At 71.2% G+C, this 57671-nt stretch carries 50 protein-coding genes and 1 tRNA gene (1 of these 51 only partly in view); 32 read left to right on the top strand and 19 right to left on the bottom strand.

Features of this window, described 5'->3' with window-relative positions; all coding sequences use genetic code 11:
• The 18 genes from mfd to ABT294_RS20320 form a co-directional block, all read left to right on the top strand.
• Positions 1-3110, top strand: partial view of a transcription-repair coupling factor gene (gene mfd / locus ABT294_RS20405; protein WP_350807593.1) — the 3' portion only. It extends 379 nt beyond the left edge of the window; the window shows 3110 of its 3489 coding nt (coding positions 380-3489); its start codon lies beyond the left edge, outside the window; the stop codon is at positions 3108-3110.
• A 27-nt stretch (positions 3111-3137) separates the two neighbouring features.
• Positions 3138-3740 carry a SurA N-terminal domain-containing protein gene (locus tag ABT294_RS20400; protein WP_350807592.1) on the top strand — a complete coding sequence of 201 codons (603 nt, stop codon included), beginning with the start codon at positions 3138-3140 and terminating at the stop codon, positions 3738-3740.
• A gap of 2 nt (positions 3741-3742) precedes the next feature.
• On the top strand, positions 3743-4678 hold the full coding sequence (locus tag ABT294_RS20395; RefSeq protein ID WP_350807591.1) for a nucleoside triphosphate pyrophosphohydrolase: 936 nt from the start codon (positions 3743-3745) through the stop codon (positions 4676-4678).
• A gap of 76 nt (positions 4679-4754) precedes the next feature.
• A complete protein-coding gene (locus ABT294_RS20390; protein ID WP_350807590.1) occupies positions 4755-6917 on the top strand; it encodes a protein kinase domain-containing protein in 2163 nt (720 codons plus the stop codon).
• A gap of 53 nt (positions 6918-6970) precedes the next feature.
• Positions 6971-8248: a phosphopyruvate hydratase gene (gene eno, locus ABT294_RS20385; protein ID WP_350807589.1), complete on the top strand. Its 1278-nt coding sequence runs from the start codon at positions 6971-6973 to the stop codon at positions 8246-8248.
• Between the two features lie 69 nt (positions 8249-8317).
• Positions 8318-8737 (top strand): FtsB family cell division protein, encoded by a 420-nt coding sequence (locus tag ABT294_RS20380; protein WP_350807587.1) that lies wholly within the window; start codon positions 8318-8320, stop codon positions 8735-8737.
• On the top strand, positions 8727-9215 hold the full coding sequence (locus ABT294_RS20375) for a DUF501 domain-containing protein (protein WP_502912081.1): 489 nt from the start codon (positions 8727-8729) through the stop codon (positions 9213-9215). The genes ABT294_RS20380 and ABT294_RS20375 overlap by 11 nt, the downstream gene beginning before the upstream one ends.
• Positions 9206-10162 (top strand): Ppx/GppA phosphatase family protein, encoded by a 957-nt coding sequence (locus tag ABT294_RS20370; RefSeq protein ID WP_350807585.1) that lies wholly within the window; start codon positions 9206-9208, stop codon positions 10160-10162. Before ABT294_RS20375 ends, ABT294_RS20370 begins: the two co-directional genes overlap by 10 nt.
• 163 nt (positions 10163-10325) lie before the next feature.
• Positions 10326-11756 carry a hypothetical protein gene (locus ABT294_RS20365; RefSeq protein WP_350807584.1) on the top strand — a complete coding sequence of 477 codons (1431 nt, stop codon included), beginning with the start codon at positions 10326-10328 and terminating at the stop codon, positions 11754-11756.
• Between the two features lie 95 nt (positions 11757-11851).
• Positions 11852-12178, top strand: a complete 327-nt coding sequence (locus tag ABT294_RS20360; RefSeq protein ID WP_350807582.1) for a PadR family transcriptional regulator — start codon at positions 11852-11854, stop codon at positions 12176-12178.
• A complete protein-coding gene (locus ABT294_RS20355) occupies positions 12175-13098 on the top strand; it encodes a hypothetical protein (RefSeq protein WP_350807581.1) in 924 nt (307 codons plus the stop codon). The genes ABT294_RS20360 and ABT294_RS20355 overlap by 4 nt, the downstream gene beginning before the upstream one ends.
• An 18-nt stretch (positions 13099-13116) precedes the next feature.
• Positions 13117-13911: a uracil-DNA glycosylase gene (locus tag ABT294_RS20350; RefSeq protein ID WP_350807580.1), complete on the top strand. Its 795-nt coding sequence runs from the start codon at positions 13117-13119 to the stop codon at positions 13909-13911.
• A gap of 91 nt (positions 13912-14002) precedes the next feature.
• Entirely contained in the window at positions 14003-15319 is a 1317-nt protein-coding gene (locus tag ABT294_RS20345; protein WP_350807579.1) for an NAD(P)/FAD-dependent oxidoreductase, read from the top strand.
• Between the two features lie 82 nt (positions 15320-15401).
• A complete protein-coding gene (locus tag ABT294_RS20340; protein WP_350807578.1) occupies positions 15402-15914 on the top strand; it encodes a glycine cleavage system transcriptional repressor in 513 nt (170 codons plus the stop codon).
• The gene (locus ABT294_RS20335) at positions 15911-16426 is read left to right on the top strand and encodes a peptide deformylase (protein WP_350807577.1); all 516 of its coding nucleotides are present in this window, start codon (positions 15911-15913) and stop codon (positions 16424-16426) included. The genes ABT294_RS20340 and ABT294_RS20335 overlap by 4 nt, the downstream gene beginning before the upstream one ends.
• A 49-nt stretch (positions 16427-16475) precedes the next feature.
• A tRNA-Leu gene (locus ABT294_RS20330) sits at positions 16476-16548 on the top strand.
• Between the two features lie 183 nt (positions 16549-16731).
• Complete coding sequence (locus ABT294_RS20325; RefSeq protein ID WP_350807576.1) at positions 16732-17520, top strand: Bax inhibitor-1/YccA family protein; 789 nt, start codon at positions 16732-16734, stop codon at positions 17518-17520.
• A 166-nt stretch (positions 17521-17686) separates the two neighbouring features.
• Positions 17687-17920, top strand: a complete 234-nt coding sequence (locus ABT294_RS20320; RefSeq protein ID WP_350807575.1) for a DUF4287 domain-containing protein — start codon at positions 17687-17689, stop codon at positions 17918-17920.
• Positions 17921-18017: 97 nt separating this feature from the next.
• Here the strand turns inward: ABT294_RS20320 and ABT294_RS20315 are convergent, their stop codons facing one another.
• The 3 genes from ABT294_RS20315 to ABT294_RS20305 form a co-directional block, all read right to left on the bottom strand.
• Entirely contained in the window at positions 18018-19235 is a 1218-nt protein-coding gene (locus tag ABT294_RS20315; RefSeq protein ID WP_350807574.1) for an acetyl-CoA C-acetyltransferase, read from the bottom strand.
• 67 nt (positions 19236-19302) lie between these two features.
• Positions 19303-20646, bottom strand: a complete 1344-nt coding sequence (locus tag ABT294_RS20310; RefSeq protein WP_350807573.1) for an outer membrane protein assembly factor BamB family protein — start codon at positions 20644-20646, stop codon at positions 19303-19305.
• A 58-nt stretch (positions 20647-20704) separates the two neighbouring features.
• The gene (locus ABT294_RS20305) at positions 20705-21688 is read right to left on the bottom strand and encodes an SGNH/GDSL hydrolase family protein (RefSeq protein WP_350807572.1); all 984 of its coding nucleotides are present in this window, start codon (positions 21686-21688) and stop codon (positions 20705-20707) included.
• Positions 21689-21813: 125 nt separating this feature from the next.
• On the opposite strand from ABT294_RS20305, the gene ABT294_RS20300 reads away from it, so the two are divergent.
• Complete coding sequence (locus tag ABT294_RS20300) at positions 21814-23184, top strand: cystathionine beta-synthase (protein ID WP_350807571.1); 1371 nt, start codon at positions 21814-21816, stop codon at positions 23182-23184.
• Here ABT294_RS20300 and ABT294_RS20295 read toward each other — a convergent pair.
• Positions 23181-24038 (bottom strand): NAD(P)-dependent oxidoreductase, encoded by an 858-nt coding sequence (locus ABT294_RS20295; protein WP_350807570.1) that lies wholly within the window; start codon positions 24036-24038, stop codon positions 23181-23183. The two genes, ABT294_RS20300 and ABT294_RS20295, sit on opposite strands and share 4 nt — an antisense overlap.
• 78 nt (positions 24039-24116) lie before the next feature.
• On the opposite strand from ABT294_RS20295, the gene ABT294_RS20290 reads away from it, so the two are divergent.
• Complete coding sequence (locus ABT294_RS20290) at positions 24117-27266, top strand: ATP-binding protein (RefSeq protein WP_350807568.1); 3150 nt, start codon at positions 24117-24119, stop codon at positions 27264-27266.
• On the opposite strand, the gene ABT294_RS20285 is transcribed toward ABT294_RS20290, so the two are convergent.
• Complete coding sequence (locus ABT294_RS20285) at positions 27206-28348, bottom strand: sensor histidine kinase (RefSeq protein WP_350807567.1); 1143 nt, start codon at positions 28346-28348, stop codon at positions 27206-27208. The genes ABT294_RS20290 and ABT294_RS20285 overlap by 61 nt on opposite strands.
• Before the next feature lie 142 nt (positions 28349-28490).
• Between ABT294_RS20285 and ABT294_RS20280 the strand changes: the two genes are divergently transcribed.
• Positions 28491-28682: a hypothetical protein gene (locus ABT294_RS20280; protein WP_350807566.1), complete on the top strand. Its 192-nt coding sequence runs from the start codon at positions 28491-28493 to the stop codon at positions 28680-28682.
• A 132-nt stretch (positions 28683-28814) separates the two neighbouring features.
• Positions 28815-29954 (top strand): cystathionine gamma-synthase, encoded by a 1140-nt coding sequence (locus tag ABT294_RS20275; RefSeq protein WP_350807565.1) that lies wholly within the window; start codon positions 28815-28817, stop codon positions 29952-29954.
• Here ABT294_RS20275 and ABT294_RS20270 read toward each other — a convergent pair.
• Together ABT294_RS20270 and ABT294_RS20265 are read right to left on the bottom strand one after the other, a co-directional pair.
• Complete coding sequence (locus tag ABT294_RS20270; RefSeq protein ID WP_350807564.1) at positions 29951-30382, bottom strand: DUF2269 family protein; 432 nt, start codon at positions 30380-30382, stop codon at positions 29951-29953. The two genes, ABT294_RS20275 and ABT294_RS20270, sit on opposite strands and share 4 nt — an antisense overlap.
• A 10-nt stretch (positions 30383-30392) precedes the next feature.
• On the bottom strand, positions 30393-30518 hold the full coding sequence (locus tag ABT294_RS20265; RefSeq protein WP_350807562.1) for a hypothetical protein: 126 nt from the start codon (positions 30516-30518) through the stop codon (positions 30393-30395).
• A 140-nt stretch (positions 30519-30658) separates the two neighbouring features.
• Here ABT294_RS20265 and ABT294_RS20260 point away from each other — a divergent pair, with 140 nt between their 5' ends.
• Positions 30659-31096 (top strand): DUF6292 family protein, encoded by a 438-nt coding sequence (locus ABT294_RS20260; protein ID WP_350807561.1) that lies wholly within the window; start codon positions 30659-30661, stop codon positions 31094-31096.
• Here the strand turns inward: ABT294_RS20260 and ABT294_RS20255 are convergent.
• From ABT294_RS20255 to ABT294_RS20245, 3 genes are all read right to left on the bottom strand, one after another.
• Positions 31093-33048 (bottom strand): vWA domain-containing protein, encoded by a 1956-nt coding sequence (locus ABT294_RS20255; RefSeq protein WP_350807560.1) that lies wholly within the window; start codon positions 33046-33048, stop codon positions 31093-31095. The two genes, ABT294_RS20260 and ABT294_RS20255, sit on opposite strands and share 4 nt — an antisense overlap.
• Positions 33049-33078: 30 nt before the next feature.
• The gene (locus ABT294_RS20250; protein ID WP_350807559.1) at positions 33079-33807 is read right to left on the bottom strand and encodes a hypothetical protein; all 729 of its coding nucleotides are present in this window, start codon (positions 33805-33807) and stop codon (positions 33079-33081) included.
• A 63-nt stretch (positions 33808-33870) separates the two neighbouring features.
• A complete protein-coding gene (locus ABT294_RS20245) occupies positions 33871-35262 on the bottom strand; it encodes a sigma 54-interacting transcriptional regulator (RefSeq protein WP_350807558.1) in 1392 nt (463 codons plus the stop codon).
• Positions 35263-35431: 169 nt separating this feature from the next.
• Between ABT294_RS20245 and ABT294_RS20240 the strand changes: the two genes are divergently transcribed.
• From ABT294_RS20240 to ABT294_RS20225, 4 genes are all read left to right on the top strand, one after another.
• The gene (locus tag ABT294_RS20240) at positions 35432-36607 is read left to right on the top strand and encodes an FIST signal transduction protein (protein ID WP_350807557.1); all 1176 of its coding nucleotides are present in this window, start codon (positions 35432-35434) and stop codon (positions 36605-36607) included.
• The gene (locus tag ABT294_RS20235) at positions 36604-37557 is read left to right on the top strand and encodes an ROK family protein (protein ID WP_350807555.1); all 954 of its coding nucleotides are present in this window, start codon (positions 36604-36606) and stop codon (positions 37555-37557) included. Before ABT294_RS20240 ends, ABT294_RS20235 begins: the two co-directional genes overlap by 4 nt.
• A gap of 104 nt (positions 37558-37661) precedes the next feature.
• On the top strand, positions 37662-38225 hold the full coding sequence (locus ABT294_RS20230) for an RNA polymerase sigma factor (RefSeq protein WP_350807554.1): 564 nt from the start codon (positions 37662-37664) through the stop codon (positions 38223-38225).
• The gene (locus ABT294_RS20225) at positions 38222-38869 is read left to right on the top strand and encodes a hypothetical protein (protein ID WP_350807553.1); all 648 of its coding nucleotides are present in this window, start codon (positions 38222-38224) and stop codon (positions 38867-38869) included. Before ABT294_RS20230 ends, ABT294_RS20225 begins: the two co-directional genes overlap by 4 nt.
• Before the next feature lie 58 nt (positions 38870-38927).
• Here the strand turns inward: ABT294_RS20225 and ABT294_RS20220 are convergent, their stop codons facing one another.
• Both ABT294_RS20220 and hppD read right to left on the bottom strand, forming a co-directional pair.
• Positions 38928-40373, bottom strand: coding sequence for a M1 family metallopeptidase (locus tag ABT294_RS20220; RefSeq protein WP_350807552.1), 1446 nt, complete (start codon positions 40371-40373; stop codon positions 38928-38930).
• A gap of 159 nt (positions 40374-40532) precedes the next feature.
• Positions 40533-41642: a 4-hydroxyphenylpyruvate dioxygenase gene (gene hppD, locus ABT294_RS20215; protein ID WP_350807551.1), complete on the bottom strand. Its 1110-nt coding sequence runs from the start codon at positions 41640-41642 to the stop codon at positions 40533-40535.
• Between the two features lie 103 nt (positions 41643-41745).
• Here hppD and ABT294_RS20210 point away from each other — a divergent pair, with 103 nt between their 5' ends.
• Positions 41746-42225 carry an Lrp/AsnC family transcriptional regulator gene (locus ABT294_RS20210; RefSeq protein WP_350807549.1) on the top strand — a complete coding sequence of 160 codons (480 nt, stop codon included), beginning with the start codon at positions 41746-41748 and terminating at the stop codon, positions 42223-42225.
• Between the two features lie 213 nt (positions 42226-42438).
• On the top strand, positions 42439-44451 hold the full coding sequence (locus ABT294_RS20205) for a transglycosylase domain-containing protein (protein WP_350807548.1): 2013 nt from the start codon (positions 42439-42441) through the stop codon (positions 44449-44451).
• Here ABT294_RS20205 and ABT294_RS20200 read toward each other — a convergent pair.
• Positions 44448-46421 carry a thioredoxin domain-containing protein gene (locus tag ABT294_RS20200; protein WP_350807547.1) on the bottom strand — a complete coding sequence of 658 codons (1974 nt, stop codon included), beginning with the start codon at positions 46419-46421 and terminating at the stop codon, positions 44448-44450. The two genes, ABT294_RS20205 and ABT294_RS20200, sit on opposite strands and share 4 nt — an antisense overlap.
• A 285-nt stretch (positions 46422-46706) precedes the next feature.
• The gene (locus ABT294_RS20195; protein WP_350807546.1) at positions 46707-46955 is read right to left on the bottom strand and encodes a hypothetical protein; all 249 of its coding nucleotides are present in this window, start codon (positions 46953-46955) and stop codon (positions 46707-46709) included.
• A gap of 160 nt (positions 46956-47115) precedes the next feature.
• Between ABT294_RS20195 and ABT294_RS20190 the strand changes: the two genes are divergently transcribed.
• On the top strand, positions 47116-49215 hold the full coding sequence (locus ABT294_RS20190; protein WP_350807545.1) for a WD40 repeat domain-containing protein: 2100 nt from the start codon (positions 47116-47118) through the stop codon (positions 49213-49215).
• Here ABT294_RS20190 and ABT294_RS20185 read toward each other — a convergent pair.
• The gene (locus ABT294_RS20185; protein ID WP_350807543.1) at positions 49195-54129 is read right to left on the bottom strand and encodes a WXG100-like domain-containing protein; all 4935 of its coding nucleotides are present in this window, start codon (positions 54127-54129) and stop codon (positions 49195-49197) included. The two genes, ABT294_RS20190 and ABT294_RS20185, sit on opposite strands and share 21 nt — an antisense overlap.
• Positions 54130-54135: 6 nt before the next feature.
• Positions 54136-54438 carry a hypothetical protein gene (locus ABT294_RS20180; protein ID WP_350807542.1) on the bottom strand — a complete coding sequence of 101 codons (303 nt, stop codon included), beginning with the start codon at positions 54436-54438 and terminating at the stop codon, positions 54136-54138.
• A gap of 114 nt (positions 54439-54552) precedes the next feature.
• On the opposite strand from ABT294_RS20180, the gene ABT294_RS20175 reads away from it, so the two are divergent.
• Complete coding sequence (locus ABT294_RS20175) at positions 54553-55701, top strand: hypothetical protein (RefSeq protein WP_350807541.1); 1149 nt, start codon at positions 54553-54555, stop codon at positions 55699-55701.
• Here the strand turns inward: ABT294_RS20175 and ABT294_RS20170 are convergent.
• From ABT294_RS20170 to mca, 3 genes are read right to left on the bottom strand one after another with little or no spacing between them, the layout of a single operon-like run.
• Positions 55687-55980 carry a GNAT family N-acetyltransferase gene (locus ABT294_RS20170; RefSeq protein WP_350807540.1) on the bottom strand — a complete coding sequence of 98 codons (294 nt, stop codon included), beginning with the start codon at positions 55978-55980 and terminating at the stop codon, positions 55687-55689. The genes ABT294_RS20175 and ABT294_RS20170 overlap by 15 nt on opposite strands.
• Positions 55981-56145: a hypothetical protein gene (locus tag ABT294_RS20165; RefSeq protein ID WP_350807539.1), complete on the bottom strand. Its 165-nt coding sequence runs from the start codon at positions 56143-56145 to the stop codon at positions 55981-55983.
• A 34-nt stretch (positions 56146-56179) separates the two neighbouring features.
• Positions 56180-57064, bottom strand: a complete 885-nt coding sequence (mca, locus tag ABT294_RS20160) for a mycothiol conjugate amidase Mca (protein ID WP_350807538.1) — start codon at positions 57062-57064, stop codon at positions 56180-56182.
• Positions 57065-57198: 134 nt separating this feature from the next.
• Between mca and ABT294_RS20155 the strand changes: the two genes are divergently transcribed.
• Positions 57199-57621 (top strand): DUF4307 domain-containing protein, encoded by a 423-nt coding sequence (locus ABT294_RS20155; protein WP_350807537.1) that lies wholly within the window; start codon positions 57199-57201, stop codon positions 57619-57621.
• Positions 57622-57671: the final 50 nt, after the last annotated feature.

Genomic DNA, 57671 nt, shown 5'->3' with positions numbered 1-57671 from the left:
TCAGGGCGCTGCTCCAGCCGATCGTGAAGGGCCTCGGCGACCTGGAGCCGACCAGGCTGCGCGCGGGCGACGACGCCGACCTGGAAGAGGTCGTGGAGCGGCTGGTCGAGAACGGCTACCACCGGGTCGACATGGTGGAGCGGCGCGGCGAGGTCGCGGTGCGCGGCGGGCTGCTCGACGTGTTCCCGCCGACCGAGGAGCACCCGCTGCGGCTGGAGTTCTGGGGCGACACGGTCGAGGAGATCCGCTGGTTCAAGGTGGCCGACCAGCGCTCGCTGGAGGCGGCGCAGGACGGCCTGTTCGCGCCGCCCTGCCGTGAGCTGCTGCTGACCGGCGAGGTGCGGGCCAGGGCGCGCGAGCTGGCCGAGCGGCACCCGGCGCTGGCCGAGGTGCTCGACCAGCTCGCGGAGGGCACGCCGGTCGAGGGCATGGAGGCGTTCGCGCCCGCGCTGGCGGGGGAGATGGACCTGCTGCTCGACCACCTGCCCGCCAGGGCGGCGGTGTTCGTGTGCGACCCCGAGCGGATCAGGGGCCGGGCCGAGGAACTGGTCCGCACGTCTCAGGAGTTCCTGGAGGCGTCCTGGATCAACGCGGCGGCCGGCGGTGAGGCGCCGATCGACCTCGACGCGGCGGCGTTCCGCTCGCTGGAGGACGTCCGCCAGCACGCCGACGTGCTGGGCCAGCCGTGGTGGACGATCGCGCCGTTCGGCGGCGGCATCGAGCTCGACGCCCAGGACTCCGAGGCGTACCGGGGCGACACCGCCAGGGCGCTGGCCGACATCAAGGGCTGGCTCTCCGAGGACAAGGCGGTCGTGCTGCTGAGCGAGGGGCACGGCCCGGCCGAGCGGATGGTCGAGGTGCTCAAGGGCGTGGACGTTCCCGCCCGCCTGCAGGAGTACCTGGACAAGGCGCCCGACCCCAAGGTCGTCCACATCACGACCGGGCTGCTCGAGCACGGGTTCATCACGCCGAACCTGGCCGTGCTCACCCATCTGGACCTCGTCGGGCAGAAGGCGTCCACCAAGGACATGCGCCGGCTGCCGTCGCGGCGGCGCAACATGGTCGACCCGCTGCAGCTCAAGGTCGGCGACCACGTGGTGCACGAGCAGCACGGCGTCGGCCGTTACATCGAGATGGTGCAGCGCACCGTCCAGGGCGCGACACGCGAGTACCTGGTCATCGAGTACGCCAAGGGCGACCGGCTCTACGTCCCGACCGACCAGCTCGACGAGGTGACCCGCTACGTCGGCGGTGAGGCGCCCACGCTCAACAGGATGGGCGGCGCCGACTGGGCGAAGGCCAAGTCCCGGGCGAAGAAGGCGGTCAAGGAGATCGCGGGCGAGCTGATCCGCCTCTACTCCGCCCGCATGGCCTCCCCTGGCCACGCCTTCGCGGCCGACTCGCCGTGGCAGCGCGAGATGGAGGACGCCTTCCCCTACGCCGAGACCGGCGACCAGCTCGAGGCCATCGACGAGGTCAAGCGCGACATGGAGCGCGGCGTCCCGATGGACAGGCTGATCTGCGGCGACGTCGGTTACGGCAAGACCGAGATCGCGGTGCGCGCCGCGTTCAAGGCGGTGCAGGACGGCAAGCAGGTCGCCGTGCTCGTGCCGACGACGCTGCTGGTGCAGCAGCACATGTCCACGTTCACGGAGCGGTTCTCCAGCTTCCCCGTCTCGCTCAAGCCGATCTCCCGCTTCCAGACCGACGGCGAGGTCAAGGGCACCCTCGAAGGGCTCCGCTCGGGCGCGGTCGACGTCGTGATCGGCACCCACCGGCTGCTCAGCCCCGAGGTCAGGTTCAAGGACCTGGGCCTGATCATCATCGACGAGGAGCAGCGGTTCGGCGTCGAGCACAAGGAGGCCATGAAGCACCTGCGCACCCAGGTGGACGTGCTGGCCATGTCCGCCACGCCGATCCCGCGCACGCTGGAGATGGGGCTGACCGGCATCCGCGAGATGTCCACCATCCTCACCCCGCCGGAGGAGCGCCACCCGATCCTCACCTTCGTCGGCCCGTACGAGGAGAAGCAGATCGCGGCGGCGATCAGGCGCGAGCTGATGCGCGACGGTCAGATCTTCTTCGTGCACAACCGGGTGGCCTCGATCAACCGGGTGGCCGCGCGGCTGCGCGAGCTGGTCCCCGAGGCGCGTGTCGCGGTGGCGCACGGGCAGATGAACGAGCACCAGCTCGAGAAGATCATGGTGGGCTTCTGGGAGCGGGAGTACGACCTGCTGGTCTCGACCACGATCGTGGAGTCCGGCCTGGACGTCCCCAACGCCAACACGCTGATCGTCGACCGCGCGGACAACTACGGCCTGTCGCAGCTCCACCAGCTCAGAGGCCGTGTCGGGCGAGGCAGGGAGCGCGGTTACGCCTACTTCCTGTACCCGCCGGAGAAGCCGCTGACCGAGACCGCGCACGAGCGGCTGGCCACGATCTCCCAGCACACCGAGATGGGCGCGGGCATGTACGTGGCGATGAAGGACCTGGAGATCCGCGGCGCGGGCAACGTGCTCGGGGCCGAGCAGTCGGGCTTCATCGCGGGCGTCGGCTTCGACCTGTACGTCCGGCTGATGGCCGAGGCCGTCCAGGAGCAGAAGGCCAAGCTGTCGGGCGTCGAGGTGCAGGAGGAGCAGCAGGACGTCAAGGTCGAGCTGCCGATCAACGCGCACATCCCGCACGACTACGTCACGTCCGAGCGGCTGCGGCTGGAGGCGTACAAGCGGATCGCGGCGATCGCCACGCAGATCCACATCGACGAGGTCCGCGCCGAGCTGACCGACCGGTACGGCAAGCCGCCCGTCGAGGTGGAGAACCTGCTGGAGGTCGCCCGCTTCCGGATCAAGGCCCGTCAGGCGGGGCTCACCGACGTCACCCTGCAGGGGCAGAACATCAAGTTCGGCCCGGCCAGGCTGAAGGAGTCGCAGCAGGTGCGCCTCGACCGGCTGTACAAGAAGGCGATTTACAAGCACGCCGCCGAGACCCTGCTGGTTCCGGCGCCGAAGACCAAGCCGCTCGGCGGGCAGCCGCTGCGCGACCTCGACCTGCTCAAATGGTGCGGTGACCTGGTCGAGGCGATGTTCCTGGAGCCCGCACGGGTAAGCTAGCGGCGGTTTTGTCGGAAAGGGACTCACGTGAAGTCGATTCGAGTGGCCGTGGCCGCTGCCGCGGTCGGTGCGAGCTTCGTCGCGCTGACCGCCTGCTCCTCCCCCATGCAGGCCGGTGCCGCGGCCGTGGTCGGGAACGAACGTATCTCTACGGGCGATCTGAACAGGAACGTCCAGGAGTACGAGGCCGCCCTGAAGCAGGCCAAGATCGAGCCGTCGCAGCTCGGCGTGCCGATCAACCAGTTCGTGCTCTTCCGGATGGCGAACGAGGCCGCGTACAAGCAGATCGCGGCCAAGCACAACGTCCAGGTGAGCGAGTCGGAGATCGACGCCGCGCTGAAGGACCCGGGCCAGCAGCAGTCGCCCGAGATGAACCTGCTGTCCAAGGGGGTCGCTCCCACCGACGCCCGCGGCTACCTGCGGGCCACGCTGGGCGTGATCAAGCTGCGCAGCCAGCTGGGCGGCCCTGAAGACCAGAACGCCCAGGCCAAGTTCACCCAGGAGCTCGGCTCGATCACCCCGGTCTACAACCCCCGCTACGGCGAGTTCAGCCAGCAGGGCTTCGTCGACCCGGGCAGGTTCGGCAAGCCGGTTCAGCCGCCCCAGCAGCAGGCTCAGCAGCAGGGGTAGCCGTGCCGCTGATCGTCGTCACCACCTCGCCGCGGGTCCCGCCCGGGCTGCTGAGCCACCAGGCGTGGCAGGCGCTCGGGTCGGGCCGGGTGCTGACCGGCTCCGCCGACCATCCGCAGCTGCCGTACCTGGCGGAGGCGGGCGTCGAGGTGAGCGTGGTCACGCCTGACGCGTCCGCGCTGGCCGGGCAGGCGGTCGGCGAGACGGTGGTGTGGCTGGCCGCCGACGACGACGCGGACTTCATGCGCGCCCTCGGGCACGCCGCGATCGCGCTGGACGAGCCGCCGCTGATCGAGGTGGTCCCCGGCTCCTACGACCTGCCGGGCGCCCGGGTGCTCGACCTGGTCGCGGTGATGGACAGGCTGCGCGTCGAGTGCCCGTGGGACCGCAAGCAGACCCACGAGTCGCTGGTGCCGTACCTGCTCGAAGAGGCCTACGAGGTGCTGGAGACGATCGAGCAGGGCGACTACCCGGCGCTCCGCGAGGAGCTGGGCGACCTGCTGCTCCAGGTCGTGTTCCACGCGCGGGTCGCCGAGGGCTTCGACATGGACGACGTCGCCGCCGGGATCGTGGAGAAGCTGGTGCGCCGCCACCCCCACGTGTTCGGCTCGGTGCGGGCCGAGAGCGCCGACGAGGTCAACGACAACTGGGAGGCCATCAAGGCGGCCGAGCGGGCGTCCAAGGGGAGCGAGTCGCTGCTCGACGGCGTCCCGATGGGCCAGCCTGCGTTGTCGCTGGCCGCCCAGCTCGTCCGGCGGGCGGAACGCGCCGGGGCGCCCGAAGGGTTGGCCGCCGCGGTCGGGCAGGGGGTCGGGCGCGAGCTGTTCGACCTGGTCCGCCGCGCCCAGGAGGCGGGCATCGACGCCGAGGCCGAGCTGCGCGCCGCCGCCCGCGCCTACCGCGACCGGGTGCGGGCCTGGGAGTCGCGCGACCCCTGAGCCCTCTCTCCCCAGATCAAGTAGCGCACCCGCGCGCTGAATGTCAGGATCCTTGGGGCTAAAGGGGGAGATGTGAGTGGTGCAGGTGCGCGAACTGGCTCCGGACGAGCTGCGCGAGATCGGGGGCTACGAGCTGCTCGGCGGTCTGGGCGACGGCGGCCAAGGGTCGGTGTTCCTCGCTGAGGACGCCCGCGGCCGCCAGGTGGCGATCAAGGTGCTGCACGCCCGCCTGCTCGGCGACGAGCGGGCCACGCGGCGCTTCCACCAGGAGATCGTGCTGGCGCAGAAGGTCGCGGCGTTCTGCACGGCCAGGGTGATCGAGTCGGGGCTGGTGGCCGGCCGTCCGTACATCGTGAGCGAGTACGTGCCGGGCCCGTCGCTGCAGGAGCTGGTGTCGAGGCAGGGGCGGCGGACGGGGGGCGCGCTGGAGCGGCTGGCCGTGGGGACCGCCGCCGCGCTGGCCGCCATCCACCGGGCGGGCATCGTGCATCGCGACTTCAAGCCGAGCAACGTGCTCGTCGGCCCCGACGGGCCCAGGGTGATCGACTTCGGCATCGCCAAGGCCGCCGAGGCGGGCACCACGGCGAGCACCGTGGTCGGCACGCCCGCGTACATGGCGCCCGAGCAGATCGCCGGCGAGCCCGCGACTCCCGCCTCGGACCTGTTCGCCTGGGCCGCCACGATGGCGTACGCGGCCAACGGCCGGGCGCTGTTCGCCGGCGAGTCGATCCCGGCGGTCATGCACCGCATCCTGACCGCGGAGCCGGACCTGTCGGGCGTGGCCGAGCCGCTGCGCTCCCTTCTGGCCGCCTGCCTGGCCAAGGAGCCCGCCGACCGGCCCGACGCCGCCGCCGTGCTGCTGTCGCTGCTGGCAGGCACCGGGAACGGCGACGACGACGGCTTCCTGACGCGGGCCCAGCAAGAGGCGGGTTCCGCGCGTCGCTCGGACCAGGACACACGCGCGTACAGCTCGGACGGGGAGGCGGAGCCCGCGCGTCGCTCGGCCCAGAGGGCACGCGCTCGCGGCGTGGACGGGGAGGCGGAGCCCGCCAGGGAACGCGTGGCCGGCACGGACCCGGCGCTCGCCCGCTCCACGGCGCCGCGCCCGGTCACCGGCTCGGCTCGGGCCCGCACTCCTGCCACGGCCGCGGCCCGCGGCCGCCGCGCGATCGTGGCGGGCGGGGTGAGCGTGCTGCTGGTCGGCGGCGTCACGATCGGCCTGCTGTGGCGCAACGGACAGGTGGCCGCCGGAGAGTCGCCAGGGACGGCGCATCCCACCTTCGCCGAGCAGTTCGGCCCCGTGTTCGGCGGCGGCGACCCCGTCACCGCGCTCGCGGTGGGCACGCTGGAGGGCAGGACGGTGGTGGCCGCGGGCGGCCGGAAGGGCGTCGAGTTGTGGGACCCCGTCACCGGCAAGCGCGTGGCCACCACGCCGAAGGCCGCGAAGGACGTCGCCTCGCTGGAGTTCGTCGAATGGCCGGACGAGGCCGCCGGCACGAGCGCGGCCGCTCCGGAAGGCACGGCCAAGGTCGCGCCCGCGGGCACCACCTCGCTCGCCTGGACCAGCGGCGACGGCCAGGTGTGGCACTGGTTCCCGAAGGGCGAACGGTCGCCCAACGGCTTCGCCGCGTGCCGGGGCGAGGCGCGCCTGACGGTCGTGCGGCGCGCGGAGGGCCCCGCCGCGGTGGTCGGCTGCGCGGACGGGATGGTGCAGCCATGGGACCTCCAGACGGCGACGAAGTCCGGCAGGTTCTTCAAGGCCGGCCGCCAGATCACCGGCCTGGCCGCGCCGGAGAGCGGGACGGTCGCCGTCAGCGCGCCGGGTGGCGGAGTCCAGATGGTCCACCCGTGGGACAAGGCCAAGGGTGTCCGCTTCCCCACGCGGGGCGAGGTCCTGCGGGTGGCCGCCCGTTCCGGCCAGCCGCTCGCCGTCGTCGTCCGGGGCGCGGGCGCCGACCTGTACGACTACCGGAGCGGCAAGCTCACCTGCAGGATCGCGGCCCCCGGCCTCACCGACGTGGCCGTCGCCGAGGCGAACGGTCGCGGCCTGGTCATCGGCGCCGGGCGCGGCCTGCAGGTGTGGGACGCGGCCACCTGCCAGCCGGAGGAGGCGCTGCTGCCGGACTCGGACGACAGCAAGGTCACCGCGTTGGCCGTGGGCGTCGTGCAGGGCAAGCAGGCCGCGGTCGCGAGCGTCGGCGGCAAGATGCGGGTCTGGAGCCTCGAACTGACCCAGTAGCCGTACCGATAGGCTCTGAAGGCATATTGCCTTTCGATTTAGGAGCGCATCCCGTGGCTACCATCGAGGTCGTTTACGCTCGCGAGATCCTCGACTCCCGGGGCAACCCGACGGTCGAGGTCGAGGTGGTCCTCGACGACGGCAGCAGTGGCCGCGCGGCCGTGCCGAGCGGCGCGTCCACCGGCCAGTTCGAGGCCGTTGAGCTGCGCGACGGCGGCGACCGGTACGGCGGCAAGGGCGTGGAGAAGGCCGTGCTCGCCGTCACCGACGAGATCTTCGACGAGATCCACGGCGTCGAGGCCGAGGACCAGCGCATCGTCGACCAGACCATGATCGATCTTGACGCGACGCCGAACAAGTCCAAGCTGGGCGCCAACGCCATCCTGGGCGTCTCGCTGGCCGTGGCCAAGGCCGCCGCCGACAGCGCCGACCTGCCGCTGTTCCGTTACGTGGGCGGGCCGAACGCGCACGTGCTGCCCGTGCCGATGATGAACATCCTCAACGGCGGCGCGCACGCCGACACCAACGTCGACATCCAGGAGTTCATGATCGCGCCGATCGGAGCCGAGTCGTTCCGCGAGGCCGTGCGCATGGGCACCGAGGTCTACCACGCGCTCAAGAGCGTGCTGAAGGAGAAGGGGTACGCCACCGGCCTGGGCGACGAGGGCGGTTTCGCCCCGAACCTGCCGTCCAACCGCGACGCCCTCGACCTGATCCTGGTCGCCATCGAGCGCGCCGGTTACACCCCCGGCGCGGACATCGCGCTGGCCCTGGACGTGGCCGCGTCCGAGTTCCACAAGGACGGCGTCTACACCATCGACGGCAAGGGCCTGTCGGCGCAGGAGCTCATCGCCTTCTACGCCGAGCTGGTCGAGGCCTACCCGCTCGTCTCCATCGAGGACCCGCTCGACGAGGAGGACTGGCAGGGCTGGAAGGCCATCACCGAGGCCCTCGGCGACAAGGTCCAGCTCGTCGGCGACGACCTGTTCGTCACCAACCCCGAGCGGCTGGAGCGCGGCATCAAGGAGGGCACCGCCAACGCGCTGCTCGTCAAGGTGAACCAGATCGGCACCCTGTCCGAGACCCTCGACGCCGTCGAGCTGGCCCACCGCAGCGGCTACCGGTGCATGATGAGCCACCGTTCCGGCGAGACCGAGGACACCACCATCGCCGACCTGGCCGTCGCGGTGAACTGCGGCCAGATCAAGACCGGCGCCCCGGCCCGCTCCGACCGCGTGGCCAAGTACAACCAGCTGCTGCGCATCGAGGAAATTCTCGACGATTCCGCCCGTTACGCGGGTCGCGGGGCTTTCCCGCGCTTCCAGCGCTAGTTTCGGGTACGGCTTGCGGCGCGCATCCGCCGCAAGCCGTACAGAAGCGGACATGGGGGGTGTACGGCATTGGCGAAGAGACCGCAGCTGACCGGACGGGCCGCGATTCTCGCGGTCGTGGTGTGCGCGATCGCGATGAGCCTGGCCTACCCTGTGCGCGAGTACATCGCCCAGCGCCGGGCGATCCTGGCACTCCAGGAGGAGCGGGCGGGGGTGGAGGCCGAGCGGCAGGAGCTGCTCAGGCAGGCGCAGCAGATCCGCGACCCGAACTGGATCAAGCGCACGGCCAAGGAGCAGCTGCACTACTGCGGGCCGGGTGAGAAGTGCTTCGTGGTGATGGACTCCGACCCGGGCACCGGCCAGGCGGCCGTGAAGCAGGCGGTCGAGCCTCCGCCGTGGTACCAGACACTGTGGCAGTCCGTTCAGGCCGCCGACACCGGCCGGGGCCAGAGAGCGGGCACAGGGGAGAAAGAGACTGTTGGAAAGTAGCGACGTGGAGGCGGTCGAGCGGCAGCTCGGGCGCCCGCCCAGAGCGCTGCGCGGGGTGGCTCACCGCTGCCCGTGCGGCAACCCCGACGTGGTGGAGACCGCGCCACGGCTGCCCGACGGCTCGCCGTTCCCCACCCTGTACTACCTGACCTGCCCGAAGGCGGCCTCCGCGATCGGCACGCTGGAGGGGTCGGGCCTGATGCGGGAGATGCAGGCCAGGCTCGCCACCGACCCCGACCTGGCCGCCGCCTACCAGGCCGCGCACGACGACTACCTCGCCAGGCGCGACAAGGCCGCCCAGGAGGAGGGCATGGCCCCGCTGCCGCCCGACATGCAGAGCACCGGCGGCATGCCGCACCGGGTGAAGTGCCTGCACGCGCTCGTCGCGCACGAGCTGGCCGCGCCCGGCGCCAACCCGATCGGACGGGAGGCGCTCGACGCCCTCCCCGAGTGGTGGAGCGACGGGCCATGCGTGTAGCCGCCATCGACTGCGGCACCAACTCGGTGCGCCTGCTGGTCGCCGACCTCGGCGGCGAGGAGCTGGTCGAGGTCGAGCGCCGGATGGAGATCGTCCGGCTGGGCCAGGGCGTCGACCGCACCGGCCGGCTGGCGCCCGACGCGCTGGAGCGGACGTTCGCCGCCATGCGCGGCTACCGCGAGCTCATCGACCGGCACGGCGCGAGCGCCACCAGGGTGGTGGCGACCAGCGCGACCCGCGACGCGGCCAACCGGCACGAGTTCGTCGACGGCGTGCGCGAGATCTTCGGGGTCGAGCCGGAGGTGATCAGCGGCGCGGAGGAGGCCGAGCTCTCCTTCGAGGGGGCGACCAAGGGGCTGGCCCGGCTGTCGCCCGAGACCGGCATGCCGGAGGGGCCGCTGCCGCCGTACCTGGTCGTCGACATCGGCGGCGGCTCGACGGAGTTCGTGGTCGGCTCCGAGCACGTCTACGGGGCGCTCTCGGTCGACATCGGCTGCGTCCGGCTGGCCGAGCGGCACCTGCGCGACGCGGGCGACCCGCCGTCGGCGGCGGCGCTGGAGGCGGTGGTGGCCGACATCGAGGCCGCGCTCGACAGCGTGTCGGAGGCGGTGCCGGTGGGCGACGCGCACACTCTGGTGGGGCTGGCGGGGTCCGTGACGACGATCGCGGGGATCGCGCTCGGGCTGCCCGCCTACGATCCGGAGCGGATTCATCACTCACGGATCGGCGCCGAGCAGGTTCACGAGGTGACGCGGCGGCTGCTCGCGATGACCCATGGTGAACGAGCCGCGATACCCGTCATGCATCCCGGGCGAGTCGACGTGATTGGCGCGGGGGCCCTGATTCTGGACCGTATCGTCAGGCGTTTTGCGTTTGCGCAGGTCGTGGTCAGCGAACACGACATCCTCGACGGTATTGCCCTGTCTATCGATCAGAAAAGTCGCTAAATCCGGACATTTCCGGTGTTTGCCTGTGTTGAGTGTGCAATCAGTTTTATGATTAGGTAAAGGGGCATTACGGGGGCTTTGCCATATCGCCGTGCACGGAAGGTGCCGGCGTGGCGACCGTTCCCGAGCGCGTCTTTTCCCTCACGGAATGGAGCACTCTCACATGAAGTCCGTTGTGTTAGCACGTAAGGCGGCGGCGTTCGGCGCCTCCACCGCCGTGCTGGCCGCCATGGTGACGGGGCTGATGGCCACCTCCGCCCAGGCGGCGACGACGACCTCGGCGGCCAAGGCCACCCCGGCCACGGCCGCCAAGGCGAAGACCAGGGTCTCGGTCTCCACGCCCAAGGCGTCGAGCGGCGACTACCAGGGGTCCTGCCCCGTCGACGTCAAGCTGTCGTCGACGATCAAGGTCAAGCTCTCGGGCAAGACCGAACTCGCCTACCGCTGGCTCCACGGTGACGGGTCCAAGGGCAAGGTCAAGGTTGTCAAGCTCAAGGGCCACGGGACCAAGTCCATCAAGGTCAGCGAGACGCTGTCCTTCAAGGACGACGTCAAGGGCTGGGAGGCCATCCAGGTCCTCGGTCCGCGCAAGGTGACGTCCAAGAAGGGCTACTTCTCGGTCTCCTGCGTCGACATCGGCAACAGCCACAACGACAAGGACGTGTCGATCTCCGCCCGCGCCTGGGCGGACCCCGACTCGTACGTCGGCCCGTGTACTCCTGGCGACAAGATCGACTTCGTTGGTCTGATCAAGACCGACCAGCCGACCTGGGTCAGGTACCGCTGGGTGCTCAACGGTGACGTCGTCGACTACGGCCGGGTCAAGGTGTGGAACACGCGGAAGGTGGCCTTCGGCCTCTCCCCGCGCCACAGCCAGCGCGGCTCGGCTGTCCTGGAGATCCTCGGCCCCGACCGCACCGTGTCCAACCGGGCCTACTACAAGGTCTGGTGCAAGTCCGAGGCTCCGTCCGACAGGGTTTCGGTCTCCAACCTGGTGACCGGCACCAACAACGACGGCTGCAAGGTCGGCGCGCACGCCACCCTCAGCTCGACCGGCCCCGCGCGGGTCCGCTGGGTGTGGTCGGTCAACGGCGACTCCGTCCTCAGGGGCGAGAGCGTGTTCCGTGACCGCGGCTCCGAGACCATCGACCTGCCGGACCGCGTGCTCACCGGCGACGCCACCAAGGGCGGCAAGGTCACGCTGACGGTCTTCGGGCCGAACAACAGCGACTCGATCACGCAGTCCTACGCCGCGTGCGAGGCGCCGAAGCCCAACGTGACGGTCTCGTCCGTGGCCGTGGCGGGTCAGCGCAACGACATGTGCGCCGACAAGCGTGGCCCCGGCGTCGACTTCAAGGCGACGATCTCCAGCTCCGCCCCGACCACCGTCAAGTACTACTGGGTGGTCAACGGCAAGCGCGAGATGCCCGACCTGGAGCGTCAGGTCAACGGCAGCGTGGACGTGACCTGGGGGATCGGAGGCACCCACGGTGCCTCGGAGACCACCGGCTCCGTTCAGCTCGTCGTGTTCAGCCCGGACAACGTGTCCTCGGGTGCGACCACCTTCGCGGTGACCTGCCCGCCCAAGGCCTGAACAGCCTGAATCGCGTGAACTGAACCGGGTGGTGCCTTCGGGCGCCACCCGGTTTCTTGTTGGCGCTACTTCGCTTTGCACAGTAGTGTGCATGCATGGATAGCAGCCAGCTCCTCAAGGGCGTGCTCGACCTGGCCGTGCTGGCCGTGCTCAACGAGCGCGACGGCTACGGCTACGACGTCGTGCGCAGGCTCAGGGAGGCCGGCCTCCACGACGTGGGCGACGCGTCGGTGTACGGCACGCTGCGCCGCCTGTTCAAGGCGGGAGCGCTCAACTCCTATGTGGTGGCCTCCGACGAAGGTCCGCACCGCAAGTACTACGGGCTCAACGACGTCGGCCGGAGCATGTACGCCTCGTCGGCCAGGACCTGGGCCTCGTTCTCAGCCACGATGGATTCCCTGCTCAAGGAGGGGCACGCATGACCACGCCCGACGCGTACGCACAGGCCGTCCGGGATGCTCTCGCGGAACACCCCGAGCGGGAGGAGTTGCTGGAGGACCTCGACGACCACCTGGCCGAGATCGCGGCCGAGTCGGACGTGCCGCTGGAGGAGCGGCTCGGGCCGCCGGAGGCGTACGCGGAGGAGCTCGTGGCCGCCTACGGGGGCCGGCCGTCGAGCCGCCAGAGGGGGCGTGTCCGCGTCCGGGAGCGGGTGAGGGCTCTGCACGTGCTGATGCTGGGTTCCGCGCCCTACAGCCGTCTGGTGGCCTTCCTGCCCGAGCTGCGGCCCGGGTGGTGGGTGCTGCGCGGCTACCTGCTGACCATGCTCGTGTTCTCGGCGGTCTACAACGGCAGGCTCGTGCCGGAGAACGTGCTGGAGTGGGTCGCGGTAGGGGTGGGCATCTGGGTCTCGGTCTGGTTCGGCAGCCGGGCGCGCGGGCGGATGCTGATGCCGTTCGTGGTGGCCGTCAACGCGGTCGCCGCGCTGACGCTGATCGGCGGGTTTATGGGGATCGCCGAGGATTCGGAACGGCTCGACGCCTACAACTCCTCCGACTCTTCGCAGGTGACCATGGCGACCGTGTCGGCGCCTGGCGACGAGGTCTACAACATCAAGCCGTACGCCAAGGACGGCACCCCGCTGACCGACGTCTACCTCTACGACCAGGACGGCAAGCCGGTCACCACCAACCCGGAGTTCTACGGGTACAAGGTCGACCGCTCGTGCGGCGAGCCGATTCTCAACCGCTACCCGCTCCCGCTGGTCGCCGACGAGGGCGCGGACGAGTCGACCACCGCGCTCGCCCCGCCGAGCTGCCCGACGGCCAAAGCGACGGACGCCCCGCCGGTCAAGCCCATGGAGAGCCCGTCGCCGGTGCCGACGCCGTTGAAGTCCCGGTGATCGGGCAGCATCGGTGTCATGAGCTTCGTACCTCCTGGCACCGGCTGGCCCGGCGACCCTGCGACCGCTGACACCCCGGTCGCCCACGACCCCGTGGACGTGCGCCGTCTCGCCGCCACCAGCGGCACCCTCGCGGAGCTCACGGCCAGGCAGTCCGTCTGCCGTGCCTGCCCGCGTCTGGTGGAGTGGCGGGAGGACGTCGCCGAGGTGAGGCGGCGCGCGTTCATGGACGAGACGTACTGGGGCCGTCCGGTTCCCGGCTGGGGGGACGAGCGGCCGCGGGTCCTGCTCGTGGGCCTGGCCCCGGCGGCGCACGGCGGCAACAGGACCGGCCGGATCTTCACCGGCGACCGCAGCGGCGACTGGCTGTTCGCCTCGCTGTACCGCGTGGGGCTGGCCGCGCAGGAGACGAGCACGCACGCCGGTGACGGGCAGCGGCTCATCGGCGCGCGGGTGCTGGCGTCGGTGCGGTGCGCGCCACCCGCCAACAAACCGACCCCGGAGGAGAGGGCGGCCTGCTTCCCGTGGCTGTCGCGGGAGCTGGCCCTGGTGGCGCCGAGCGTGCGGGTGGTGGTGGCGCTGGGCGGGTACGCCTGGCAGGCCGTCTGGCCCGCGCTGAGGGACGCGGGGTACGCGCTGCCGCGCAGTAGGCCGCCGTTCGGGCACGGCGCGGAGGTCGGCGTCGAGTACGAGGGAACGCCGGTGACCCTGCTGGGCTGCTACCACCCGAGCCAGCAGAACACCTTCACCGGGAAGGTGACCGCCGAGATGCTCGACGCGCTCTTCTCCAGGGCCAGGGAGTTGGCGGTGTGACGCGCTGCATGCTCTCCGCATTGGCTTTCCGGACCCATCTGACATAGGCTTGTGAATGCTTTCACAAGCTCCACGAGGGATGGTCCTCAAGATGAACAAGCACATCTTGATCGTCGGCGGTGGTTACGTCGGCCTCTACACGGCGCTCCGGCTCCAGCACAGACTCCGCGGCCAGCTGCGCGACCGCTCTGTGCGCATCACCATCATCGACCCTCAGTCCTACATGACCTACCAGCCGTTCCTCCCGGAGGCGGCGGCGGGCAACCTGTCGCCCCGGCACGTGGTCGCGCCGCTGCGGCGGATCCTGCCGAAGGTGCAGGTTCTCAACGGCACGGTCACCAAGGTGAACCACTCCGCGCGGACCGTCACCTTCCAGCCAGCGGAGGGTGAGCCGCGCGAGGTGGCCTACGACGTGATCGTGATGGCCGCGGGGTCGATCTCGCGGACGCTGCCGATCCCCGGCCTCACCGACATCGGCATCGGCTTCAAGACCGTGGGCGAGGCCATCGCGCTGCGCAACCGGGTGCTGCACCTGCTCGACGTGGCCGAGTCGACCGAGGACCCCGAGGTGCGCCGCAGGGCGCTGACGTTCGTGGTGGTCGGCGCCGGCTTCGCGGGCGTCGAGGCGCTCGCCGAGCTGGAGGACATGGCCAAGCACTCCACCCGCTACTACCGCAACATCAGGCCCTCGGACATCCGCTGGGTGCTGGTGGAGGCGACGAACCGGGTGCTGCCCGAGGTCGGCCCCGAGATGGGCAAGTGGACGCTGGAGCAGCTGCGCGAGCGCGGCATCGAGGTGAAGCTGGAGACCCGGCTGGAGTCGTGCGAGGGCGGCCACGTCGTGCTCTCCGACGGCTCGGAGTTCGACGCCGAGACCCTCGTCTGGACCGCCGGGGTCAAGCCCAGCCCGGTCGTCAAGGACGCCGACCTGCCGCTCGACGAGCGCGGCCGGATCAAGACCACGACCATGCTGACCATCGCGGGGGTCAAGGACGCCTTCGCCGCCGGCGACGCCGCCGGGGTGCCCGACGTGACCAACCCGGGCCAGTACTGCGCGCCCAACGCCCAGCACGCCGTCCGCCAGGCCAAGGTGCTGGCTGACAACATCGTCCGGCACCTGCGCGGGGAGAAGCTGGTCGATTACCGCCACAAGTATGTCGGATCGGTGGCCGGACTGGGCCTGCACCAGGGGGTCGCCAACGTCTATGGCGTCAAGCTTCGCGGATTCCCTGCGTGGTTCATGCACCGCACCTACCATCTGTCGCGGGTGCCGACGCTGAACCGCAAGGTCCGTGTCGTCGTCGACTGGACCCTAGCGCTGTTCTTCAAGCGGGAGACCATCTCCCTGGGCGAGATGGAACACCCGCGCGACGGCTTCAGGGCCGCCGTGGCGACGATGCGCCGCTAGTCGAGGAACGGCACCGCCCCGGCGCGCTCGCGCCGGGGCGGTTCTCGGTCACCCCTGGCACAGGGAGAAAGGGGTCGATCGGGTGGGGCTATCAGCGGTGACCGTGCTCGGCGTGGACAGGCCCGGCGTGATCGCCGCAGTCACCGGCTCACTCGCTGACTGCGGGGCGAACATCCAGGACTCGACGATGACGCTGCTCGGCGGCCACATCGCGATGATGCTGCTGGTGTCGGGCGATCTGAGCGCCGACGAGCTGATCGAGAAGGTCTGCGCCCGCGACCTGGTGGTGACCGCCTCCGCCGTGGCGGCCAGCCGCCACTTCGGCCTCCGGCCGAGCGGCCTCGGCTACGTGCTGACCGTGCACGGCCCCGACCGGCCCGGCATCATCTCCGCCATCAGCGCCGTGCTCGCCGAGGTCGGCGGGAACATCACGGGCATGAGCACGCGGCTCACCGGCCGGCTCTACGTCCTGATCGCCGACGTGGAGCTGCCCGAGGACGTGGACGTGTCCGCGCTCATGCGCAGCCTGGCCGCGGTCGGCTCCGGGCTGGAGTCGGACATCACCTTCCGCCCCGTCGAGCCGGATCTGCTGTGAAGGGGACCGCCAGGGAGGTCCTGGACGCTCCGCACCCCGTGCTGTCGGCTCAGGCCGAATCGGTGGACCCCGCCGACCCCAGGGTGGTGGCCGCCGCCGCGGACCTGCTCGCCACCCTGCGCGGCGAGCTGGGCACCACCGGCCTGGCCGCCCCCCAGATCGGCCTGAGCTGGCGGCTGATCGCCTTCGACGCCGGCGGCCACCCCCAGACCCGCTCGTGGGCCGGCGAGCTCGTCGTGGTCAATCCTCGCCTCACGCAGGCCGCACGCTGGCACGACGGACGCGAGGGGTGCGCGTCGGTCGCCGGGCTCACCGCCGAGGTGCCGCGTGCAACGAGAATCACGCTCCTTGGACGATTGCCAGGAACCGGAGAAGCCGTCACCATCGAGGCCGATGCGTACGAAGCCCGGTGCATTCAGCACCAACTGGACCATCTTGACGGGGTGTTGTTCCTGGACAGAGTGCCAGGAGCCCTATCACTTCACCGCAGACCTCACAGTTGTGACTCCTGATGCGAAGTTGTGCTCCTCGGAAGCATGGTCCGTTTCGTATGATTGCGGCGCCCCCGTAGCCCAATGGCAGAGGCAAACCCCTTAAAAGGGTTGCGATGCGGGTTCGAATCCCGCCGGGGGCACGACCGCAACCTCTTTATGGCCCTTCCTGTGACGTACGGCCCGCCATCCAATACGGGGAGTGAGAACGGCCTCGATGACCTTGGGAACTCCCGGCCCGGCCCGTTCGTTGTCGAATCCCAGATCTGGCGTGAGTTGACCTAGGTGGCGGCCGGTCCAACAGGCTCGCCGCACAGGAGGCATCGATGGAGAGCAAGAACCCCGTATTCAGCCGGTCACGGCCCGACATGGGCTGGGCGCCTCCGGCACCCACGCCCGACCAGCTGCAGAACATGTACGACTCCCCGTCGTACGCACCCCCGGTCCGCCCCGCCTACCGGGCGATGACCATCGATGACGTCGTCGTCCGTGGCTTCATCACCCTCGGCACGCTGGTGCTGACCGCGGCCGTCTCCTGGTACCTGAAGGTGCCCGGCAGCTTCGCCATCGGGGCGGCCCTGATCGCGCTGGTGCTCGGACTGGTCGCCTCGTTCAAGCAGAGCACCAACCCGGCGCTCATCCTCGCGTACGCGGCCTTCGAGGGCGTCTTCCTCGGCGTGGTCAGCCGGACCTTCGACTACGTCTTCAACGGAGTCGTGCTCCAAGCGGTGCTCGGCACCGCGCTGGCCTTCGGCGCGGTCCTCGCCGTCTACGCGCTGCGGGTCGTCAGGGTCACGCCGAAGCTGGTCAGGTACGTGGTCGCCGCCGGTTTCGCGGCCCTCGGCCTGGTGCTGGTCAACCTGATCGTCGGCATCTTCGTCGACGGCGGCCTCGGCCTGCGCACCGACTCCCCGATCGGCTGGATCTTCAGCGTCGCGATGATCCTCATCGGCTGCTTCTTCCTGCTGCTCGACTTCGACGCGATCGAGCAGGGCGTCCGCCAGGGCGCCCCCGAGAAGTTCGCCTGGCAGTGCGCGTTCGGGCTCACCCTGAGCCTGGTGTGGATCTACCTTGAGGTGCTGCGCTTCGTCAGCTACTTCACCAGTAGCGACTGACCTCCTCGCACACAAGATCGAGAGCCTCGCCGGATCCGGCGGGGCTCTCTGTCTTTGGGCAACCGAAAATCTACGTCCGGTAACGAATTGGCCCCAGCTTGGGGCTTGCCATTCGCGTAGCCGTGTTGCAGTGTCGAGCAAAGGACCTTAATCCGTGGAGGTGCCCATGTCCTTGAACCACTCACCGGAGACGCAGACGAAGCTGATCGCAAGGGTCCCAACGATAACGGGACGCGAACTCCCAGAGTGGTTCCTAGCCATCGACAACGGCCCGTCCTTCCTGCGTTGCGACGAGCGCGCCAACTGGCTCGCCGACGAGCACGGGCTGTCGCACGGCTACGCCGCCGCGATCGTGCACGAGCACGAGCGGCACCGTCGTAACCGCATGGGCTTCATCTAGGCCCATCCATCCCCGCGCCCGTGCCTCCGGTACGGGCGCGGCGTCATGCTCCACGGACCCGAGGCCGGGCCCCGCCGATCGCGGGGCCCGGCCTCTGTCAGCTCAGGCGCTCGAGGATCATGGCCATGCCCTGGCCGCCGCCCACGCACATCGTCTCCAGCCCGATGCTCTTGTCGTGGTGCTGCAGGCTGTTGATCAGCGTGGACGTGATGCGGGCCCCCGTCATGCCGAACGGGTGGCCGACCGCGATCGCGCCGCCGTTGACGTTCAGCCGGTCGAGGTCGATGCCGAGGTCGCGGTAGGAGGGGATGACCTGGGCGGCGAACGCCTCGTTGATCTCCACCAGGTCGACGTCCTCGATCGCCATCCCGGCCCGCGCCAGCGCCTGCCTGGACGCCTCCACCGGCCCGAGCCCCATGATCTCGGGCGACAGCCCCGTGACGCCCGTCGAGACGATGCGGGCGAGCGGAGTGATGCCCAGTTCGGCGGCGCGGACGTCGCTCATCACGACCACCGCCGCCGCGCCGTCGTTCAGCGGGCAGCAGTTGCCGGCCGTGACCGTGCCGTCAGGGCGGAAGACCGGATTGAGCGCCGCGACGGCCTCGTACGTGGTGCCCGCGCGGGGGCCGTCGTCCTTGCTGACCACGGTGCCGTCGGGCAGCGTGGCGGGGGTGATGTCCTTCTGCCAGAAGCCGTCGGCGAGCGCCTTCTCGGCCAGGTTCTGTGAGCGCACGCCGAACTCGTCCTGCTCCTGGCGGGTGACGCCCTTGAACTGGGCGACGTTCTCGGCGGTCTGGCCCATCGCGATGTAGATGTCGGGGACGACGCCGTCGGCGCGCGGGTCGTGCCAGGTGTGGCCGCCCTCGGCGAAGGCCGCGGTGCGGGCCGTGGCCTCGGAGAAGATCGGGTTCTGGGTGTCGGGCAGGGAGTCGGAGCTGCCCTTCACGAACCGTGAGACCGTCTCGACCCCGGCCGAGACGAACACGTCGCCCTCGCCCGCCTTGATCGCGTGGAACGCCATCCGGGTGGTCTGCAGGGACGACGAGCAGTAGCGGGTGATGGTGGTGCCGGGCACGTTGTCGAGGCCCAGCATCACGGAGACCACGCGGGCCATGTTGAAGCCCTGCTCGCCACCGGGCAGGCCGCACCCGAGCATGATGTCGTCGATCGTGGCGGGGTCGAGCTGGGGCACCTTGCCCAGCGCGGCCTGGATCATCTGCACGGTCAGGTCGTCCGGGCGGATGTCCTTGAGCGAACCCTTGAAGGCGCGTCCGATGGGCGAACGCGCGGTCGCGACGATGACTGCCTCGGGCATGGCGGCCCCTCCTTTGTCAGCACTCACCAGAACTATATTTCAGTGCCGTCGGGAGGCCGGCGAGCGGTCAGCCGTACATGCCCGGAGCGGTGGCGGTGCCGTCGTCGGTGGCGTGCACCGCGCCCTTCTCGTCGCGCCACACCCGCCAGCCGTTCTGGCTGCCCGTGAACCACGACGGCGGAGCCGAGGAGGTGGGCACCCGCTTGCCGGTGGCGAGGTCGTACTCGCAGAGCGCGGCCACCGAGTAGAAGCCGGCGGCCTGCCCGCGCAGGGGGAGCGGCTTCGGGTCGGTGACGCAGAACGACCAGCCCTGCTCCTCGTCGGCCGGGACGGACTGGCCGGTGGCCAGGTCGAAGGCGGTGCCCTTGGTGTCGTGCTTGAGGAAGCCCAGCTTGTCCATGCGCTCGGGGAAGGCCAGCCACCAGCCGGAGCCGGGAACCTGGGTCGAGGTGATCTGGCCGATCACCCGGCCGGTCGCGGAGTCGAGCCTGGCGAAGCCGCCGTAGGCCCCCTGCTGGTCGACCGGGCGGACGACGGGCGCGAAGCCGGGGTTGCCGCTGGGGTAGACGCGGACCACGGAGGGGCGCAGCCAGTTGATCGTGCCGTCGGCGATCTTGAGCGAGAACAGGCCGAAGGTGGAGACCTTCTTCGTCTGCGGGTTGGTATAGGGCGCCACGTAACCGATGAGGTTGCCGCCGGTGGCGCCGAAGGCCCAGCCGCCCGACAGGTCGATGCCGGGGCCGAGGGCCTGCTCGATGGGCTGCTGCCACTGGAGCTTGCCGGACCTGAGGTCGTACGACTCGATCATCGGGTGGGACGCGAGGCGCAGCAGCAGGACCCGTTCGGCGTCGGACCACTCGACCTCGGCGATGCCGGGCAGCTTCCAGAGCAGCTTGCCGGTCTTCGGGTCGAGCACCACCACACGGGCCTTGGCCAGCGCGGTGTGCTCCGGCAGGCAGATGTACGGGCCGCAGCGCTGCGGGCCGAACGTCGAGTGGATCGGCCTGGTCCACCTCTGCCGGCCGGTGCGCGCGTCGCGGGCGACCAGGGTGGCGTTCCAGTGGTCCTTCTTGGACGGATCGAGCGCGACCACGACGGCCTCGCCCTTGCCGGTCTCGACGACGGCGGGGGCGGAGACGCCCATGCCGGACAGCCTGCCCGCCATCGTGGCGGGGTGGGCCCAGAGCGTGCGGCCGTCGCCGAGGTCGAGGGCGACGGTTTCGAGGGTGCCGTCGGCCTTCATGGAGGTGGTGGTGACGACGCCGCCTGCCACGACCATGCGGCTGACCGCGTTGATCTCGGTGTTCTGCCAGGTCGGGAATTCGGCTGTGGCCGCGTCGCTGCCGGAGCACCCGGTCAGGGCGAGGGTTCCTGCGAGTGCGAGGGCCGGTTTCGCGAGAGGGCGGAGCACGGGCAATCCACTCCAAAGAGACGAGGAGTGACGGCTCTGGCTCGGAGGGTGACCGGGGTCAGGCGTCGTTGAGCATCTCCCCGTTCCGCCGGCGGAACAACGTCACCCACTTGCCATGGGGGCCGGTCGCCCGCCCGGCGACCCGGGTCGCGGAGACCTCGGTGCCGGACTCCTCCGCGGCCGTAGCCGCCGCAAGGTAGATCGGTTGCAGTCCTTCGCCACGCGCAGGGTGCGGTTCGGGCCACAACCCCAACGCAGCGCATACAGAAGGTAGCACCGCGTAAGCGGCCTGTGCGTAACCTCGGTCAGATGGGTGGAAACGATCCGGTCCGAACATTTCGCCCGGGTTTGTTGCGAATGCGGGGCCCAGAATGTCCGCGAACGCGACCGTACGGCCGCCCGCGTCCACCACTGCGACGGTCTGGGCGGCGGCGAGCTGGCGGCTCCAGCGCCTGGTCACCCAGCGCAGCGGCTGGCCGATCGGGCGGATCGTCCCGAGATCGGGGCAGGTGCCGACGACGACCTCCGCCCCCGACTCGCTCAGCCGGCGCACCGCCTTGGTCAGGTGCCGGACGGCGACGGCGGGCGGGGTCTGGGTGATGACGTCGTTGGCACCCACGAAGATGATGGCGACGTCGGGCTCCAGCTTCAGCGCCTTGTCGACCTGCTCCACCAGCTCCGCGGACGCGGCCCCCGACTTGCCGAGCACGCTGAGCATCACCGGGCGCTCGGCGACCGAGGCCAGCCCGTTCGCGATCAGCACGGCGGGGGTCTTGGCGGGATCCTTCATGCCGAGCCCAACAGAGGTGGAATCGCCCAGCATGACGAGTTTGAGGGGGGTTCCGGGGTAATCGCCGTAGATGCCGTCGGAGGGCGGGCCGTCCAGGCCGTGCGGGCGTCCGATCGCCTTCCTCGCGAGCAGGCCCTCCGCGAGCAGTAAACCGTACGCCGTGGCTCCGAGAGCCGTCAGGCCGCCTCCTCCGAGCGCCGCAGCCGTCGCGATCTTGCGCGCGGCGCGCGCCACCCCCGGTGCCCAGACCACCTACGTGCCTCCTCAACCTGACTCGGCGGTAGCGTTTGCTTGAAAACTAGCCGAGGTCCTGCCACCCCAACGGGATCTTGGCCACTGGCAAGCTGACCAAGCTTCGGCAAAGAAGGAACACCTCGGTGCGCGTTTACGATTCCCTGGTCGAGCTCATGGGCAACACCCCGCTCGTCCGGTTGCACAAGGTCTCCGCGGGCCTGCCCGCCCAGGTACTCGCCAAGGTCGAGTACTTCAACCCGGGCGGCTCGGTGAAGGACCGTATCGCCGTCCGCATGATCGAAGCGGCCGAGGCGTCGGGGGCGCTGCGGCCGGGCGGCGTCATCGTCGAGCCCACGTCCGGCAACACCGGCGTGGGTCTGGCCATCGTGGCGCAGCAGAAGGGGTACCGCTGCGTGTTCGTGGTGCCCGACAAGGTGGCGCAGGACAAGATCTCGGTGCTGCGCGCGTACGGGGCCGACGTGGTGGTCTGCCCGACCGCCGTCGCGCCCGATCACCCCGAGTCGTACTATTCGGTCTCCGACAGGCTGGCCAGGGAGATCCCGAACGCCTGGAAGCCCGACCAGTACTCCAACGTCAACAACCCCGACTCGCACTACCACTCGACCGGCCCCGAGCTGTGGGAGCAGACCGAGGGCCGGATCACCCACTTCGTGGCCGGCATCGGCACCGGCGGCACGATCAGCGGCACCGGGCGCTACCTCAAGGAGGTCTCCGGCGGCCGGGTGAAGATCATCGGGGCCGACCCCGAGGGCTCGGTCTACTCGGGCGGCTCCGGCAGGCCGTACCTGGTCGAAGGGGTCGGCGAGGACATCTGGCCCGCCACCTACGACACCACGATCTGCGACGAGATCATCGCGGTGTCCGACAAGGACTCCTTCACCATGACCCGGAGGCTGGCCCGCGAGGAGGGGCTGCTCGTGGGCGGCTCGTGCGGGATGGCCGTGGTCGCCGCGCTCCAGGTGGCGGCCCAGGCCGGGCCCGACGACGTGGTGGTCGTGCTGCTGCCCGACGGCGGCCGCGGTTACCTGTCCAAGATCTTCAACGACGACTGGATGGCCGACTACGGCTTCCTGACCACCACGTCAGAAGAGGGGCTGGTGCGCGACGTGCTGGCCCGCAAGGGCGAGGGGCTGCCCGAGTTCGTGCACGCCCACCCGCACGAGTCGGTCGGCACCGCCATCGCGACCATGCGCGAGTACTCGGTCTCGCAGCTCCCGGTCATGAAGGAGGAGCCGCCCGTCATGGCGGCCGAGGTGGTCGGCTCGATCGTGGAGCGCGACCTGCTGGAGGCGCTGTACCACGGCAAGCTCTCCTCCGACGACCCGATCTCCGACCACATGTCGTCGCCGCTGCCCATGATCGGCAGCGGCGAGCCGGTGTCGCGCGCGGTCCAGGCGCTGGAGAAGGCCGACGCCGCGGTGGTGCTGGAAGACGGCAAGCCCGCCGGGCTCATCACCCGACAGGACCTGCTGGCCTTCCTAGCGAACCACTAGGGCTTCCTGATCGACTCGATCACGGTGCCGAGGCCCTCGTGGCCGCGTCCCTCGGCGTCGGCGCGCTCGAACAGCCTGCGCAGCGCGTCCGGCACCGTGGTCTCCAGCCCGGCGTCCGCCAGCGCGTGGACGGCGTGGCCCATCCCGACCGCCTGCATGTGCAGGGAGTTCAGCTCACCCGGGTAGACGCCCGCCTCGAAGCACTCCGCGAGGATCTTGGCGAAGCCCATCGGGCCGTCACTGCCCAGCCCGGTGAAGGTCTCCTGGGCGAAGGGCAGGAAGTCCTTCGGCGGCACCCCTGACGCGCGCAGGAGCGCCATGGCGTGCATGTAGCTGGTCAGGCTGGACCAGAAGATGAGCAGCTGCGACTGGTAGTACGTCATCGCCAGGCCGTGGTCGGGGCCGACGTAGCTGATGTCCCCCAGCGCCTTCAGCGTGTCCGCGTGCCGGTCGAGGACGTCCTTGGGGCCGCTGTAGAAGGCGTACGCGCCCGGCAGGCCGATGCCGGGCGGCGGCACCATGATCCCGGCCGTCACCAGCGTGCCGCCCCGCTCGGCCACCCACCTGGCGGCCGCGCGCAGCTCCTCGGGGGTGTCGGAGCTGAGGTTGACCAGCACCTTCCCGTCCAGCCTGGCGTCGCCGAGGCTGTCGTACATCGCCTGGTAGCTGATCTGGCTGACGACCAGCAGGTCGCCCGTCGCGGGCGAGCCGGCCAGCCTGGCGCCCTTGGCGACCAGCGGCTCCGCCTTGCTCGCCGTGCGGTTCCACACCGTCACCTCGTGGCCCGCCGCGAGGAACGTCTCGGCCATCTTCGTCCCCATCGGGCCGAGGCCGATCACTGTCACTTGAGTCATGGCCGCCAGCCTGGCGCGGGACGCTACGGAAATCCTTCGGGCCGGCTACGGGTTGTCCTAGGCGTGGTGTGTTTCGGGGTGCTCGGTCCGCTGGCGGTGTGGACGGACGACGGCAGACAGGTCGAGGTGGCCGAGCCGAAGGTCCGCGCGCTCCTGGCCGACCTGCTGGCCAGCGGCGGCGGCCCCGTCTCCATGGACCGGCTGATCGACGACCTGTGGCGCGACCGGCCCTCGCGCAACCCCGTCGGCACCCTCCAGGCCCGCGTCTCCCAGCTCCGGCGCGCTCTCGGCGACCCCGCGCTGATCGTCCACGGGCCCTCCGGCTACCGCCTCAAGGTCGCCGACTCCGACGCCGACCGCTTCCGTCAGCTCGTCAACCGCAGGTCCGCGGACCTGCGCGAGCGCGCGGCCCAGCTCGACGAGGCGCTCGCGCTGTGGCGGGGCCCCGCGTACGCCGACTTCGCCGACCAGGACTGGGCCCGTCCCGAGATCGCGAACCTGGAGGAGACCCGCCTGTCGGCACTCGAAGAGCAGGCCGAGGTCCTCCTCGCGCTCGGCGCGGACGTCGACGTGTCCTCCCTGGTCGCCCGCCACCCGCTGCGCGAACGGCTGCACGGCCTGCACATGCGGGCCCTCTACCGGGCCGGACGGCAGAGCGAGGCCCTGGCCGCCTTCGCCGAGCTGCGCGACCGGCTGGCGTCCGAGCTGGGCCTGGACCCGTCGCCCGAGCTGGCTCGGCTGCACGAGGCGATCCTCCGGCAGGACCCGGCGCTGGCCGCCCAGCCGTCCCGCACCAACCTGCCGGCCGCGCTCGCGCCGCTGATCGGCAGGGGCGCCGACGTCACGGACCTCCGCGACCTGCTGACCGCCGCGCGCCTGGTGACGCTCACGGGGCCGGGGGGCGTCGGCAAGACCAGCCTCGCCCTGGAAACCGCCCGCACCCTCGCGACCCCCGCCCTCACCCAGCGGTCTGTCGTTCCCGGCCGCGCCGAGCGGCCCTCCGCCTTCGCTCCGGCCGGGCGGCCCCCCGCCACGCGCTCCTTCGGCACCGACAGGCCCTCAGGAGGGGTGGTGCCGGTTGGGGAGCGCGACCGGTTCGTCGACGGGGTGTGGTTGGTCGAGCTGGCCGGGGCGGTCGATGTGGCCGAGGCGGTGGCCGCGGTGCTCGGGATCCGGGACGACGCCTCCGTCCCGCTGACCGAACGGCTCGCCGGGGCGGTGGCGGGCAAGCGGATGCTGCTCGTCGTCGACAACTGCGAGCACCTGGTCGAGCAGGCGGCGGAGGTGGTGTCTCGGCTGCTGAGGGCCGCTCCCGGGCTGCGGGTGCTGGCCACCGGGCAGGAGCCGCTCGGGGTGACGGGCGAGCACGTGCGGGTGGTGCCGCCGCTGCCGGAGCGGGCGGCCGTGCGGCTGTTCGCCGCACGGGCCGGGGTCGAGCCGGGAGAAGCCGTCTCGACCATCTGCAGGCGGCTGGACGGCATCCCGCTGGCGCTGGAACTGGCGGCCACCCGGGCGCGGGCGCTGGGCGTCCAGGAGCTGGCCGACCGGCTGGACGACCGGTTCCGGCTGCTGAACTCCGGGATGCGGGACGCGCCCGCCAGGCACCGGACCCTCCGCGCGATGATCGACTGGAGCTGGGAGCTCCTGGGCGACCACGAGCGGATCGTCCTGCGGAGGCTGGCCGCCCACGCCGACGGCTGCACGCTGGAGGCGGCCGAGGAGGTCTGCGCCGAACCCGGCGTGGACGTCCTCGGCGCCCTGGCCCGGCTGGTCGAGCGGTCCCTGGTGACGCCGGGGCCGCGGTACCGGCTGCTGGAGTCCGTGGCGGCGTACTGCGTGGAGCGGTTGCGCGAGGCGGGCGAGCGCGACCTGATCATGCGGCGGCACGCGTCCTACTACACGGCGCTGGCGGAACGGGCCGAGCTGCGCGGCCCTCGCCAGCAGGACTGGCTGCGCCGCCTGGACCAGGAGGGCGCCAACTTCCGCGTCGCGCTGGCGGGCCCGTGGCCGCTGCGCCTGGCCAACGCGCTCGCCTGGTACTGGTTCCTGCGTGGCAGGCTGGGCGAGGCCCGCCGGTCCCTGGCCGCCGCCCTGGAAGCCCAGGCGGACATGGGCCTGCCGGGCGCGGGGGGCAGCGAGGCGGCCAGGGCGTCGGTGTGGCTGGCGGGGACGGTGCTGAGCATCGGGGAGGTCGCGCCGCCCGTCCGCGAGAGCGAGCTGGACCGTCCTGGGCGGGCGCTGGCCGACTGGTTCCTGAGCCACGTGCACTGGGCGTACGGCGACCTCGACGGGCATGAGGCGGCCGTCGGCAGGGCGCTGGAGGCGTACGAGGAGCTGGGGGACCGGTGGGGCGTCGCGGCGGCGCTCGGGCTGCGGGCCAAGCTCGCCCTCGTCCGCGGCGACCTGGACGCGATGCGGCGCGACGGCGAGCGGAGCCTGGCGCTCTTCCGCGAGCTGGGCGACGGGTGGGGCCAGGTCGAGGCGATGGACTCGCTCGACAGGCTGGCCGAGATCCGCGGCGACTACGCGGAGGCGAAGCGGCTGCGGGAGGAGGCGTTGCGCCTGGCGGAGGAGCTCGGCCTGGAGGTCGCGTTCAAGCTGTCGGCGCTGGGACGCATCGCGCTGCTGGCGGGCGAGTACGAGCGGGCCGACGACTACCACGAGCGGGCCAGGCGGCGGGCGGTCGAGCAGTCGTACAAGTCCGCGGAGGAGCACGCCGTCCTCGGCCTGGCACTGAGCGCCAGGCGGCAGGGCAGGTACGAGCGGGCGGAGGAGTACCTGCTGCCGTGGCTCGACTGGCTGCGGCAGGTCGGCGGGACCCCGGGCATCGCGTTCGTGCTGGCCGAGCTGGGGTTCGCCGCCGAGCAGCGCGGCGACGCCGAGACCGCGCTGTCCAGGCAGCGCGCCGGCCACGAGGCCGCACGGGCCTACGGCGACCCGAGGGCGGTCGCCCTGTCTCTGGAGGGCCTGGCGGGCGCGCTGAGGCTGTCAGGGGACCCGGCCCAGGCCGCCACCCTCCTCGGCAGGGCGGAGGCGCTGCGAGAGGCCTCAGGGGCGCCGCTACCCGCCTCCGAGCGCCTGGACGTCGACCGGATCGCGGCCGCCCTCCGCGACACGCTCGGCGGGCCCGCGTTCGAGCGGTGCTTCGCCGCCGGCCGCGAGGAGGCTCAGGGGAGGGGGAACTCGGCGGCCACTTCCCAGGCGCCCTCCGTGGACGGGCCCGCGTAGAGGCGGCCGCCCAGGGCTTCGACGCGTTCGGCCATGCCCACCAGGCCGAAGCCGCCGCCGAGGCGGGAGACCCGCGGGTCGGAGGCGGAGCCGAAGTTGCGGACGCGGAGCCGGGCCAGCCTGCCGTCGCACCGCAGGTCGGCCTCGATCCAGGGGGCGCCGGGCGCGTGCTTGCGGACGTTGGTGAGCGCCTCCTGGAGCACCCGGTGGACGGTGGTCATCACCTCCGGCGGCAGCGTGTGGTCGTGGAACCCCGGCCCGATCTCGAACGCGACGCGCTGCCCGTTGGCGGAGAACCGGTCCGCCAGGATGCGCAGGTCCGCCAGGGAGACGCCGGGTGTCCTGTCGGCTCCGTCCTGGGCCCGCAGGATGCCGACCAGCCGCCGCATCGAGGTGAGCGCGTCGGTGCCCGAGGTGGCGATCGCGTCCAGGGCGGGCAGGACGGCTTCGGGTTTGGTCTCGGCGACGGTGCGGGCGGCCTGGGCCTGGACGACGATGCCGGTGATGTGGTGGGCCACCAGGTCGTGCAGCTCCCTGGCCAGTTCGAGGCGCTCGGCCCGCCGCACCGAGTGGACGGCCTCCGCCCGCCGCTCCTGCTGGAAGCGGAGGTAGCCGCCGACGCCCGCGGCCGTCGACCAGGCGAAGAGCAGCAGGAACGAGAAGGCGAGGGCCGAGTGGTGGTAATCGCGCCCGATGGCTTCCGTCATGAGGACGACCAGCGAGACGACGGCGAGCCCCGCGGCCCGCCTGACCGGCTCGACGTGCCGCAGCACGCCGATGGTCAGGACGAGCAGCGAGCCGGTCTCGGCCGCGCCGGGCGCGCCGTCGAAGCCGATGCCGCTGATGAGGACGGAGACGCCGAACGACAGTGCCAGCATGATGCTGAAGCCCTCGACGCGGTGCTGCCGCCGCAGGATGACGGCCGTGACCCCGGCGACCCCGCTGACGGGGACGAGCCACTGGAGGCCGCCGTTGCCGATGGCGACGGCCACGTCCGTCAGCAGCAGCATGCTCAGCCAGCCGAGCATGGCGATCTCGCTGAGCCGCCTGATCCAGTAGATGATGCGCTTGGACTCCCCCACCTGATGGAGCCTAAGCCGGAAGTCGGACAGCCAGTATCAACCGTTCGGCCGAGTACGGCCGTAGCAGGACCGGTCGTTCAGCGGAGGCGGCGGCAGGGGGTCCTGGCCGATGCTTGAGTCATCGGAAGGGGGCGGAAACGTCATGATTGTCATCGGGTTCACGTTGCTGGCCGTCGGACTGGTCGTCGGGGTGCTGCTGGCGGTGGCCGACCCCGTGATGCTCTCGCGTATCAACGGAGAGCACGCGCAGGGCGAGAGCGGCCGCCACATCCACGGCGCCGACGTTGTGAGGCTGGCCCGCCGCGAGGAGCGGCACGAGCCTAGGGCAGCCTGATCCAGACGGGCTCGCGCACCAGGGGCATGGCCGTGCGAGCCGATGGGCGCCGTTGGGGAACGTGCGCCCGGTTGAGGGCCCGCGATCCGTTGGGGAACGGATCGCGGGCCGCTTTCGGTTACCGTGGGCGCTATGACCAATGGTTTTGAAACCCTGGCGATCCACGCAGGTCAGGAGCCCGATCCGCTGACCGGTGCGGTGGTGCCCCCGATCTACGCGACGTCCACCTACAAGCAGGACGGCGTGGGCGGCCTGCGTTCCGGATACGAGTACAGCCGGTCGGCCAATCCGACCAGAACGGCGCTGGAAGAGGCGCTGGCGGCGGTGGAGGGCGGGGCGCGCGGGCTGGCGTTCGCGTCCGGCCTGGCCGCCGAGGACACCGTGCTGCGCACGGTGTGCAAGCCGCAGGACCACGTCATCATCCCGAACGACGCCTACGGCGGGACCTACCGGCTGTTCTCCAAGGTGAACAGCCGCTGGGACCTGCGCTTCGACCCGGTGTCGCTGGGCGACCTCGACGCCGTCGCCGGGGCCATGACCCAGAAGACGAAGATCGTCTGGGTGGAGACGCCGACGAACCCGCTGCTCGGCGTCGCCGACATCGCGGCCCTGGCCCAGCTCGCCCACGAGAACGGGGCGCTGCTGGTGGTCGACAACACCTTCGCCTCGCCGTACCTGCAGCAGCCGCTGGCGCTCGGCGCCGACGTGGTCGTCCACTCCACGACCAAGTACGTCGGCGGCCACTCGGACGTGGTCGGCGGCGCGCTGGTGGCGGCCGACAAGGGCCTCGGCGACGAGCTGGCCTATCACCAGAACGCGATGGGCGCGGTGGCGGGCCCGTTCGACGCCTGGCTGACGCTGCGCGGGCTCAAGACCCTCGGCGTCCGCATGGACCGCCACTGCGACAACGCGGAGAGGGTCGTCGACCTGCTGCTCGCGCACCCGCGCGTGACCCAGGTGCTCTACCCGGGCCTGGCCGAGCACGCCGGGCACGAGGTGGCCGCCAAGCAGATGAAGCGGTTCGGCGGCATGGTGTCGTTCCGCGTGACGGGCGGCGAGGAAGAGGCCGTCGCGGTCTGCAACAGGGCGAAGCTGTTCACCCTGGGCGAGTCGCTGGGCGGCGTCGAGTCGCTGATCGAGCACCCGGGCCGGATGACGCACGCCTCGGCGGCGGGCTCGCCGCTCGAGGTGCCCGCCGACCTGGTGCGGCTGTCGGTCGGCATCGAGACGATCGACGACCTGCTGGCCGACCTGACCCAGGCGCTCGGCTAGCTCGGCACCACCATCAGGAAGAGGATCACCAGCCAGATCACCGACAGCAGGCCGCTGATGGCGGCGATCCGGCCGAGCTGCGCCTTCGCGTCGTCGTCCGCGCTCTCGTTGTCGAGCGTGCGGACGGCGCTGCGCAGGTCGCGGTCGATGATGACGATCAGCACGGCGGCCACGATGAACAGCGTCATCGACGCCGTCATGTACCACTTGCCGAGCAGCCCGCCGCCGAGCACCACGCCGAGCGCCACCCCGAACACCAGTACGCCCAGCGCGCCGACGGCGTAGATGCGGGTGGTGCGCTGGACGAAACGCAGCACGGGCACGTTCTTGTTGCGGATGGCGCGCGGCGCGGCCATCGTCACCGCCGTGAGCGGGCCGACGGTGAAGATGGCGAAGGCGATGTGCAGCCAGAGAAGCAGCTTCGACATGCCGCTGAGACTAGTCTCCGACGATCTCGCCCGGCGTCTCGACACCCTCATTGCGCTTCGAGGAGCAGCGCATGACCAGCTCGGTGGCCGCGACGGCGACCACCATCAGCACGATCAGAAGAATCATGGCAATCATGGAGCCCCCCTCCTTCCCCGTGTCGGACCTAAATATCGTCCGTAATGACTAGACGCGCGTGCAACGGAATAAGTTCAGCGCGGGTATGGTTGGGCACCGTCCCACTTTTCTTACCTTTTGGGCACAAGGGGGTGCCGTCCATGGCCATCAGGCATGTCGAGCCGTACACCGACGAGTGGCTGCAGCAGCCGTCCTGCTATGTGCAGCGCGTCGTCGAGCTGCTCGGAGCCGAGGTCGGCGACTGGTGGGAGGGCCCCTGCGATCCGCGTCACGCGACCGTCCACCTGTCCGACGGCAGCGCGCTCGTCTGGGACGAGGAGAGCGGCTGGCGGCTCGGCCGGTTCGTCTCCGGCGGCCGGGGTGAGCACACCGAGCTCTCCGGGGTCCGCTACCTGGGCCACGGGCTGCTGCCCAGGCCGGAGCGGGTGCCCGCGGCGCTGGCCGACGCCCGCGCGGGCGTGGGCGCCAGCACCGCCTGGCGCCCCTGCTACCGCTCGCACCGCAACTGCCGCGACGGCTTCGACGTCGCGCTCGCCTTCTACACCGGGCTCGTCGACGCCGGACGCTCCAGCCTCTAGCGGGCGCGGCGCAGCCGCAGGAAGTCGCTCACCACGTACTCGCCGAGCCGTTCCGCGCTCGGGCTGAAGACGCGCCCGCCGTTCCTGCGGGCCACCTCGTCGACGAACTCCTTGAGCCGGTCGTCGGCGGCCAGCATGAAGACGTTGATGGTCGCCCTGCGCCGGGTCATCTTGTCGACCTCGGCCAGGGTGAGCTCCAGCGTCTCGTGCGACGGCGGCCATTCGAACGCCGAGCGCCCGTCGCGCATCAGGTGGGCCGTCGGCTCGCCGTCGGTGACCACGAGCACCACCGGCTCGAAGTCGGGGTGCCGGTCGAGGTGGCGTCCGGCGATCAGCAACGCGTGGTGCAGGTTCGTCCCCTGGACCATGTCCCAGTCGAGGCCGGCCAGCTCGTCGGGCTGGAGCACCCGGGCGTAGTTCGAGAAGCCGATGATCTGCACGGCGTCCTGCGGGAACTTGGACGCGACCAGCGCCTGCAGGGCGAGCGCCGTCTGCTTGGCGGCGGCCCAGGTGCCGCGCAGCGCCATCGAGTACGACAGGTCCACCAGCAGGCAGACAGCCGCGGCGGTGCGCCGCTCGGTCTCGGCCACCTCGAAGTCGTCGACCGACAGCCGCACCGCGGTCGAGCCCGCGCGCACCCCGCCGTTGCGAACGCCGTTGACCAGCGTGCGGACCACGTCGATCGGCTGCTCGTCGCCGAACCGCCACGGCCGGGACGACCCGGTCAGCTCTCCGGCGGCGCCCGCGTCGTGCTGGTCGTGGTCGCCGCGCCGGCCCGTTTCGAGTGAGGAGAACACCCGGCGCAGGGCCGTCTCGCCGAGCCGCCGCACCGCCTTGGGGGTGAGCTCCAGCTTGCCGCGGCGGCGCAGCAGGTAGCCCTGCTCCTCCAGCTCGCGCTCGATGCGCCTGAGCGCTTCCAGGTCGTCGACGGCCGAGCGGCCGAGCGCGCGGCGCACCGCGGCCTCGTCGATGTCGTCGATCCTGGCGCCCGGGTAGTCCTGGCGCAGCGCCGACTCCAGCTGCGTGAGGTCGGCCAGCTCCTCCAGCGCGGTGACGGCGTCGCCCATCCCCATGGGCTCGTCGCCCGCCATCCTCTCCGGGGTGTCCCAGGCGAGGTCGGGGCGGCGGGCGTAGAGCGCCTCACCGAGCCGCCGCATCTGCTCCGACAGCCCCGCCTGTTCGAGCGTCTGGTTGATCAGGTTGCCGAGTTCCTCGCGCTGGCGCGGGGTCATCGAGGCGAGCATGCGCTGCGTGGCGGCGGCGCGCCGGGCCAGGATGTCGACCAGCTCGTCGAGCGTGCGCGGCTTCTCGGGGAAGAGATCGCCGTACTTGCCCATGAACGCGTCGAAGTCGGCCTGGGTGTGCTCACCCCTGGCGTCCTTGTCCAGCATGTCGTTCAGGTCGGACATCATCTGGCGGACCCGCTCCATCGCGGCCGGGTCGGGGTTGGCCAGGGCCTCGCGCATGCCTCTGAACTGGGTGTCGAGCACCTCGCGGCGCAGCAGGTCGCGCAGCTCCTCGAAGGTCTGCCTGGCCGCCGCCGAGCGCCAGTCGTAGGCGCTCAGCTCCTGGATGGCGCTCGCGGTGTCGTCGGGCAGCGCGTCGAGCTCGCTCTCACGCAGCCTGGCGTCGTCGGACGGGTCGGGGAACAGTTCGGCCCTCTCCTGCCCGATGGCCTTGTCGAGCAGCGCCCTGGCCCGCTCCAGCGGGCCGTCGAGCCTGCCGCTCTCGCGCAGCTCCCTGCGCCGCCGCCGGACCTCTCTGAGCATGTCGTCGAGGCCCTGACGGTCCTGGGCGCCGGGCAGCCCCCGCCTGAGCAGGTCACGCAGGGCGTGGACCGGGGTGGACCCGGACAGGATCGCGTCGCCCATCTCGTCGAGTGCCGCCCGCACGTCGTACGGCGGGGCGAGGGGGTCGGGGCCGTCGTGGAACTCGCCATAGCGGTAGGCCATCACAGAACCACGCTAACCCGACTTGCCCGGTTACGCGGTGCCATATACCTCCCACACCTGATTGATCTCGCCGACGCCGGGCACGTACTCGATCTGCGCCAGGACGGGGTGTCCCGCGGTCTTCAGCACCTGGGCGAGGTCCGCCGCCGAGCACGCCTTCTTGCCGAGGCCGCGCTTGTCGACGTTGACCGGCTTGCCGGCCAGCCAGCTGTCGGAGCAGCGGGCGGTGGTGCGGCTGAAGGTCGCGGCGTGGGTGTAGCCGAGCTTGACGGTCCGGCCGCCTGTGGTGAACAGCACCGTCGAGTCGCCGGCACGCCGGATCGTGCCGCGGGCGGTGACCGCGTCGGGCCAGGTCGAGAGGATCTCGCTGACCTTCACCGCCTTGCCGCCGCTGTACTCGACGCGGACGGCGGAGGGGCCCTCCGCCAGCGTCTCGGTCAGGTCGCCCGTCTTGCAGGGGGTGGTGCCGAGGCCGTTGCGGTCGATGGCGACCTTGCCCTCGGTCTCCTTCAGGTCGCAGGCCACGGTCACCCTGCGGTACGACGCCTGACCGTAGTCGAGCCGCAGCTCCTTGGCGTCACGGACGGCCGTGAGCTTGTGCAGGGGCTTGCGGTAGGTGGCGGTGGCGGGCGTCAGGCGCAGCCCGGTGCGGCCGTCGGCCCAGGCGTAGCCGAACACCACCTTCGTGGCGGCGGCTTGCGCGGGCACGGCAAGGCCACCAAGGGCCAGGACGGCGGTGGCGCAGACGAGCAGGCGCATGGACGGTCTCCCCCCGATGAAGTGATCAGATAGTCACTTTGACGCGCGAGACCGCCCACTTGTTCACGTCCGGTAGACGCTTACCCCGTCCATGTCCTCCTTTGACAGGCGGCGCATGAGGTACAGGCCCTCCATGGCGAACTCGAGCGCCGCCGCGGCGTGCCCTGGGGACTCGTCGCCCGCGCCCATGCCGAGCCTTGACATGATCTTGGAGAGGCCGTCGACCGTGCCGATCCGGCGCAGCAGCTCGGCGGCGGGCACCAGCTCGCCCGACTCCACCTGGTTGCCCTCGGCGAACTTGTCGGTCAGCGCCGACAGGTCGTGGCCGCCCAGGCGGGTCCTGAACGTCTCGGCGGTGGCCCTGCGCAGCAGGTGGGCGAGGATCTCGGTCTCCCTGCCCTCCTCGCTGACCTCGAACTCCACCTTCCCGCGCAGACTGTGGACGACGCCGGGCAGGTCGCAGACGCGGGTGACGGCCCGCTCCTCGCCGCTGATGGCGGCCCTGCGCACGGCCGAGGCCGACGCGGTCTCGGCCGCCGCGATCGAGAAGCGCGCCGACACGCCGGAACGCGCGTCGACCGCCGTGGACTCGCGGACCAGCCGGGTGAACCTGGCGATCACCTCGACCAGGTGCTCGGGAACGTCGGCGCCGATGTCGGGCGTCGACTCCTGGCGGATGAGCGTGAGCTCGTCCTCGATCGTCAGCGGGTAGTGGGTGCGGATCTCCGCGCCGAAGCGGTCCTTCAGCGGGGTGATGATCCGTCCCCTGTTGGTGTAGTCCTCGGGGTTGGCGCTGGCGATGAGCAGGATGTCGAGCGGCAGGCGCAGGTTGTAGCCGCGCACCTGGATGTCGCGCTCCTCCAGGACGTTCAGCAGCGACACCTGGATGCGTTCGGCCAGGTCGGGCAGCTCGTTGACGGAGAACACGCCGCGGTTGGTGCGCGGGACCAGCCCGTAGTGGACGGTCTCGGGGTCGCCGAGTGTGCGCCCCTCCGCGATCTTTATCGGGTCGACGTCGCCGATCAGGTCGCCGACCGAGGTGTCGGGCGTGGCGAGCTTCTCGCCGTAGCGCTCGTCGCGGTGCTTCCAGGACACGGGCAGCTCGTCACCCAGCTCCCGCGCCAGCGCCTTGCAGCGCGTGCAGGCGGGCGCGTACGGGTGGTCGTTGATCTCGCAGCCGTCGACGACCGGGGTCCACTCGTCGAGCAGGGACGTGACGGTACGGATGAGCCGGGTCTTGCCCTGGCCGCGTTCGCCGAGGAGGACCAGGTCGTGCCCGGCCAGCAGCGCCCGTTCCAGGTGGGGGAGGACGGAGTCGTCGAACCCCACGATGCCGGGAAAACGAGGCTCACCCGCTCGTAGCTTGGCCAGCAGGTTCTCACGGACCTCTGCCTTGACGGTGCGATATACGTGGCCGCTCTCTCGCAGCTCGCGGAGAATACTGGGCTGATGCACGGGAACGAGACTACGTCCCCCGCGCGGAATGTGGCAGACAGTTTTACATCTGGACGAGATTCCGGATCTTGGCGATTCGTGACGATTCGTACGCGTGCTTGTCCTTCTAGTGGGGAGAATCGGGCCTAAGGAACGTTGACCTGCGGAGGAGGCGAAACAGGTGGCACTCATGACGAGCCGCTTCGCCGACGGCCTCGCCGTACGCTCCGATCTGGAGGAAGCGGCCGAGAGCGCGGTCGGGCAGGCCCTGTCGAGGCTCGGTGGCCGAGCCGACCTGGTCTGCTTCTTCATCTGCGGCGAGGACCCCGACGATGTCAGTCGCGCAGGGCAGCGGGCCATGCGCATGGCGCCCGACGCGCACGTGATCGGCTGCAGCGCCACCGGCGTCATCGGCGACGGGCAGGGAGTGGAGCTGGCCTCTGCCGTGAGCGCCTGGGCGGCGACGCTCGAAGGCGCCCGGCTGACCACGTTCGCCCTGGAGACGCTGACGGCCGAGGACCGGTTCGTGGTGGCGGGGCTGCCCGAGCGCGGCGCCGACGACCACGTGGCGATCCTGCTGGCAGACCCGTACACGTTCCCGACGGACGCGTTCGTGGAGCGCTCCGTGGACGTGCTCGGCGACCTGCCGCTGATCGGCGGCCTGGCTAATGGGCTGCAGGGCCGTGGCTCCGTCCGGTTGTTCGCCGACGGCGAGGTCTACACCGAGGGGGCCATCGGCGTGCTGCTGAGCGGCCCCATACACGTCAGCACCGTGGTCAGCCAGGGCTGCCGGCCCATCGGGCCGTCCATGGTCGTCACCCGGGCCGAGGAGAACCTGCTGCTGGAACTGGCGGGTCAGCCCGCGCTGGCCCGGTTGGAGGACATCGTCACCGAGCTGGACGAGGACGACCGCGAGCTGGTCGCGTCCGGGCTGCAGATCGGCGTGGCCATGGACGAGTACGCCGAGCGGCACGAACGCGGCGACTTCCTGATCAGGGGGGTGATCGGCATCGACCCCGAGCGGGAGGCCGTGGCCATCGGCGACGTGGTCGAGATCGGCAGGACCGTCCGCTTCCAGGTGCGCGACGCCGCCACCGCCGACGAGGACCTGTACGACCTGCTCGACGCCCACCGTGAGGAGCTGGGCAAGGTCGAGGGCGCGCTGCTGTTCTCCTGCAACGGACGGGGCTCGGCGATGTTCGGCACCGCCGACCACGACCCGGTCGCGCTGCGCGACACGCTCGGCCCGATCGGCATGGCCGGCTTCTTCGCCGCGGGCGAGGTCGGGCCGGTGGCCGGGCACAATCACGTGCACGGCTTCACCGCGTCCGTGCTGGTGTTCTCGTCCGCCGCGGCGGACCAGTGATCCTCGCGATCGACGTCGGCGGCACCAAGATGGCCGCCGGGCTGGTGAGCCGCGACGGGACGGTGACCGCCTCAGCGCGCACCGGAACCCCGCAGGACGCCGACGCGGAGACCCTGTGGAAGACGCTGGTGCGGCTGGTCGAGCCCTTCGCCGACGGCGTCGAAGGGGTGGGCGTGGGCTGCGGGGGGCCGATGACGTGGCCCGAGGGGGAGGTCTCGCCGCTCAACATCCCCGGCTGGCGTGGCTTCCCGCTGCGCGCCAGGCTGGCCGGGCGCTTTCCCGGCGTCCCGGTGCGCGTCCACAACGACGCGATCTGCCTGGCGCTGGCCGAGCACTGGCAGGGAGCCGGGCAGGGCAGCCGGGACATGCTCGGCATGGTCGTCTCCACGGGCGTGGGCGGCGGCCTCATCCTCGGCGGACGGCTGGTCGACGGCGCCACCGGCAACGCCGGGCACATCGGCCACGTGGTGGTCGAACCGGTGGGCGGCCCGCCCTGCGGCTGCGGCGGGCACGGGTGCCTGGAAGCCGTCGCGCGAGGTCCGGCCCTGGCCGCCTGGGCCCAGGCCCAGGGCTGGGTGCCTGACCGGCCTCTGAGCGTGGTGGGCGACGGCGTGGACGTGCTGCCGTACCTGGAGGACCGGGCCGTCACCGGGCGGAAGCTCGCGGCCGACGCGCGGGCCGGTGACGCGGTGGCGCTGGCGGCGATGCGGCGGGCGGGGCGGGCGCTCGGCGTCGCGATCGCGTCCGCCACCCACCTGTGCGACCTGGAGCTGGTCACGATCGGCGGCGGGCTGTCGCAGGCGGGCGAGCTGCTGTTCGGGCCGCTGGAGGAGGCGCTGCGCGAGCACGCCAGGATGGAGTTCGCCGCCCGGGTCCGGGTCGTCCCCGCGGCTCTGGGCCAGGAGGCCGGGCTGGTCGGCGCCGCGGCCCTGATCGTCCGCGACCACTAGCCGGGCCGGTCGTCCGCGTCCGGTGGCCGGGCGCCGTTCGTTCTGTAACGCTTCGCCGAGCTCCGTCCAAGCAGGGATGTAGATCGACGAAGGGAGCACGGCCGGTGCGTCGCAAGCAGGCGGAGATCGCCACAGATCCCGTGGCGTTCGAGGCGTTCTACCGGCGGCACGTCGAGGCGGTCACGCGTTTCCTCGCCCGCCGGGTGGACGATCCGCACACGGTTGCCGACCTGGTCGCGGAGGTGTTCGTCGCGGTGCTCGACTCGGCTCACACCTACCGTTCCGGGCTGGGCAGCGAGATCGCCTGGCTGTACGGCGTGGCACGCAACACCCTCTCGGCCGAGCGGCGCCGGGCGTTCAGAGAGTCCCGGCTGGCCGACCGCGTCGGCGGGCGGCGGCTGCTGGACGCCGACGACGTCGCCAGGATGGAGGAGCGCATCGACGCGGCAGAACCCGCACGGCGCGCCTTCGCGGCCATGGCCGGATTACCCGAGGGTGAGCGCGCAGTGCTCGAACTGGTCGCGATCGACCAGCTCACGGTCACGGAGGCCGCGACCGCCCTCGGCATCCGGCAGGGGACCGCCAGGGTCAGGCTGCACCGTGCCCGCCAGACTGCTCGCAAGACGCTCATGGACGTGCCCCTCGTCATGGAAGGAACAATCCGATGAGTTTCGAGGAGCGCCTGCTGATGGAACTGAAGGCAGAGATCGCCGCACGACAGGCGAGCCGCCGCCGCTTCACCGGTCGCCGCCTGTTCGCGGGGGCGGCGGTGGCCGGGCTGGCCGCGGCGGCCGCGATCGCCGTCCCGCTGCTGACCGGCTCGGAGACCCCGGCGTACGCGGTGACCAAGAACGGCGACGGGACGATCCAGGTCCGGATCAACGAGTTCAGGGACGCGGACAAGCTGGAGCAGGACCTCAAGCAGATGGGGGTCACGGCCGACGTGAGCTACATCAAGCCGGGCAAACGGTGCGAGCCGCCGAGAGGAAAGGTCATCGGCGAAGCCCAGCCGGACGCGAACGCATCCCAAGAGGAGCGCCTTAAGACCCTGCGGAACAGCCTGTCCTACAAGGCGGCGCACCCGGGCGACAAAGCCTTCGAGATCGACCCCTCGTACGTGAAGGAGGGGCAGACCCTGGTGCTGGAGTTCACCGAGAACGACGACCAGACGTCCGGGCCGGAGAAGCCCCGCGTGCTCTGGGAGTTCGGCGGCTACCTGGTGCAGGGCCCGGTGAAGCCCTGCAAGATCATCGACAACCCGTCCTGGAACGATCTCGGGGGACCCGAGGGGCAGCCGCCCGCCGGTAGCTGACGCTCCGGCGAGCGGCCCCGCGGAAAGGTACGGCCAGGCGCCGCCGTACCTCTTCGTGTCAGGTGACGGTGGGCTTCTTCGGCTGGAAGAGCCACGCGTCGAACAGCGGCTTCAGGTCCTTGCCCGAGAGCTGTTCCGCCAGCGCGATGAACTCATCCGTGGTGACATTTCCGTACTTGTGCTGCTCTGTCCACGTCTTCAGCAGCTTGAAGAACGTCGTGTCGCCGACCGACTTGCGCAGCGCGTGCAGCGTCATGCCGCCCCGCGTGTAGACCGAGTCGTTGAACAGGTCCTTCGGCACGGCGCGCCCCGGGGGGTACTTCCACATCGCGTCGGAGTCGGGACGGTCCAGGTACGCCCGGAACATGTCGTCGGCGCTCTTCTTGCCCGTGTGCTCGGACCACAGCCACTCGGCGTAGGTGGCGAAGCCCTCGTTGAGCCAGAGGTCCTTCCAGCGGGTGATGCTCAGGCTGTCGCCGAACCACTGGTGGGCCAGCTCGTGGGCGATGATGCCCTCGTCGGGCTGGAAACCGCCGTACAGCGGCTTGGTCTGGTTCTCCAGGGCGTACCCGGCCGGGTAGTTGTCGACCATGCCGCCGGTCGAGGAGAACGGGTAGCGACCGAAGATCTTGCTCCAGTAGTCGGTGACCTGACCTGAGACCGTGTACAGCTTGTCGAGCGAGCTGCGGAACTTGGGATCGACGGCGGCCAGGTTCGGGATGCCCGCCGCGGTGGTGCCCTTACGCAGCTCGAACTTGCCGATCGTGGCGGTGGCCAGGTAGGTCGCCATCGGGTGCTTCTCGCGCCAGGCGAAGGTGGTGCGGCCCGCCTTGGTGGTCGGCGGCGTCACCATCTCGCCGTTGGCCAGCGCGGTCGTCCCCTCGGGCACGGTGATCGTGAAGTCGTAGCTGGCCTTGTCGGACGGGTGGTCGTTCGAGGGGAACCAGGTCTTGGCCCCCGACGGCTGGCAGGCGACGAACGCGCCGTCGTCGGTCGGGATGAAGCCGTACGTGCCGAGGTTGGCGGGATCCTTGATCGGCGCGGGGACGCCGGAGTAGGTCACCTTGACGGTGAACTGCGCGCCCTTGGTGACCGGCTTGGCGGGGACGACGGTGAGCTCGTCGGTCTTGCGGGAGAACGTGGCCGGCGTGTTGTCGACCGCGATCTGGCTCACCTCCAGCCCCGACAGGTCGAGGTTGAAGCTCGACAGCGCCTGGGTGGCGCTGGCCTGGATGGTCGCGACGCCGTCGAGGTGCTTGGTGGACGGCGTGTAGTCGATCGCCAGCCCGTAGTGGGCCACGTCGTAGCCGCCGTTGCCGTCAAGCGGGAAGTCGGCGTCGCCGATTCCCGGTGCCCCTGCGGCCTTCGCCGGCGAGTGCGGCACGGGCGCCGCGGCGGCCCCGTTGCTCGGCGAGCAGGCGAGCACGCTCAGTAGCGCGGCAAGCGGCACGGCTGCGTAGTGGTTGAACCCCATGGACTCTGACTCCCCCTTCTGTCCGGGCATGCAGCCTATGACAAAAGAGCAGGTCAGACATCTATAACCAGAGCTTTGGCCACCTGATCACGCAGCGTGTCCGCCCGCGCCGGTCGCACCGGATTCACGGCGCGCACAGGGATTGTGGCCACCTGTGACCATGGTGGCCACCATCACATTTGGGCAAAGTTAAAGATTTCCCCTGCGCTCCTGCTCGCGCTCGATCGCCTCGAACAGCGCCTTGAAGTTGCCCTTGCCGAAGCCGAGCGACCCGTGCCGCTCGATCAGCTCGAAGAACACCGTGGGCCGGTCCTGCACCGGCTTGGTGAAGATCTGCAGCAGATAGCCGTCCTCGTCCCTGTCGACGAGGATCTTGCGCTTCTTGAGCTCCTCGATCGGGGCCCGTACCTGACCGATGCGCTCGCGCAGCTCGGGGTCGTCGTAGTAGGAGTCGGGCGTGTCCAGGAAGCGCACGCCCGCGGCGCGCATGTGGTCGACCGTGGTCAGGATGTCGTTGGTGGCCAGCGCGATGTGCTGCACGCCGGGGCCGCCGTAGAAGTCGAGGTACTCGTCGATCTGCGACTTCTTACGGCTGATCGCGGGCTCGTTCAGCGGGAACTTGACCTTGCGGGTGCCGTCGGCCACGACCTTGGACATCAGCGCCGAGTACTCGGTGGCGATGTCGTCGCCGACGAATTCCGCCATGTTCGTGAAGCCCATCACGTTCTGGTAGAACGCCACCCACTCGTCCATCTTGCCGAGCTCGACGTTGCCGACGCAGTGGTCGACGGCCTGGAACAGGCGCCCGTTCCGCACGTCCGGCGCGGCGACGAGCGGTTCGGCGTCGACGTAGCCCGGCAGGTACCTGCCGCCGTAGTTGGACCTGTCGACCAGCGTGTGGCGGGTCTCGCCGTAGGTGGCGATGGCCGCGACGACGACCTTGCCGTGCTCGTCCTCCAACGTGGACGGTTCGGCCAGCCCGGTGGCCCCGTGCCTGACCGCGTGCTCGTAGGCGGCCTCCACGTCGGGCACCTCGATGGCCAGGTCGATCACGCCGTCGCCGTGCTCGGCGACGTGCCGCGCCAGGTCGGTGCCCGGCCTGACCGAGGCCCTGAACTCGAATCTGGCGCTGCCCGAGGTCAGGACGTAGCCGACCTCGTCGCGGCTGCCGTTCTCCGGCCCGCGGTAGGCGACCAGCCTCATGCCGAACGCGGACGAGTAGTAGTGCGCAGCCTGCTTGGCGTTGCCCACGGCGAACACCACGGCGTCCATGCCGTTAACGGGAAAGACATCACTCATGTCACTAACTCTCGATTTAGATGGACGAGTTGTGCAACAGTTACTTCATCGAGTGGACAACATGTCCAGTGAAGCGGCGAAACTCCGGGAAGGTGTGTGCAGCATGACGATCGACCAGCTGGACGCCCGTCTGATCGCGCTCCTCGCCGCCGAGCCGAGGCTGGGCGTGCTGGAGTGCTCACGCAGGCTCGAAGTGGCCCGCGGCACCGTGCAGGCGCGGCTCGACCGGCTCGTCGCCCGGGGAGTGATCACCGGCTTCGGCCCCGACGTCTCGCCCGCGGCGCTGGGCTATGACGTGACCGCGTTCGTCACCATGGAGATCCGGCAGGTCGCCGGGCACGACCCGGTCGCCGACCGGCTGGCGCACATTCCCGAGGTGCTGGAGGTCCACACGATCACCGGCGGCAGCGACCTGCTCTGCCGGGTGGTGGCGCGCACGAACGCCGATCTGCAGCGGGTCATCGATCAGATCGTGGACGTTCAAGGGGTTCTCAGGACATCCTCAATCATCGCTCTTGACACTCCCGTTCCTTACCGAGTGTTGCCATTGGTCGCCGACGTCCCCCGTCGCCGGGAGGGCTAGCCGTACCATCGCTGAGGGACGAGGCACCCGAATCGATCGCCTAACCTTGACGTTCGCCCAGCTGGCGCGGGTTGAGCGGAGATGCGATCGGGGGGCGCGGTGCGGAGCGGTGGTGAGAAGGGCATGCGGAAACGGCGGGTTCTTCGCTTTCTGGTGATTGCTTGCGGTGCGGGGATCGTGGTAGGCGCCACGCTTTTCGGAATCGCGTGGGCGATGACCCCCATTCCCGACAGCACTCAGAAGGAGGCCACCGCCCAGGGGTCGGTGATCTACTACCGCGACGGCAAGACCGTCCTCGCCAGGCAGGGCATCAACCGCAAGAACGTGCCGCTTGCCAAGGTGCCGCAGCACGTCCGCGACGCCGTCATCGCCGCCGAGAACCGCTCGTTCTACGAGGACAGCGGCGTCTCGGTGAAGGGCACCGCGCGGGCCGTCTGGTCCACTCTCACCGGGCAGCAGCTCCAGGGCGGTTCGACGATCACCCAGCAGCTCGTCCGGAACTACTACAGCGGGCTGAGCCAGGAACGTTCCATAACCCGCAAGTTCAAAGAGATCCTGATCTCGATCAAGGTCGATCAGTCCAAGCCGAAGGACTGGGTGCTGGAGCAGTACCTCAACACGATCTACTTCGGCCGCGGCGCCAACGGCGTCGAGTCGGCCGCCCAGGCCTACTTCGGCAAGGACGTCGACAAGCTCACCGTGGCCGAGGGCGCCTACCTGGCCTCGGTGATCCAGCAGCCCAGCCGGTTCGCCGACCCCAAGGGCGCCGACCTGGCCGCCGTCCAGGCCCGTTGGAAGGGCGTCATCAACGCCATGGGCCAGACGGGGGCGCTCACCCCCGAGCAGGTGGCCGGCGAGACGTTCCCCACGCTCAAGACCCCGAAGAAGCCGTTCGAGCTCAAGGGCCAGGGCCGGTACATGCTCGAACAGGTCACCGCGGAGCTGAACCGGCGCGGCTACACCGACGAGGACATCAGCAGCGGCGGCCTCAGGGTCGTCTCCACCTTCGACAAGAAGCTCATGGACGCTGCTGGGCGGGCCGTCAAGCAGGTGCTGCCCTCGGCCACGCCGAAGAAGGTGCGCACCGGGCTGGCCGCGGTGAACCCGGCCAACGGCGAGGTCGTCGCCTTCTACGGCGGCAACCCCGACAGGTCCCAGTACGACAACGCCTTCTCCGCCAAGGTGCAGGCGGGCTCCACGTTCAAGCCGTACACGCTGGCCACCGCGCTCAACAACGGGTTCGACCTGACGACCAGGGTGAACGGCAACTCGCCCATGCACGTCGCGTCCGACCCCGAGCACCCCATCCCGAACGACAGCGACCGCTCCTACGGCGAGATCGACCTGGTCGGCGCCACCCAGAACTCGGTCAACACCGCGTTCGTGGACCTCGGCCAGAAGGTCGGCCTGGACAAGGTCGCCAAGACGGCGGAGCAGGCGGGCATCCCGAAGGCGCAGATCCAGCCGCACCAGGGGGCCGCGTCGTTCCCGCTCGGCGTCGCCTCGGTGAGCGCCGTGCAGAACGCGTCCGGGTTCTCCACCTTCGCCAACGGGGGCGTTCACATGGAGGCGCACGTCGTCAAGTCGGTCACCAGGGCCGACGGCACCAAGGAGACGGTCAGGCCGGAGTCCAGGCAGGTGATCAGCAAGCAGGCCGCCGCCGACACCACGTTCGCGCTCCAGCAGGTCGTGAACTACGGGACGGGCAGCGCGGCCAGGCTCTACGACCGGCCGGTGGCCGGCAAGACCGGCACGACCGACCACTCGGCGTCCGCGTGGTTCAACGGGTACGTCCCGCAGCTCGCGGTGGCGGTCGACATGTTCAGGGACGACAACAAGACCGTGGAGATCCCCGGGTACGGCGTGCAGTTCGGCGGGCAGCTCCCGGCGCAGATCTGGCGGGCGTTCATGACCGAGGCCATGGCGGGCCAGGAGGTCGTGGACTTCCCGGAGCCGTCCGGCTACGGGTACCAGCCCGACTACTCGACCCCGGACCCCAGCCAGCCCGACCCTCAGCAGTCGCAGGACCCCGGCCCGTGGGACATGCCCACGCCCGACAGCACCGACCAGCCGTTCACCGAGTCGCCGACGCAGCGGCCCGACCGCAACAACCCGCCGGACATGCAGCAGCAGCCGCCGCAGAACGACAACCCGTCGACGGGCCGCCCGTCCGTGCCCACGGGGCCGCCCAACCGCGACCCCGGCGGGTTCTCGCCCGGCCGCTAACCCGGTGATCCACCGGCCAGTTCGGCGCGCAGCGCCTCAGGGCTGGTAACCGGCATGCGACAGGCGAAGTTCCGGCACACGTAGGCGGCCGGCGCCCCGCCGACCGGCCCACGCCCTTCCAGCAGGGCGGGCTCGCCGGTCTCGGCGGGCGTACCGGGGCCGAGGGCGACGACCAGGCCGGGGGCGGTGGCGAGCAGCGCCTCGCGGTGCAGCGCCCGGGTGCGCGGGTCGTCCGGCGGGCCGACGACGGCCACCTCCACCGGGCCCGACAGGGCCGCGCGGGCCACCGCCAGCCCCCACCCGGCGAACCGGGCATGACCGGGAGCCAGGACCGACACCGGCCGCAGCGCCGCCAGGGCGGCCTCGCGGTGGCGTGCCGAGCCGGTCAGCGCGCCGAAGGAGAGCAGCGCCCCGGCGGCGGCGTACTGGCCGGAGGGGGTGGCGTTGTCGGTGGGGTCGCGGGGCCGCTGGAAGAGCCGCTCGGAGTCGTCGGCCGTGTCGTAGAAGCCGCCGGCCCCGTCGGCGAACCGGTCGAGCACCGCGTCGAGCAGCGTCGCCGCCAGGCGGAACCAGCGGGTCTCGCCGGTCACGCCGTACAGCGCGAGCAGCCCTTCGGCGACGTCCGCGTAGTCCTCCAGGACGCCCGCGTTGGCACCGGCCCGCCCGTCGCGCGAGGTGCGCAGCAGCCTGCCCTCGACCAGATGGACGTCCGCCAGCAGGGACGCGGCGACGCCCGCCGCCTCCACCAGGTCCGGACGCTCGAAGACGGCGCCCGTCTCGGCCAGCGCGGCGATGGCCAGCCCGGTCCACGCGGCCACCACCTTGTCGTCGCGTCCGGGCCGGACCCGCCGCTCGCGGGCGGCCAGCAGCGCGGCCCGGACCCGCTCGTACCGCTCGTCGTCCTCGGGGTCGGACAGGAGCTGGAGCACCGACGTGCCGTGCTCGAACGTGCCGGTCACCTCGAAGAGCTCCGCCGCCCACGCGCCGTCGTCGTCGCCGAGGACCTCGCGCAGCTCGTCAGGGGTCCAGACGTAGAACCTGCCCTCCTCGCCCTCGCTGTCGGCGTCGAGCGCCGAGGCGAACCCGCCCTCGGGCGTGCGCAGCTCGCGCAGCAGCCACTCGGCGGTCTCCAGCGCCACCCGGCGCGCCAGCGGCTGCCCACTCGCCTTCCACCAGTGCGTGTACACCCGCAGCAGCAGCGCGTTGTCGTAGAGCATCTTCTCGAAGTGCGGGACCACCCACCCGGCGTCGACGCTGTACCGCGCGAACCCGCCGCCGAGCTGGTCGTACATGCCGCCGCGCGCCATCGCCTCAAGAGTGCGGCCGCTCATCTCCGTCTCCCCGGAGCGCAGCAGGAACTCCAGCACCATGGACGGCGGGAACTTGGGCGCCCCGCCGAACCCGCCGCGCTCGGCGTCGAACGACGAGCGCAGGTTCCCCAGGGCCACCTCCAGCGTCTCGGCCGTCGGCTGCGGCCCGGCGGGCAGCGCGGAGCCCTGGTTGAGCGCCTCGACCACCTTCGACCCCTGCTCCAGGACGGACTCCCGGTCGCCGCGCCAGGCGTTGTGCACGCCGACGAGCAGCCGCTGGAAGTGCGGGCGCGGGAAGTAGGTGCCGCAGAAGAACGGGTGCCCCTCGGGCGTCGCGAACACCGTCATCGGCCACCCGCCCTGCTGCGTCATGGCCTGGGTGGCGTTCATGTAGACGGCGTCGACGTCGGGCCGCTCCTCGCGGTCGACCTTCACGTTGACGAAGTGCGCGTTCATCAGGCGCGCGGTGTCGGCGTCCTCGAAACTCTCGTGCGCCATCACATGGCACCAATGGCAGGCCGAGTAGCCCACGCTGATCAGCAACGGCACGTCGCGCCGACGCGCCTCTTCCATCGCCGCCTCTCCCCAAGGCCACCATTCAACCGGGTTGTCGGCGTGTTGAAGGAGGTAGGGAGAGGTCTCACTACCAAGCCTGTTCATACGGCCAGGCTCTCACACCGACAGAACAGGACGATGCGGGTGAGAAGCACCTGCTGGTTCTTCCTGTCGATCCGGTACTCCGCGATGCCGTACCCCTTCGGGATGAGGATTTCCCGCCAGTCCGGATCAGCGCCGACCTGGTCGCTCCCGCCCAGCCAGGGTCCTCGCAGATCGCGACCGTGAGGGCGGCCACCGTCGAAAACGCTTCCGCTGAAACCGATGGGTCGCCAAGCGTCTCAGCCACGATCTCGGAAGGTACGACGGGCCATAGGTCGTCCCCCTCATTCACCGGGCGGCCCGCCCCTGACGCCTGCGGAGAATCTCGTCCATGCTCGTGGTCGGCAAGGTTCCGGCCTCGGCCGCCGCACGCACCCGGTCACGCTCGGGGTCGGTGTCGAGCATCGCGCGGCCCCACCAGGCGGTCAGCACGCCGTCAAGCTCGGGGCCCTGCTGCGCTTCCAGGAGTTCGGCGAAGAACTGGGCGCGGCGGCTCCCACGCAGTGCGTTGGAGATGCCGCCGATGGTTCTTGGCACTCTCGGATGGTCCGCCATGTCACCGCGAACGGGCTGAGCGCTCACGACACCGCCTTTCGTCGCTTCAGGGTACGCCGTCGGCTCCGTTACTCGCATGAGTCCCGTGGTACCAGTGGGAGGCCCCTGCTCGCATGGGACGGGCTGGCGTAGGTTGTTGGCCGTGGCACTGGTCGTGTACCGGCGGGGCGGAATCGAGGTGGCCGTCGGCGCCGACGGGCGCGTGCGGATGGCCGTGGAGCCGCCCGGCGAGGGCGGGTGGGCGGCCGAGCTGGATCCGGTGGTCTGGCCGCGGGTGGTCGCGGCGCTGGTGGCGGAGGGCCTGGTCGGGGGCACGGTCGGGGGCACGGTCGGGGGCGCGGTCGGCGGCGAGCCGTCGGAGCCGGTGGTCGTGGACGTTCCCGTGCCGCTGCTCGACCTGCTCGTCCGGGCCGTCGCGACGGGGGTGGGGCCGTACGTGGCGCACCGCCGGGTCAGGACGGAGGAGGGCGCTCGGGGCGAGCCGGGGGCCGCCGCGTTCGGGGAGGTCCGCGGCGTCCCGGCGGTCGCGGTGGGTGGCCGGGACCGGTCGTTCGCCCTGTACGAGGTGCCGGGGGGCACGGCGCTCGGCGTGTCCACCGCGGCGGGGACGGCGATCAGGGCCGTCGCGCTCGGCCGGGACTCCGTCGCGGTGGCCGGCGACGACCACCTGGTCAGGGTCTGGGATCTCGGGTCGGGGCGGCAGCTTCCCGTCCGGGCGGGGCACGGGGGGCGGCCGGTGCGGTCGCTGGCCTGCCACGGCGCGCTGGTCCTGTCCGCCGGCGACGGCGTGCGCGCCTGGGACGGCAGGTCCGGGGCGGCGCTCGGGGCGCTGGACCATGAGTCGAGCGCCGTCTGCCTCGTGGAGGCGGGCGGTCGGCGGCTGATCGCCATGGGGACGGAGAGCGGGCTGGTGCGGCTGGTGGACGCCGCTTCCGGGCGGCCCGTGCACGTGCTCGGCTGCGGGCCCGGCTGGGTGAACGCGGTGGCGGGCGGGAACGGGCTGGTCGCCGCGGGCGGCGCGGGAGGGGTGATCCGGGTCTGGGACGCCGCGACCGGGCGCGAGCTGCACGAGCTGATCGGCCACGCCGAGAGCGTGGTCGGGCTGGCCTTCGCCGGTGCGGAGCTGGCCTCGTGCGCGCTGGACGGGACCGTGCGGATCTGGGCCGCCGGTGAGCAGGTGCGCGCGTGGGCGATCGGCGACGAGTGGCCGACCGGGCTGGCGTCCGGGGTCCTGGCGGGCCGGCCGGTGCTGGTCACGGGCGGGGAGCAGGTCCGGGTGTGGGACACGACGGGGAAGCTGCTGCGCGCGCTGCCGCTCCGCGCCACGTCGGTGGCCGTGTCGGGCTCCGTGTCAGGCGCTGTGTCGGACGCTGTGCCGGGCGCTGTGCTGGGCGCTGTGGCGGCGGGGGCTTCTGTGACGGGGGAGGCGCCTGGCGGGCTCGTGGCCGTGGGCTCCGCCGAGGGGACCGTCACCGTCCTCGACGGCGACGCCCTCGTGCGCGAGCGGGCGTCCGAGCCGCGCGTCCGGTACGAGCGGGAGTCCGGCGACGGCGCGGTCACCGCGCTGGCCTTCGGCGCCGACGGGCTGGTCAGCGGCACCGGCGACGGCGCCGTCCGGGTGCACGAGCCCGGCACCGGCGAGGTGGCCGTGGTGCCGACGCCGCACCTCGGACAGGTGCTCGCGCTGGCCTTCCACGACGGCCTGCTGGTGTCGGGCGGCATGGACCGGGCCGTGCGGGTCTGGGACGCGGCGACGGGCCTCCCGCTGCGCAGGCTGCTCGGGCCTCGGGAGGGCGTGACGGCGGTGGCGGTCGCCGAGCTGGACGGCCGGGCCGTGGTCGCCGCCACCGGCTACGACAGGGACGTCCGCACCTGGGACGCGGCCACGGGCAGGCCGCTGCTGGCGATCCACGACGTGCACCAGGGGCCGGGGTACGCGCTCGCCTTCGGCGAAGCCGGCGGCCGGGCGGTGATCGCCTCTGGCGGCCACGACGGGCGGGTGCCCGTGCTCGACGCGCGTACCGGCCACGAGGTCGTCACCCTGGCGCCCAACCCCGGCACCGTGCTGTCGCTCCGGCTCAGCGGCGACACGCTGCTGGTGGGCTGCGACGACGGCACCGTGCGGCGGTGGAGCCTGCCGGGCGGCGAGCTGCTCGGCGAGACGCGGGCGCCGGTGCTCCCGCTGGCGCTGTCGGACGGGTACGCCGCAGGCCCGGACGGGCTAGCCGGGATCGGCCTGTGACGACGGCGGCACCAGCGGGACGTCGTTGACCCGTTCGGCCCCGATCGCGATGAACGCGTTCTCCAGGGCCTCGCGCTGCCGCCGCCAGGCCAGCTCGACGCGCTGCCGGTCGAGGAGCGACGTGCCGCCCTGGTCGAACAGGGGGGCCGACTGTGTGATGACCACGCCGTCCCTGCCGGGCTCGATCCTGTGCGTCACCTCGGCCGACGCCCCCGCGTCGGTGCCGACCCTGACGGTGAACTCCACGGAGTCGCCGACCGTCCGCACCTCGCCGAGGCGGGCCTGGACCCCTGTCAGCGGGTCGTCGAAGGCGACGACCCGCTCCAGCCACTCCCGCAGGCGGTCGGACGTGCGCAGAACCAGCGGCTCCTCAGGCGCCGCCCGCAGGATCGCCTCGGCGCGCTCCCCCCACCGCGCGGCCGTGACCTCCAGCGGTGTGGGGTCCGGGCGCAGCGCGATCCGGACCGTCGCGGGCGCGTCGGCGGCGCCGGGCAGCCGCGCGCCCAGCGTCCCCTGGCGGCTGGTCCGCCCCGCCAGGTCGCCCAGGAACCGCACCTCCTCGGCGGTCACCACATGGTCGGCGGGACGTCCGAGCAGCTCGTTGACCTGGCCGCGGAGCCAGGCCGCGTCGGGCAGGCGGGTCTCGGCCGTGGCGCCGAGCTGCCAGGCGAGCACGTGCAGCCGCAGCAGCTCCTTGGCGGAGAAGGGGTGTTCCGGGCCGGTGCCGAACACCTCGCGCCCGGTGGCGACCAGCGTCTCGACGTAGTCCAGGTGCCGCGGCGTCATGTTGTGGAACGGGAGGCGCCCGGCCGGGCCGGAGCCGAAGAACACCGTCGTGGCGCGGTCCAGGAGCTGGACGTGGTCAAGGAACGAGCGCTCGCCCTGCGGGAGGTTGTCCGCCTGGAGCAGCATCCGCACGTACTTGGGCAGTCCGTGACGGTTGACGTCCGGCGACCCGGGCCATACGGCGGTCTGCACCGGAGCGGGACGTTCCAACCGGTGCAACGGCACCTCGGGCATGGACGGAGACGTCCGGACGAGGTGCCCGCTGAGCGTGTCCAGGTGGCGGTCGCGGAGCCCCGCGGTGACGGGCAGGGGGCGTCCGGTCTCGTCGACGGTCGCGCGCTGCTTGAGGTGCGGCCACGACCATTCCTGGCGGACCGGCCCCATCACGCTCAGCTTGCCGTCCACCCCGTCGGAGACCGGCTTCCTGACGCTGCCCGGGTGCGCCGCGTAGTCGGGTTCCAGCCCGAGGAGGAAGCCGATCCGGTGCGCGTGCTCGACGAGCGGCACCTTGGCGGCGAAGACCATGCGCCCCCGATGCTGCGCCAGGTCGATGGGGTGCAGGCCGATCCGCTGTTCGGGCGACACGCCGGGCGCCGCCCGCTCGAACTCCACGCGCACGTGCAGCTGTGAGCCGTCCACGCTCAGCCGGTGCTGGTGGTTGTAGTACAGGTCGACGGCGGTCCGGATGTCGGCCTGGAGCTGGACCGCGTCGGCCTCCGACAGGCCGCGCGCCGGTTCGTAGGGCACGTGCACGGTGAACTCGGTGACGGGCCGCAGGGTCCCGTCGGGGCCTCTGGCCCACATTCGGCGCGCCTCGATCGGCACGACGTCGGGGTAGGCGCCGCGCACCTCGATCGGGGTGGCTGTCAGGCGGGCGTCGGCCCAGCTGCCGGCGTCCGCGGCCGCGCGCGGGTCGATCGAGTACGCGTACCGCTGGCCCTCGCGCAGCGTCTCCCGCATCCCGGAGCCGGGCACGAGGTGCTCGGCGGCCTCGGACGGCGGCCTCTCCGACACCCGTGGCCGGTCGGCCGACTCGGCCAGGTCGGCGCCGGTCAGCGGGTGCCCGTCGGCCTGCAGGGCGCGTAGCTCGGCGGTGAGGGCGCGCAGGTCCACCGTGCCCTCGGCCAGGGCGCGCGACTGCTCGGCCGCGTCGGAGAACACCTCGGCGGCCCGCCGGGTGGTGGCGGGGTCCGGGCTCTCCCGCAGGAACTCGGCGGCCGCCCTGTGCAGGGTCGCCGCCCCCGTCTCGCCGGGCTGCCGCGTGCCGCCCGTCTCGGTGAACCACTCCGACAGCCTGGCCAGGCCGTCGAAGTCGCGCGGGCGCAGGTCGGCTCCGAGCTGTCGGCGGAACCAGGAGGCGTCCGGCGGGCGGGTGTGCGGGTCCGCCCCGAGCAGCCCGGCGAGCCCGTGCAGGCGGAGCAGGTCGCGGTGCGCGAGTGCCTCGGGCTCGGTGCCGTAGAGGGAGCGGGCCGCGTCGGCGAGCGCGTCGGCGTAGTGGAGGTGCGCCTCGGTCACCCGCTGCCGGCCGAACAGGTCGTGCACGCGCTCCAGCCGCCTGGCGTGCTCCAGCGGGTCGCGGTCTCCGGCGGGGAACCGCTCGCCCAGGCGTCGCAGGTGCGGCGGCAGCGCGATGTCGCTCGGCGGCGCGTACACGTCGAACGCCTTGCGCGGCCCCGGGGCGCCCCGGGAGACCCGGGGTGGCTCGCCACCGAGGAGGACGCGCTCCAACCGGGCCAGGTGCCGGTCACGCAGGCCCGCGGTCGGGCTGACCCAGTGGCCCGCGCGGTCGAGCACCAGGCCGCCCGAGTGCCACCTCTCGCTGGCCGCGCCGCCCATGAACGAGAGATCTCCGAACACGTCGACGTCCGTGGCCGTCCTGTGTCCCGCCCTGGCGGCGTCCGGGTACTCGTCCCCCAGGCCCAGGAGGTGGCCGAACTCGTGGGCGAGCTTGATCGGGCCGGCCTCGGCGAACCAGGTGAGCGGCCCCCCGCGCCCGTGGCCCGGATGGAAGGCGACCACGCCGTGGCCGGCCGGCCGCACCGGCTGGAACTCCAGGCGCACGTGGAGCTGGCTGCCGTCGGAGAGCCTGTGCTGGTGGTTGAAGACGAGGTCGACCCCGTCCATGGCCTTGGACTTCATCCGCTCCACCGCCGCCGGGCCGAGATCCGGATGTGCCTGGAAGCGGACCTTGACGGTGACCTCCGTCACCCGATGCGGTCCCACCGCCATGCGCCGCACCTCGACGGGGGCCGCCTGGTCGATGTGCGGGTGCAGCCGGTTCTCGACCACCCCCACCTGGGCGTACCGGCGCAGGTGCGCCCATTGCTCGGCGTGCAGGGCTCTGCCGGGGTCGAGGACGTAGGCGTGCTCGCCCTCCAGCCGTGCGAGGACGGCCGGGTCGTGCAGCGGCACCACCGCCGTCCTCCTGTCGGGGTCGGCCACGCTCCGCACGGGGTAGACGTCCTGCGGTTGGACGTGCTGCCCAGGCGGTCTGGACGGCGGGGACGCGTCCTCGGGGAGCCCGGCGAAGGTGGTGTGCGGCTGGTCGGCGAGGACCAGCGGCACCCCCGAAGGCGCGTCGAGGATCGGCATCGGCCCCTTGGCGTGCTCGGCGATCTGCCGGAACGCCTCCGTGGCGCTGTCCGCCCAGTCGTGGTGCCCGAACTCGCGCATCTCCCGTATCACGGCCTCGACCTGGGGACGCATGGCCGCGACGTCGCTCGGATGGAGCGGGTTGTCCACGAATCGCGGGAACTGCCCCGGCCCCTCCGCGCGGAAGAAGTGGCGGACGAACGGGTTCCTGCTGTCAGGCAGCAGCCCCTGCCCGAACAGCTTGTCGTGGTCGAACCCGCGCAGGACGCCCCCGGCCACGCGCATGCCCTCGTGTCCGGGCCCGGCGCCCGCCCTGTCGTGGTTGAGGCCCACCGTGTCGAACCCGCCCATGAGGACGCCCTCGCGGGTGTTCTCGTACCCGGGCGCCGACCAGGTGCCGTCGTGCCCGCGGACCACCGGTGGCGGCTCGCCGTCGACCCAGCTCAGCCGGACGGTGCGCTCGCCCGTCACCCGTACGTCGGCGACGTGGGCGCCCATCGCCCTGCCCAGCTTGGCGCCGAAGTACTCGCGGTCGCGACGGTCGGTGTTGGCGAACTCCTTCTCCACCTCGATCGTGCCGTCGCTGTAGACGATCCGCTCGGCCCGGACGGTCTCGCCGCCGACGGGCAGCGGCTCCCTGCTCACCTCCTTGCGGTCGCCCCAGTTGAGCAGGGAGTCGATGTGCCCGCCGGGGTCCCCGTGTCGCAGCCCGGGGCTCCAGCTCGCCCAGTGCGCGTCGGCGGCTCCGATCGCGCCCGAGGTGACGCCCTTGGCGACCATCGTCCAGTCGACCGGCTGGCCCGTCGCGACCTGCATGCCGAGCGTGGCCGCGCCGTTGGCCAGCGCGGACTCGCCCATCAGGCCCACCATCGACCTCGGCGGACGCAGCCAGGCGAGGCCGGTGAGCAGCGCCCCGGTCAGCGCGCCGGTGCCTGCCGCGGTCAGCACCTGGCCCCAGTCGATCCGCTCCCGGCGGGGCTGGCTCACCTGGACATACCAGTCCATGCCGGCCATCAGCCCACCGAACAGCGCGATGTTGAGCAGCAGGCGCTTGCGGAGCTGCCGCACCGTCATCCGGGTGACCTGCGCCCTGGCTTTCGCCTTGAACAGCGCCCAGGGCGAGCGCGTCCGCAGGAAGAGCACGAGCAGCCAGCCGATCTGCAGGACCAGCAGCAGCGCGCCCAGCTTGATCATGCGCTTGGTGTTCTGGACCTGGACGCCCAGCTCGTTCAGCGCGAACGCCAGGTCGGCCAGGCTCTTCACCAGCTCGGCCTTCCGCCCGCCGGTCGTCTCGGCCACGTGCTTGACGGCCGCCCTCAGCGCCTCGCCGTCCCAGTCGGACGTCGCGTGCCGTGCCGCGCCGCCCGCGGCTGTCCCGTCACCGCGCACGCCCGCCGCGATCCGGCGGACCGCGTAGCAGAGTTCGTCGGCGAGCAGGAACAGCCGGCGCTCGTCGCCCTCCGGCCAGTCGGTGCCGACCGCCCAGCCCACCCAGGGACGCGCCCACGAGGGGATGGGAATCCCGTCGAGCCACACCGGAGATCAGCCTCCCGGCGACTCGGCGTCCCTGTAGGTGCGGGCGCCGTCGTGCAGGCGGTCATGCACGCCTTCGAGGTCGTCGAGGTAGCCCTCGAAGTGCGCCATGATCTCGGCCTTGCGGTAGGGGAAGCTCTGCTCCAGCTGGGCGCCGTACTGGTCGTCCCCCATGGGGCGACCGGCTCTGGCGAACGCGTCGCGCACCTCGTCGCGGATCATCCGGACGTGCTCCGCCTCTTCCGCCGCGTCCTGGGCACGCTGCCTGATCCCCGACCACCGCGCCGTGTAGCCGTGTTCCACAGCGTTCACTCCCGTACCTCTCGTTGCAGGAGAAAATACCCTAAGCGTTCATATTCGGACAGCTTCTGGATGATCTCGGGCTCGGCGGTGTGGTGCGGACGGCAGGGGCGTAGGTTACAGAACGTGGATCTGGACTTCGTCTGCACGCACGCCGGTCGGCCCGCACCCGATCTCACCCGCAGGGACGTGGCAAGGGCGCTGCTCGCCGTGCCCTCGGGGGTGGCGCTCGTGGCGCTGCCCGACCTCCGGCGGGCGCTGCTGGCCATGGGCAACCCGCTCTCGTCGCCGTTCTGGGAGTCGGCCAGGGCCGCGCTGAGCTCGATCGAGTCCGGCGCGGCCACGGTGGGCGACGTGCAGCGCTGGGCCGAGTCGACGGGCAGCGAGCCGATCCTCATGACGCCCAGCTACTTCGTCTGGCCGGAGGAGGAGGAACGCGGCCCGGTCGCCGAGGAGATGTTCGCGCGGCTCGTGGCGTACCTGGAGGAGCGGATCGACGCGGGCGACGTCGACCCCGACGCGCTGGCGGGCGGCGACCTGCCGGCCCGCAGGGCGTACGAGGAGCTACAGGAAGAGTGGCTGAGCACGCCGCTGCCCGACGGCAGGGTGCCCGGCTTCGCGGTCAACGACGAACAGGACGAGGAGCTGTTCGCCGTCTGGGACGAGGAGGAGGCGTTCGCGCTCTCCGAGCTGCGCCGGATCATCGGCGAGCTGCCCATGCAGCCCGACCTGCCCATCGGCGAGCTGCGCCGGGCCGGCACACGGCTGCGCGAGCTGCTCGGCCTGCCCGGCTACCCGGCCAACGTGCTGCGGGCCTGCGCCGGCTTCGACGACCAGCCGATGCCCGACGACGACGAGGAGTTGTGGCTCGCGGTGGCGGCCGGGATCACCGGGCCCGTCTCCGACCTGTCGGAGGAGGGCGACACGCTGGAGGAGTTCACCGACCTGGAGGGCGAGCTCAGCTACGAGGACACCGTGCTGGCCAACCTCTGCGCGATCCAGCACGCCGACTGGCTGGCCGCGGTCGCCGCGCTGGCCAGGTTGGGGCCGGGGGTGCTGGCCTCACCCGAGCGGGTCGCCAGGTTGATCGGCGAGTCGGAGGACATCGACGTCGACGAGTACGAGGTCGACGACCTCGCCACGGAGAGCCTCTTCCAGCCGGTGGTCGGCCTGTGGGCCTACCTCGGCATCGTGAACGAGGACGACGTGCTCACCCCACTGGGCTGGTGGGGGCTGCCCAAGGCGCTGGAGCGCGCCTGGTCACCCGCCGACTGACTCGTCGACCAGGCCCTGGTACTCGGGGTGCCGCTTGATGTAGGACGCCACGTACGGGCAGAGCGGCACCACCCGCAGCCCGGTGTCGCCGCTCATCTCGAGCGCCTGCTTGACGAGCGTGCTCGCCAGGCCCTGCCCCTCGAACTCGGGCAGCACCTCGGTGTGCGTGAAAACGATCTTGGCAGGCGCCAGCCGGTACTCGGCGAAACCGGCGACCCTGCCATCGACGAGAACCTCGAACCGGCTCTCCATCGCGTTGTCGATCACTTCGATCGGCATCTACTCGGCCTTCTTGTCGTCGCCTTCGGCCGCGTGCGGCACCTTGATCTTCGACATCTGCTTGTTCATGGATTTGATCAAGACGTACAGGGCCACCCCGATGAGGGCGACGACGGTGAAGCCGAGCAGACCCGGGCTGACATCACCAGCTGCGAGAACAGTCACCCTTCCAGTCTGCCATCGGGGTGGCGTGGTCCGTTCAGTGGCAGGCGGGCGAGACCTCGTCGGCGTGGATCCCGGCGAACAGGTCGTCCTCGGGCAGCTCGGTGTCGACCAGCGAGCGCGCCAGGTGGTAGTCCTCCGTCGGCCAGATCTCCTGCTGCAGCTCGCGCGGGCAGACGAACCAGAACCCGTCGGGATCGACCTGGGTGGCGTGCGCGAGCAGCGCCTCGTCGCGGATCTCGAAGTAGTCGCCGCACGGCACCCGGGTGGTGACCGGCCACTTGGCGGGACGGTCCTCCCAGCGGGAGATCCAGTCGGCGTACGGCGAGCCCATGCCGCGCGTGGTCATCGCCTCGTGCAGCGCCTCGAACCGCTCCTTGGTGAAGCCCATCTGGTAGTAAAGCTTCAGCGGCTGCCACGGGTCGCCGGTGCCGGGGTAGCGGTCGGGGTCGCCGGCCGCGTCGAACGCCTCGACCGACACCCGGTTGGTCATGATGTGGTCGGGGTGCGGGTAGCCGCCGTCGTCGTCGTACGTCACGATCACGTGCGGGCGGAACTCGCGCACCGCGGCCACCAGCGGCGCCGAGGCGTCCTCCAGCTTCTGCAACGCGAAGCACCCCTCGGGCAGCTCCTCGTTCTCGTCCTCCGGCAGGCCGGAGTCGACGAAGCCCATGAACCGCTGCTCGACACCCAGGATCTCGCGGGCCCGCGCCATCTCCGCCCTGCGCACCTCGCCGATGTTGGCCACGATCTCTGGCAGGTCCATCTTCGGGTTCAGCACGGAGCCACGCTCACCTCCGGTGAGGGTGCACACGAGCACCTCGACACCTTCGCGCACGTAACGCGCCATCGTCGCGGCGCCCTTGCTCGACTCGTCGTCGGGGTGGGCGTGGACGGCCATCAGCCTCAGCGGTGCACTCACGGGCTCGATGTCTCCTCAGTCGGACCGATCACCCGCCCGGACAGGTTAGTTTCTGCTGGGCGGTCGCGAGGGCACGCCCCCCGCAGGCGACAATTGTCTCGGATAACGCTGAGGGAGTGCAGGGAGATTCCGCCATGGCCACCAGAGATGTCGAGAACGGCCCGGTTCTCGGCACACCCGACGACTTTCCGGACCGTCCCAGGCGCGGCGGCCGGCTCGTCGTGCACGTCGTCATCGGCGTGCTGGTAGCCATCGTCGCCGGTGGCTGGGGCTACGTGATGTGGTCGATGACCGGCAGCAGCACGGGCGCCGCCTCGCAGGTGGTGTCGTTCGACGTCAAGAGGCCCGACCAGGCCGAGATCACCTTCGAGGTGAGCAAGCCTTCCGACAAAGCCGCCGTATGCCGCATCAGGGCCACGGACGTCAACCACGCCGAGGTCGGGAGCAGGGAAGTAAGAATCCCGGCCGGTGCGGGTACGAAGCAGCTCAAGGAGCGCCTCGACACCAGTGCCGCGGCGACTTCCGTCCATATCCAGTACTGCACTCTCGTAGAATGAGACGTTTGGGGAAGCGTTCGGGCGGTTACGTTTGTTAGCCTTTCGAAATT

It is taken from the genome of Nonomuraea sp. NPDC000554, assembly GCF_040300065.1.
Classification (GTDB): Bacteria; Actinomycetota; Actinomycetes; order Streptosporangiales; family Streptosporangiaceae; genus Nonomuraea.
This window is presented reverse-complemented; position numbering and strand designations above follow the sequence as displayed.

Bases quoted from the DNA above. Each gene is read 5' to 3' on its own strand.
- ABT294_RS20370 (WP_350807585.1), top strand. From the start codon at position 9,206: ATGCGTGTAGCCGCCATCGACTGCGGCACCAACTCGGTGCGCCTGCTG.
- ABT294_RS20365 (WP_350807584.1), top strand. From the start codon at position 10,326: ATGAAGTCCGTTGTGTTAGCACGTAAGGCGGCGGCGTTCGGCGCCTCC.
- ABT294_RS20360 (WP_350807582.1), top strand. From the start codon at position 11,852: ATGGATAGCAGCCAGCTCCTCAAGGGCGTGCTCGACCTGGCCGTGCTG.
- ABT294_RS20355 (WP_350807581.1), top strand. From the start codon at position 12,175: ATGACCACGCCCGACGCGTACGCACAGGCCGTCCGGGATGCTCTCGCG.
- ABT294_RS20350 (WP_350807580.1), top strand. From the start codon at position 13,117: ATGAGCTTCGTACCTCCTGGCACCGGCTGGCCCGGCGACCCTGCGACC.
- ABT294_RS20345 (WP_350807579.1), top strand. From the start codon at position 14,003: ATGAACAAGCACATCTTGATCGTCGGCGGTGGTTACGTCGGCCTCTAC.
- ABT294_RS20325 (WP_350807576.1), top strand. From the start codon at position 16,732: ATGGAGAGCAAGAACCCCGTATTCAGCCGGTCACGGCCCGACATGGGC.
- ABT294_RS20320 (WP_350807575.1), top strand. From the start codon at position 17,687: ATGTCCTTGAACCACTCACCGGAGACGCAGACGAAGCTGATCGCAAGG.
- ABT294_RS20315 (WP_350807574.1), bottom strand. From the start codon at position 19,235: ATGCCCGAGGCAGTCATCGTCGCGACCGCGCGTTCGCCCATCGGACGC.
- ABT294_RS20295 (WP_350807570.1), bottom strand. From the start codon at position 24,038: ATGACTCAAGTGACAGTGATCGGCCTCGGCCCGATGGGGACGAAGATG.
- ABT294_RS20280 (WP_350807566.1), top strand. From the start codon at position 28,491: ATGATTGTCATCGGGTTCACGTTGCTGGCCGTCGGACTGGTCGTCGGG.
- ABT294_RS20275 (WP_350807565.1), top strand. From the start codon at position 28,815: ATGACCAATGGTTTTGAAACCCTGGCGATCCACGCAGGTCAGGAGCCC.
- ABT294_RS20270 (WP_350807564.1), bottom strand. From the start codon at position 30,382: ATGTCGAAGCTGCTTCTCTGGCTGCACATCGCCTTCGCCATCTTCACC.
- ABT294_RS20265 (WP_350807562.1), bottom strand. From the start codon at position 30,518: ATGATTGCCATGATTCTTCTGATCGTGCTGATGGTGGTCGCCGTCGCG.
- ABT294_RS20260 (WP_350807561.1), top strand. From the start codon at position 30,659: ATGGCCATCAGGCATGTCGAGCCGTACACCGACGAGTGGCTGCAGCAG.
- ABT294_RS20255 (WP_350807560.1), bottom strand. From the start codon at position 33,048: ATGGCCTACCGCTATGGCGAGTTCCACGACGGCCCCGACCCCCTCGCC.
- ABT294_RS20250 (WP_350807559.1), bottom strand. From the start codon at position 33,807: ATGCGCCTGCTCGTCTGCGCCACCGCCGTCCTGGCCCTTGGTGGCCTT.
- ABT294_RS20240 (WP_350807557.1), top strand. From the start codon at position 35,432: ATGACGAGCCGCTTCGCCGACGGCCTCGCCGTACGCTCCGATCTGGAG.
- ABT294_RS20225 (WP_350807553.1), top strand. From the start codon at position 38,222: ATGAGTTTCGAGGAGCGCCTGCTGATGGAACTGAAGGCAGAGATCGCC.
- ABT294_RS20220 (WP_350807552.1), bottom strand. From the start codon at position 40,373: ATGCCCGGACAGAAGGGGGAGTCAGAGTCCATGGGGTTCAACCACTAC.
- hppD (WP_350807551.1), bottom strand. From the start codon at position 41,642: ATGAGTGATGTCTTTCCCGTTAACGGCATGGACGCCGTGGTGTTCGCC.
- ABT294_RS20210 (WP_350807549.1), top strand. From the start codon at position 41,746: ATGACGATCGACCAGCTGGACGCCCGTCTGATCGCGCTCCTCGCCGCC.
- ABT294_RS20205 (WP_350807548.1), top strand. From the start codon at position 42,439: ATGACCCCCATTCCCGACAGCACTCAGAAGGAGGCCACCGCCCAGGGG.
- ABT294_RS20200 (WP_350807547.1), bottom strand. From the start codon at position 46,421: ATGAACAGGCTTGGTAGTGAGACCTCTCCCTACCTCCTTCAACACGCC.
- ABT294_RS20170 (WP_350807540.1), bottom strand. From the start codon at position 55,980: ATGCCGATCGAAGTGATCGACAACGCGATGGAGAGCCGGTTCGAGGTT.
- ABT294_RS20155 (WP_350807537.1), top strand. From the start codon at position 57,199: ATGGCCACCAGAGATGTCGAGAACGGCCCGGTTCTCGGCACACCCGAC.